Source organism: Chitinophagales bacterium (genome assembly GCA_020636495.1).
Lineage (GTDB): Bacteria > Bacteroidota > Bacteroidia > Chitinophagales > Chitinophagaceae > UBA5543.
The window spans coordinates 115,344-173,014 of the sequence record JACJXQ010000009.1 but is presented as its reverse complement, the minus strand read 5'-3'; the positions used below and the strand labels follow the sequence as shown (position 1 = coordinate 173,014).

The window sequence follows — 57,671 nt, the reverse complement described above, 5'->3', positions numbered from 1 at the left end:
CGCCTTCACATAGTATGGCAACGTCGGGAGGGCCGGTAATATGTGTATTAGTATTTTCATTACATAGGGCAGAGCCCGTACCATAGCTGTTATTCTGAAATTGATTGGTGGATCTTGTATAGATAGTATCACCGTTTGGTTTGACGTGAACAAGCCATCCGGTTTTGAAAGCATATTTATTATCATGTATCATCGAGTCCACAGATTTTGTATAACCTGTTATCATGATGTTGCCTGATTTGGTAAAGATAGCTGCCACTGCTTTGTCTGTATCGCTACCGCCGTAACTCCGGTCCCATGTTACTGCTCCTGCGGAGTCCAGTTTCAGCAGGTGATAGTTATATCCGGTCTGTGCTGTATCAAACCACGAGGTATCGTTGCAGTCATAGTCTGTTGAGTTGGAGCCGGAAATGATATAGTAGTTCGTATCAGCAGCCAGTACGCTGCCTTCAGTTCCCTCATCACCGGTTCCTCCTATCGTTTTTACCCATTTCAACACGCCTGCAGAGTCTGCCTTTATGAGTATCCAGTCATTAGTATTGGTACCTCCGTAGTGCGATGAAATATCGCCATCAGAACCGTTACTGGCACCTAATATCAGCAGATCTCCTGTTGCTGTCTCTGTAATGGAGATAGCTCTGTCGTCACCTGTGCTGCCAATATTTCTTTGAAAAATCTTATTGCCGCCCGAGTCAAGTTTTATCAACCAGATATCATCGGCTCCAAAATAGGATGTGATGCTCCCGTTTGTAGAACTCGTGGTGGATACGATAGCATATCCTCCATCTTTCGTGGCACAGATGGCCTTTGCCTGTTCGGTCAGGCTGTCATCACCGCCAAACACTTTCATCCAGATAATGTTGTACTGGTTGTCCAGCTTGCCAACTATGATATTGCTGCCTTTTTGCTGGGTAGCAGCCGCTGGTATGTTGCCCTGGTTATTACAATTTGAGTGCCCTGCAAATACGATCTTATTATTTTCAACTGTGATAGCGCAGTTGATACGTGTGCCACAGCTATCAGCACCAAAATAGAAATTACCAACCACAAAATTTCTGAAATAAGAGGTTGCATAGCTGCTCGAAATATTACATAACAGTAAAACCGGAAGTAGAAAGTAGCGTAGTTTCATAAACGGGCATTTGGTTGTTTATAATAGTATTGTAAATATACAAATGTGAATGTTTTGCTGTGTCATTATTGTGTCATCTGCCGGTTTTGATCATGTTCCTTTTCGAGATTATTATTCCCTTTTGATCACGGATGATGAGCAGGTATATGCCTTCAGGTAAAGATGCCGTATTAATTATAGTTTGGTCCCCTGGAGCATCACCCGCAAGCACGCACATACCTGTCATACTATATAGCTGGTAAAAACAGGATCGCTTACCCGTGGCTGATCTCAGAATAATAACATCCTTAAAAGGATTGGGGTATGCTGCTATTTCATCGTCTGCCTGTAAGGGTTGTTGGACTGTGATATAATGTGGGTTGCGGGTACAGTCCGTTCTCGACTGACTTGTGTAGCGCCTGTATGCCGGGTTATTACCTTTGTTATATGCATATGGTGTGCCGATGCCGGGATAGCTGATATTGCCTTCCCAATATCCGGGCGGACCTGACATGTATAATGATAGTTCAGGAAGTGCAGACGTGCCCACAGGCATAATTGTACCATTAAGATTATTTCCATACTCAAAATATCCCTTGCCTGAAAGTGAATAGTTGCCTGTTGTTCCTGTTACTTCATTCCCGGTATAGTTAGTACTGTCTGCAGCACCGGGTAACGTTGAAATGCCATAGAGCTCAGCCTTGTTCCTGAAAAATGTATTGAATGGGCCATTGATACCATGAGAGTCATCAACAATGATATTTTGTGCTACGTTGCCTTCAAATAAATTAAGGTAGGGATAGTCCCCATGACAGACAATATCACCGGCTGCATCAGCAGGAGAAGGAGGCTGTGTCCAATATGGATCCAGCGAGTAATTATAGGATATAACATTTCCATTGGCGCCTGCCTGTACTACCATAGAATGGCGCAGATGTTCAAATATGTTGTTTTCTACCAGGCAGTCCCCACTGGTAAATTCAAGGTTTGCTCCATATGCTTCACTTTTATCTCCATAAGAATGCGCATGATGAAAATAGCAACCACGTACGAGTACATGAGTTGAGTAATTGATTGCTACATGAGAGTAGTTGGTCATATTGCTTTCAATGCCGGATATCCAACAGTCGGCCGCTGCAAAAAGATCTATATTATTGGTTCGTGCATTGGTAGAGTCAGTTCGCTCTATATACATGCATTCCAATCCAACGTGTCTTACCGGCTTCATTTTTAGTATATATATACCCGAGCTGATCTTATAACTGCGCCTCGGAGGAGTCTCCACGTAAACAGTGTCGCCATTTATTTTTTCTATCCTAAGTATTTGACCTGAAGTGGTATAGGCCCATGGTGAAGTAACCAGATCACTGTCATTACAGAATAAATAGAGGTAGTCGCCGTCATGTAATCCCGTTACACTCGACAGAACTATCGAGCGGTCATTTTTAGTAATAGAGTGTTGCACTTTTAAGGTGTCAGGCTCTATAGTCCCCCTTATGTTGAACATATTATTCAATGGCCATGACAGGTTAAACAATAAGCGGGTAGCACTGCCTTCTCCCCTGATAACAATGCTGTCGCGTTCCAGGTTCACAGGCTGCCTGAACAGGTAAGTGCCGGCGGGAATAATGACGGTGCCGGGTTGGTTGTTAAGTGCCGCGATTGCCCTTGCCAATGCTGTATCGTCAGGTATCATTCCATTTGCATAAGCCCCGTAGTTCATAATATTTACCTTGTTACTGAAGTCAGGTACAGTATCAGCAAGCCCTGCATTGGCCCAGTTGGTCAGTCTGTTGTAAGGTATTGTCTGGGCACGGCAATGAATTGCGGCAAGCCCTGATAAATAAATGACTATGATAGGAAAAATAGTTTTCACATACTCAAGTTACGAAATAACGTACACGTCTTGCGGCTATGCTCACCCAAAAGTATGTCACCCTTTTATCACTTACTAAAAGACCATCCTTTCCACCCGGGACTTCTGAACGAGACCCCATGCTGAATTTTAAATTTTATTTTATCAATTAATTATAGTACATTTGTTGTAAATAAATTCGTGCTTGCGCATGTCTCGCCATTCTGAGATTATTGCCATCACCATCCGTTTGCCAATGACAAACCATGATAGCTAACAATAATATGTATCGACATCTTTCTGATTACAGATATTCAGGCGCCCCTCTATATGAGGGGCTTTTTTATGGATTGTTAAGTAAGAAAGACTTCCGGTCTTACTTAACAAAACTTAACAATTATGCATGTAATATAATGACAATCAATTGTTTGTATTGTATATATATTAGCTTTCGGTTAAAAGGTTTGGGTCGGTTACTTAACAATTTCCCGTATTACTCAATAAAATATAGCAATAGCTACACAGAGTTGTTAACAACAACGCACAACCGCTCCTGCAAACTGTTAATTGCCATCCTAAAACTATACGGCTTTCCCCGTACCTTTGCACCGCATATGACGCAGGAACAGATAAAAGAAATGCGCGGGCGGGTGAAACACCTGCACCGTTTTTTACGTATAGATGAGCGTATCGCCAAAACCGAAAATGATAAGCAACTGACCTTGTCGCCGGGCTTCTGGGACGACAATGCACGAGCCACGGGTGTGCTCAAAGAAATAAAGGTCAACAAGTTCTGGATAGACCTGTACCAGAAGATAGATACATCGGTAGAGGATTTTGCCGTTCTGTTCGATTTCTGGAAAGCCAATGAAGCTACCGAAGAGGAAGTAAAAGAAGCCTACGAAAAGGCCATAGCCGACCTGGAAGATGGGGAGTTCCGTTCCACACTTAATGAACCGGAAGACGAGATGCCGGCTGTAATGGTCATCAACAGTGGTGCAGGTGGCACCGAAAGCCAGGATTGGGCGGAGATGTTGCTGCGTATGTATCGCATGTATGGCGAAAAACAGGGCTGGAAAGTGTCTGAACTGGACCTGCAGGATGGTGAAGCTGCCGGTATCAAACAGGCCACTATCGAATTTGATGGTGCGTTTGCCTACGGGTTGCTGAAAGCCGAAAGCGGGGTACACCGCCTGGTGCGCATCTCGCCTTTCGACTCCAATGCCCGCAGGCATACCTCTTTTGCGTCTGTATTTGTTTACCCGCTGGTAGACGATAGTATTGAGATAGCTGTTAACCCCGCCGACCTGGAATGGGAGTTCTACCGCTCAGGTGGTAAGGGTGGCCAGAACGTGAACAAGGTAGAAACTGCCGTACGCCTGAAACACATTCCTACGGGTATCATCGTTGAATGCCAGCAATCGCGTACACAGGGCGAGAACAGGGAAAAAGCACTTACCATGCTGAAAAGCCAGTTGTACGAAGAAGAACTGCGCAGGCGCGAGGCACTGAAGAATGAGGCTAATTCCAGCAAAAAGAAAATAGAGTGGGGCTCACAGATACGTTCCTACGTGTTCCACCCCTATAAAATGATAAAAGACCACCGTACCGACTACGAGGTAGGCAACGTACAACCTGTAATGGATGGCGAGATAGATGGTTTCATCAAGGCATATTTAATGACGGTAAAAGAGGAGCAGGACTGATTTGGCACAGGGCAACGACATAAAAAAGATATTCGACCTGGCTTTGCTCAGGCGCATACTGTCGTTTACAAGACCTTATAAAGGAAGCTTTGTGACGTCAATTTTGTTGTCTGTCATCCTGGCTGCAGCTGCGCCGCTACGCCCTTACCTCATACAGTTATCTGTTGACAAATACATAGCCAACCACCTGTTGGAAGGCTTGATATGGCTCACCGTTATCCAGCTGGGTTTGTTGCTGGTCGAAAGCTTGTTGCGCTTCTGGTTCATGTACCTCATCAACTGGCTGGGGCAGACCGTAGTGAACGATATGCGTAAAAAGGTATTCCAGAAGATACTTTTCCAGGATATAGCCTATTACGACCGTACACCCATAGGCACGCTCACCACGCGTTCTATCAACGACCTGGAAGCTGTGAACGAGGTCTTCGGACAAGGTGTTATTTCCATCATCGCCGATGTGCTGACCATCATTGCCATTATCATAGTTATGCTGGCTACCGACTGGGAACTGGCGCTGATATGCCTCAGCACCTTCCCGGCCATCATTATTGCGACCTATGTGTTCAAAGAGGCGGTGAACAAATCTTTCCAGCGGGTGCGCAATGCTGTGGCTGCACTCAACGCATTTGTTCAGGAGCATATTGTTGGCATGTACATTGTGCAGGCCTTTGGAGCAGAGGCACGGGAGTTCGATAAGTTCAGGGACATTAACAAAGAACACCGTAGTGCGAATATCAAAGCCATTTTCGCTTATTCTGTTTTCTTTCCCGTTGTAGAGATCATCGCGACCATCGCCATCGCATTATTGGTATGGTGGGGTGCTGTGCGTATGATGCATTTTGAGACCAGCCCCGGTGTTATCATCGCCTTCGTGATGTATCTCAACCTGTTATTCCGCCCCCTGCGCATGTTGGCCGATAAGTTCAACGTGCTGCAAATGGGTATGGTAGCGGCAGAGCGTGTGTTCACCGTGCTGGACAGCGAAGAACACCTCCTGAACAAGGGCACATACACGGTTGATAAAATAGAAGGCGATGTAGTATTTGATGAGGTGCATTTTGGCTACAAGCCTGATATACCCGTGCTTAAAGGTGTGTCATTCCACCTGCCGAAAGGTAAGACCATGGCCGTAGTAGGGCATACGGGCGCGGGCAAAACTTCCATAATCAGTGTCCTCAACAGGCTGTACGAGATCAACGGTGGCAGCATAAAAATTGACGGACACGATATTGCTGAATACGACGTACACAACCTGCGTAGCCACATAGGTATCGTATTGCAGGATGTATTCCTGTTCTCAGGTACGGTATATGAGAACATTACCCTGCGCAATAAAAATATCTCGCTCGACGAGGTAAAACGCGTCACCAAAATGCTGGGCATGCACGACCATATCATGAAGCTGCCCGGTAACTACGACTTCAATGTCATGGAGCGGGGCAATACACTATCGCAGGGGCAGCGGCAGCTACTGTCTTTTGCACGTGCCTTGTTATACGAACCCTCTATTCTTATTCTCGACGAAGCCACCTCTTCTGTTGACAGCGAAAGCGAACAACTGATACAAAAAGCGATAGACACGATGATACAGGGACGTACGTCGATCGTTATTGCCCACCGCTTGTCTACCATCCGCAAAGCAGATGAGATATTGGTAATGGACAAAGGCAAAGTGCTTGAGCGCGGCAACCACAACGAACTGATAGCCGCCAAAGGTGCTTACTACGATCTGTATACGGCCGTAGAAAAACAAAAAGAAGAAGTGCTGTAATGCCTTGCTACATGGCAAAGTATTCCAATGCCTTATACACCAGTATGGCCGGCCATACAATAGCTTTTAAAATACCCAGTGCGCCCATCCAGAATCCGGTGGCATGCTGAATGAAATAAATAACAGCGCCAATAAAGCCGAAGCCATACACTGCTGATGATTGTCTTGCCGCTGCTCTGGTAGCCTGTTTCATGATATGCTATTTTGTTGATGAACAAATCAAGTCATTTTTACCCGCTATACCTATGATGTTCGTCACAATTGCGGCAGGCCACTGTTAGCTGTGTGTTATTTCTTCACCATAGTATATTTCAGCTCCCCGCGAATAAGTTGTGTGCGGTCATCATTCTCCATGGCTCTGTACAGCCTTGTCGTGTCACCGCTTATCTCAAAAATGTAGCCCTTCTGGTTTTTGGTATGCTCGTCAAAAAGCATCTCATCCAGGTTGGTCTCTTCATCACCGATAAAATCGGTGAACACATAATAAGTAGTATGGTCACCGATACCGCTTACCAGTCCGTCGTCGCTGAAGGTAGCTTCTGTAGTTTTGCCGTGCTCATCGGTAACGCTGTAACTGCCTGAGAATAATATTTTGTTGGCCATGTAAGTAAGGCTGTAAGGCTCTCCGTTATCGCTTTGCGGGCCGGTTACTTTGGTGAATGTTCTTTTGTCCAGTAGTTTTTTGTCCTTGTCGTAGTGGTTCAGCGTTACCATGTTTTCACCATTTTCGGTGGTATAACCCAGCTCGTAGAAGTTGTCGCTGTTATCAGGGTCAGTATGCGCCGTTACCAGCGATCTGTCATCCTGCCCCTGCCGGTACATCAGGTAAAAGGTATAGCCCTCATGATTATTCAGGCTGGCAGAAACAATGGCTGAATCTCCTGAAACTATTTCAGGGTCTATATCCATCGAAACAATGCCCTGTAGTTTGTCTGAAGATGCCTTGGGGGATTTTGTTTTGCCCAGGTCGTCTACATAATCCGTCAATACCCATACGCCCTTAATGTTGGGTGCAAAACTTGTTTGCAGCTCTATAGGCGAGGGGCCATTGGTTTTGTTGCCATTATCACTGCCACAGGCGGCAAAGGCAACTATCAGCGACAATGCGATAAGTATCTTCTTCATAGTCTTTCAAAAATACTACTTTTTCGTTGCCGCAAAACTACAGGTGTTATTAGTTATTTAGTTGTGCCAGCAACTCATCATGTGTATATACTTTGTTGTCCAGCAGTACGGCATCTACATGGGTTATTGCTTCCAGTTCTTTCAGCGGGTTGCCTGCCAGTAGTATCATGCTTGCTTCTTTCCCTACTTCCAGTGTACCCACTTCACCATCACGGTGCATGTACTTTGCAGGATTAATGGTAGCACATTGCAATAACTCGTAATTGCTCAGCCCTGCTTGTTGCATCCTTTTCATCTCTTCTATCATGTTATAGCCGGCCACCATATACTGCTCACCACCTTCGGGACTTGTAAGTAAAGGTATGCCCATCTGCGCCATCTGCTTTACAATGTCGGTTTTTATTATTTCAATGGCAGCATAGTCACTACGTATAGCATTATATGCAGAATCTCCTATTTTGTTTCTTGCTGCTGCTATCTCTTCGTGCCATTGCAGTTGAGTACTGTCAGGTATGTATTCAAGTCCGGCCCTTTTCTTTAGCACTTCTTCGGAGTATTGATGAAAATACACACTATACCAATCCAGCGTTGGCGACTGGTATACATGATTGTCCTTTGTAAGCCTGAGTATCTTGTTAAAATATTCAGGTCCCTGTTTGTAGGCCTTTACATATTCCTGCAAGTGTTCCACACAATTAAAACCACTGGTCAGCACATACTCCAGTGCAACGTTACCGGGGGTATGCCCGCAAACGGTCAGCTCATATTGGTTGGCATACTTCATCAGGTTGTCAAACGATATGCTGTCTTTTATATCTATAAACTTGATGAAATCATACCCTGTATGCTTATACGCCTGCACAAGGCTATCCGCACTGTGGTCATCCAGCGGAGTGAAACGTGTGATGATGGGCGTTGAGATATATAAATGCGGAATGGCATAGTCTTTTATGTCACGATAGGCCAGTTGTTCTTCCCTGCCTCGCATGGCACGTACCATTGTTATGCCACCCATCAGGTTCAGCGTCAGGAACTGTTTTATCTCATCAGGACCCGGCAGGTGCACATGCATCTCGGCCATGCCCGGCATCAGGTACCTGCCCTTTGCATCTATCACTTTTGCAGTGGTAGAGATAGCCTTTTTATTATCTGCGCCGATGTAGCTGATGCGATTATCTTTTATGCACAACAACTGGTCTTGCAGCGGTACACTGTCTTTCATGGTGATGATATTGGCATGCCTCACAATGATGTCGGCCTCCTGCAAGGCCGGTTGCGCATGACATGCTAAGCTGAAGAGTAGTGTAATAGCTGTAAGTGTTTGTTTCATGAGTATAATTTTCAGTTAATAACGGGATGAAAGGGTAAAACGTTAGGAAAAGATATGTTAAATAATCTATGTTGTCCAAGGGGCATCTTGAATAATGAAAAACAACCCGTTTTGCAAACGGTAATTAATGAACCATAGTTCATTAGTAGGATGCTTATGTAATCATTTAATAACAGACCCTCTTTCCCTTAAGGGGACAGGGATGGGCTCATGTACAGCATATTCTCAATCCGCAGTACTTGAAAGATGATTGATTGCTTGTTGTGAAAGGAATGCCAATAGCAAAGAGGGTATTATGCAATATATCCTGAGTTGCAAACTCAGGACAGCGGGGAGACACTTACAGCTTACTCCGCTTTATTCAGCGTCATAGAAACCCAGTTGCCGTCGTAAATGTTTGCGGTATTCCATACTTCCAGGCCGATGGCTTCCATATTTTCTGTTGTGGGTTTAGTTTGCCGGTACACTTCTATTAAATGGTAGCCATGTTTCTGCATCACATCACCGGTCACCTCCAGTTTTTTATAACCCGATTGCTCTGAAGCTGCAATAAAAGCCTCCATGTTTTCTTTGCTGCCGAATGAAACCCGCACAACTATTCGCCGCTCTTCGTTTACATCCATATTATTCTTACGCAACAATGTGGTCAATGCATCTGCATGATAGTACACTTTGTGCAATCCTGTCAGGTCTGTCACTTCATTCAGTGCTGTGCGCCCCTCAGATCTTGTTATCCATGTAGCATACTTTTTTCCTGCTTGCATATCATAATGCTTTTCTATTGCTTGCCGGATGCCTGCGGTGTCGTTAGTACCGAAGAAGAGCCTGGGTATACTATCCCTTTGCAGGTCAGTCTGCTCTTTAGTATAGATCACACCTGTTTGTGTGAAATTCCCCCACTCATATGTACCAAGGTAAGTAGCCCCGGTTTGTGCTGCTACCTGCTTTGTCATTTTATCAATATCAGCACCCATATCATATTTCACCTGTTGCATGTAAACAGGCCCGGTGCTTACTATGTAAGTAAAAGTAGCAGCCTTTTTGCCCAGTTCCATTACTACGTTAAAATCATCCAGTCTTTTATATACAATGCGCTTTTCGTTAGTGCGGAGGTTTTTGTGTACTTCTATGTCCAGTTTTTTCGACGTGTAAGTTTTGCCGTTGCCACTCCGCATTGTGCCGGGGGCTATTGTCTGCTTACCCGTCTTCAGCGGTTTAAGGTCATACGATATGGTTACACTGGTATCATATGCTGCCTTGCCGTTCTTCATGTGCATGTTGGTTTGTTGCCCGTATATGGGGCCTCTTACTATTTCAAAGCCCTCAAAGCCCGGTGCGGTGAATTTTTGGGCACAACAGCCCGTATACGTATAGCTGATATGTAACTCTTCATTCAGTGCGGCAACACGGCTCGTTGCCTTCACTTGTAGTACCTGTTCCTGTGCAAAAGCAGTACAGGTCGTCAATAGCAACAGGATCGTGGGTAGTTTTTTCATAACAGTTAAAAATACAGCAAAAACGGAATTGTATGAGCCTGAGTTTATCCGTCGACTACTTGAATTGGCATATAAACAGATCTCTATTACGACTCTGTGAGCGGTATTAAATCTTCTGTTCAACACCCCGTCAGAAAATGTGGAACAGAAAGGGTCTATAACAAATACCTGCAACTAATTCATACCCCCAAAACGGCCTCAACATAAATAGGAAGTATATATATGTAAAATAATATACAATAAAACAATCTTTTATATATTAATAAAAAATATTTTAAAAGTCGTAATGAGATTATAATTATTTGCCATAAATACTAATTTTATATTAATAAAAACTTACTTCTATGATGAAACGAATCAAATTACTATTAGGACTGTATCTTGCAGTTTTTGCAAGTTGCCACCCCCCAACTGATGACATTAGCTTAGGAGACCTTGAACCTCAAGGTTACCAGGTAATACGCGATTGTACCTACGACGACTTAGGCGGCGTAATGGATTTTGTACTTTCACAGCCCTCGTTTAACTCCGGGCTACCATTTTCCACTACTGTCGCCCCAACACATTGGACGGCGCCAGTTGCTATAGACTTGTCAACAGATGAAATGTGCAATGGCAAAGGTTATGCTAACCTATTCTCGTGGTATGGCATGAATCCGGTTATACCATACTATACTTATTCCTGGGCGGGGCCATCAACAATAATTAACCGGGTTGATCTGATCAACGATTTTCCTATTAAGAGAAATGGGCAGGCCGGTGACGTTATTACTTTGTGTAGCGGTACAAATTACTTCAATAGCGGACAAGGCGTTACCGCAAACCTGGCTGCTAATGGAATTTACACATTGGATGCGCCAGGGCAAAAGCAAGTATATTTTGTATTACCTGCTCAGCCAGCCTTTTGGGGTGCGCTAGATGGGACTGCAGGAAGGAACCTGTGGATAAACTACAGGATCTCAAATATAGCTTGTGATGGTGTTATTGTTACAGGTGGACAAGAGTATAGCGTTGCTAAGAACGGCTTCGCTAATAATATTTTTGGTTACGGTGCAGAAAAGTTTGCGACAACAAACTTTCAAGCTCTGTACGATTTCTGGTCAGACAATGTTATTACCGTTGGCATTGCGGCATCGAATACGATGACCACCGCTCCACCGGACATTGCAAACACGAAGGTATTTGACCCTTCAGTTCCCTCAACAGAAACCCCTCCTGCCGGCATTACCAATAACTTTGTAGGAGAACTTAGTATTATTAACGGCGGATATGAGATCACGGATCGGCCTACAAATCAGAGCATGGTTCCGGGAAGTACAATATGGATACATGTCCTGGCTAACTTCGGTAACGAACAAATTGATCAGTGGAAAAGTGTGGTATTGACAAACCAAAGCCAGTTGTATATGGGCCTCCATAGTGAAATAAGGGGCAATTTGAACACTCAAACTCCTGTCTATAACATTACATTCTATAAACAATAACTAAAATAATTAACTCATGATAAAGGCAAAAATATTATTCGCTGTATTAGCTGTTGGCTTGTTATTGACTGCATGCTCAAAGCAAGAAACAGGAAGCACAACGCTTGTCCTTACCGTATCATATAATACCAAAGAGCTGGTCGAAGGTGCTGATGTGCGGATCTATAAAACTTTTGATGAATTCAAGGTCCACGGAAAAAGCAGCTATGGATCACAAAAAACTGGGGCTGATGGGCAAGTGACTTTTACGAATCTCGAACCAATAGAGTACTATGTTTATGCAGAAAAAGACGGTTCTAGTAATATGGGGTACGCAAATAAAGCCGGCCCGCTGACTGACAAACGTAAACACATAGGTAAAGTAACGCTCATCAGGTAGCGCATATTGGAAGTTGTCCCCCAAAAGGACAACTTCCAATATCACTGCATCATATTAGATTATCATCCTGCACAGATATCTTATTCCCTTTCTCTTGGTGGTTATAAATAAATTCAGTTTTATTGCTGAAGTCCATAAATGTAATGCATTCCCCCCCCCTACCATAAGTCCCGGAAAATGTTATATTAAACAGTATAAAAATTTCATAATAATTACTAATTGTTGTATATTTGATGTGATAAAAAACCTTCCTCCCTTCCTTTTGAGGCAAGGGGCAGCTTGTGCAGGGAAAGATCCGGTCATTGCTATATAGCCCTCAATTCGCGAGACTGCTTGATCCTCCGCAGGGACGAACTGGAGAAACACAATAAGATCCTCCTTGTCCTGAAAATCCTGTATATCCTGATTCAGACAATAAAATGTAAGAATAGATAATATATAAAAGCAAAAGATCACCCCTCACCACCATGCAAATCACCATAAATAACACAAAATCACATATAGCTGACAGTCAGCCATTTATTTTCAAATGGGAAGATATTTTTCTGAATACCCCCTGCAATTACTTAACAAAACATAACAAAACGATACAAAACAGCAGCAGGCAGGTAGCACGGGTCAAATACAGTTATATATCAGGCAAAACGCCATGCAATAAAATTGCCGTATTAAGGTGTTGCTCAGTTTCAGGTTTTCACTTTATACTTTTGACTGCCCCGCGCCACTTATTTTCCACATTCCACGATGTTCCACGGAAATGTGCGGGCAGGACATTAACTTTGTTATACCCGTATGGCTACGGGCCAAAATATAAGGAGATCATGCAATTTACGTATTACGGACATGCTTGTTTTATGGTGGAAACGGCGGGAAAGAAACTCCCGTTCGATCCCTTTATATCAGGCAACGACAACGCAAAAAACATTGATATTCAAAGTATTGAGGCAGATTACATTCTGCTGTCGCATGGTCATGGCGACCATATAGCCGATTGCGTGACGATAGCAAAGAACACAGGCGCGCCTGTTATTGGCATGCTGGAGGTGACCAACTGGATAGCCAAACAAGGCTATGAGAATGTAGTGGGTATGAACCTGGGGCAGATGCAGGCCGAATTCGGCACTGTGCGTATGACACCGGCGGCACACAGCAGCAGCCTGCCCGACGGCAGCTATGGAGGTAATCCCGCCGGTTTTGTGATCACTACTGCCGATGGCTGTTTCCATTATACTGGCGATACCTGCCTGGTCATGGATATGCAGCTGATACCACGCTATGGCAAGCTGGATTTTGCCGTTATGCCCATCGGCGGCCACTTTACCATGAATCCAGACGATGCGGTGACAGCGGCTGATTTCATACAATGTAACAAAGTGATAGGCGTACATTACAATACATGGCCGCCTATAGCCATAGTGCCGGAAGCGGCGCAAAAGAAATTTGCTGATGCAGGAAAGGAGTTATTGCTACCCGCCATTGGCCAAACAATAACAGTTTAATTGAATATATCACCACGATTCGGGAAAAAACAGTATTTTAAAACCGGTTAGTACAAACAGTACATATGTCAAAAGTAATTGCAATAGCGAATCAGAAGGGAGGGGTAGGTAAGACCACTACGGCTATCAACCTGGCGGCCAGCCTGGCAGTGCTGGAATATAAGACACTGCTGATAGACGCCGACCCGCAGGCCAACAGTACTACTGGTAATGGCTTCGACCTGAAAAATATACAACTCAGCCTGTACGACTGTATGGTGAACGAAACACCCGTGTCGCAGGTGATATTGGAGACGGAAACGCCGAACCTCTACCTCATACCATCTCATCTTGACCTGGTAGGTGCCGAGATAGAGCTGATACACCACCCCAACCGCGAGCACGTGATGCGCATGGCGCTGGAGAGTGTCCGCGACCAGTTCGACTTCATTATTGTAGACTGCTCACCATCGCTGGGCCTGATAACGGTGAATGCCCTTACGGCTGCCGACAGTGTAGTGATACCGGTACAGTGCGAGTACTTTGCCCTGGAAGGTTTGGGCAAATTGCTCAACACGGTGAAGATCGTACAGACACGTATCAATACAGAATTGCAGATAGAAGGCATCCTGATGACGATGTATGACGGACGCCTGCGTTTGTCCAACCAGGTAGTAGAAGAAATTAAGAATCACTTCGGAGAGTTGGTGTTCAATACCATCGTTCACCGCAATACCCGCCTGGGCGAGGCGCCGAGCTTCGGCACGCCTGCCCTGATGTACGATGCTGAGAGTACAGGTGCTGTCAACTACCTGAACCTGGCCAAGGAGATATTGCAGAAGAACGATATGACGAAGATCAAAAACGAAGATAAAATATTTGAAAACGGCAATCATGTCGACTAATAACAAGAAACAGGCTTTGGGAAAAGGTATTCGCGCTTTACTGAATACTATTGATGAGGAGATGCAGGGCTCTGACGAGAAGGCCGCACCGCCTTCCGTCACAGGGCAGAATGCGGGTAGCATTATGCGCATACCTGTAGACCAGATAGTGGTGAACCCAAAACAACCCCGCCGCGATTTTGATGAAGCTGCCCTGAGAGAACTTTCAGAAAGCATCAAGCTGCACGATATCATTCAGCCGGTAACGGTAGTAAAAATAAGTCCTGTAAAATACCAGCTTATTTCGGGCGAACGCCGTTTGCGTGCCTCTAAACTGGCTGGACTGAAAGATATTCCTGCATACATACGTACCGCAGACGACCAGCAGATGCTGGAAATGGCCCTGCTGGAAAACCTGCAGCGCGAGAACCTGAATGCTATTGAAATAGGCCTGAGCTATCGCCGCCTGATGGATGAGTGTGATATGACGCAGGAAGAGGTGGCGGAGCGTATGAAAAAAGACCGCTCTACCGTAACCAATTACCTGCGCCTGCTGCGCCTGCCCCCCGATGTGCAGAAAGCCGTAAGGGATGGTGAGCTGAGTATGGGTCACGCCAGGGCTATCATTGGCCTTGAGCAGGTAGACCAGCAATTGTATGTCTTCCGCGAGGTAAGGGAAAAAGGCCTGTCCGTCAGGCAAACAGAAAAGCTGGTGAAGGATATGGCTAACCCGGATAGTGGTAAGTCTTCTTCGTCTAAATCAACTACGGTAAAATTGCCGCCAGCCTACAAGCGTATCGAAGACAGTATGGCGTCTCACTTTTCTACCCGTGTAAAAATGGATCGTAAGAAGAATGGCAAAGGCACCATCAGTATCGAATATTATAATGATGAGGACCTGGAGCGCATCATGAAACTGATGCACCTGGATTAAGATAATTATGTTACCTGACAATTGGCAGAAACAGGCTAAAGAGCACCAGAAGGCATACAAGCGTATGCTGGAAAAAGGTAACAAGAACAAGATACTCAATGCTCTGCCGGAGTTGCACGACGAGGCATTCCGGCAGATAGATTGCCTGGAGTGCGCCAATTGCTGCAAGAATTATTCCCCGCGTTTCAAGAACCCCGATATCAAGCGCATAGCCAAAGTTTTGGGTATGAAAGAGGGTGAATTGGTAGACCAATATCTGAAGCTGGACGAGGATAATGATTATGTATTGAAACAGTCGCCTTGCCCCTTCCTGGCAGAGGATAATACCTGCAACATCTACGACGACCGCCCGAGCGACTGCCGGCGTTATCCATATACGGATGAAGATGTTATCATAAAGCGGGTGCCACTAACGTTAAAGAACGCAACGGTTTGTCCCATCACATTTCATGTGTTGGAGCGCCTGCAGGAAATAGTGGATAATAAATAAATTAGTTCAGTGTAGCATCAACGCTTATCTGTGCCGTCAGCGATTTGGATATGGGGCAGTTCTTTTCAGCATCGGCCACCAGCTCATCGAACTTTTCTTTGGAGATGCCGTCAATTTTGGCTGCCAGTGTAATATGAGATGTTTTGATGGCGCCATCCTCTAAAGACACTACACATTTGGCGTTCAGCTCAGTGGCTGTAAAGCCGGCGCCATCTACCAGGAAGGATAGCTTCATACAGAAACAGCCTGCATGCGCTGCGGCTATAAGTTCTTCGGGATTGGTACCAACACCCTCTTCAAAGCGGCTGGTGTAGGAGTATTGTGTTTGGTTGAGTGTCGTGCTTTGCGTGGTCAGGTGACCTTTACCTTCTTTACCCGAACCCTGCCATACGGCTGTAGCGTTGCGTTTCATATGATGCTCTTTTTAGATCGTAAATGATGGATACAATTACGCTAAAAATTATGGTATGGCAAAACGATATAGAGAAAGATGATAGGCTACTGCCTGTGCTTGATGTTGGTGTAGGTATAACTGATGGTCTTGCCAACCACAGTTACCTCTACCTCAACCACGCGGCCATGCCCGTGGTTGTCTGTCACCACATAAGTAAAGAACTTATTAGTGAACAGCTTTTTTGTTTCAGGCTTTTGAATAGTTGTTTGCATAAATAATAAGATCCCACTATTGTAGCAGGAACTTAAATTTCAACTATATGTTTCAAATAGAAAAAGAAATATCCCTTCTTAACGAGCCATTAGTAAATACAATATTACTGCCACTTGTGGCCTTTCAGTTCTTTCCTGTTCTGTCGTACGATCACATCGGTCACAAGGTTGGTTTTCCGGTCTCTTATGAAATAGAATTCAATGTCTACGGAAGCCATAAAGAATTCATCCGGCTTTTTATCGGCCAGCATGGTAAACTCCTCGCCATTGGTCATTTTACCCCAAAGCAGTTTATCACGTGTGTATACATTCATGTCCTGGCCATTCTCAAACTCATAACGTCCTTCGTAGCTTTCCAGCCTGCGTTGCTCCAGGAACACAGATTCTCTGCGTTCAGGAAGGGAATATGGTTGGTCATACAAGGCGGCCTCAAGGTTATCGGCTATTTTGAATACTTCACTCTCAAAATCATTATTCATCAGGATAATAAATGTGGTGTCCTCAGGTATCATAAAGCAGGAACTGACAAAACCATACGTTTCACCGGTGTGTCCTACTGCTTTCTTGCCGTCAATCTCTTTTACCTGCCAGCCATAGGCGAAGCCGTCGCCTTGATCTGTGGTCATAGTTTCCCAACTATTCTTCTTTAGTATCTTATTACTCATCATTGCTTTGAAGAACCTGTTAATGCCCTCGGCACTGGTGAAAAGCCCCGCGGATGCAAAACTTATGGTTGAGTCGATAGGGAAAGCCGGGATAAAACGGGAAGTATTCAGTATATCATATCCCTGTGCCTTGTCCCAACTGGCAAACCCTCCGAAATTGAACCCTGAGTTCTCTATTTTTAGCGGATCAAGTATGTATTGTCTCATAGCAGCATAGTAGGTAGTATCAGTTACTTTTTCTATTATCATGCCCAGCAGGTAGTAATCAGACGTGGAGTATTCTGTTTTTGATCCCGGTTTAAAGTTCAGAGGTTTGTTTTTAAAATAGCCCATGAGTTCTTTCCTTTCCATAGGGGCAACTACGCTTTTCAGGTACAGGCTATCATTGTTCATATAGTCATATACTCCTGAACGGTGTGCAAGTAGTTGTTTCAGAGTTATTTTCTTGCTATTCGGGAAATCCGGCAGGTACTTAGATAGGGTATCGTTTATGGATAGTTTACCCTCTTCCTGTAGTTTAAATACGAGTGTTGAGGTAAACATTTCTGTTGCTCCCCCGATGATATATAATGTTTTCTTCGCATCAATATTGCCGTAATCAACCGCACGAATACCGTAGCCTTTATATAACAACTCTTTGCCATGATGTGTTACTAGCGCACTACCGTTATATTTGGCCAGGTTCTTCCAGTGTGTTACAATGCTGTCCAGTTCTCTGCCTTTATCCTTTGCTATTGCTCCTGTAGATATAATAATACCGGCTGCAAGTGCCAAGATCTTCTTCATTATTCGTCTCATTTATCGGGCTAAACTAAATAAATTGAATGTATTAACCAGTAATATGGCTCTGTACCAGGCCTTTAGGCTAATCATATAACATTTGTTTTAGAATTACTGCTTTATAGACGGGTATTTATGCAAAAAAGAAAGGTCCCCGAATGGGGACCAGTCATATTAGGATGAAAAAGATCAGATGTTGACTTTCTCTCCTGTATCCTTTATTTATTATTCCTGGGTAGCAGTGTACACTACGTCTACTGCATAAGTACCTGCAGGGTATGCGAAACCTGGAGTAGCTTTATACTTTACACTGAAAGTCTGGTTGCCACCACGGTCAGCTGCTGTGATCAGGTCCTGGTTAGAAGCTGTCAGCGTAGAGTAAGCAGTTGAAGAGAACGGGCTGGCTATAGAACCACCTGTACCGTTAGCTGTTACTTTTACTGCCAGAACACCACTTACAGGCATTGTTGGAGCCGGGGTAGTGTTACCTGTATATGAGAAGTTTGTAGCGTTAGCTTTAACAGCTACTGAGAAATTCTTGTTAGAACGTACTTTCAGTTCCTGTGCATCACTCTCAACACCGTTAGCGTAGTCGTTAACTGTTGTGAAAGGGATAGTCACGTCAGCACCTGTAGCAGAGCTGTTACCTGTGAAAGTGATCTCGATTGCGTTGCTGAGTACCAGGTTGGTAGTTTGAGAAGCAGAAGAGGTCTGGTTAGCCTGGTTTTGAGCGTTAGCTGCGAAACCGATTGAAGCGAAAACTGCGATTGCGATGATCTTTTTCATAATTGTTTGTTTTTGTTAGTTTGGTTGTTTGTTTAAAAATGTTTGTTGTTTGTGTTTGTCGTTATTGACGATACAAAGATGCGACGCCGGTACACATTTGAGAAATATTTAAGCCCGGTTAACCATGTGTTTGCAACCCGCTAACCAACCGTTAACAAATCATATTCGGGGCAAAACAACTCAGATAGCATGTGTTACCAGGCACTTCCGGAGTTACACATAACAAGAAAGGAGCCTTACGGGGCTCCTTTCTTAATATTACGAGTTTGAGAAACAATTACTCTTGAGTAGCAGTGTACACTACGTCAACCGCGTAAGTACCTGCAGGGTAAGCGAAACCTGGAGTAGCTTTATACTTTACACTGAAAGTCTGGTTACCACCACGGTCAGCTGCTGTGATCAGGTCCTGGTTAGAAGCTGTCAGGGTAGAGTAAGCAGTTGAAGAGAACGGGCTGGCTATAGAACCACCTGTACCGTTAGCTGTTACTTTTACTGCCAGAACACCACTTACAGGCATAGTTGGAGCCGGGGTAGTGTTACCTGTGTATGAGAAGTTTGTAGCGTTAGCTTTAACAGCTACTGAGAAATTCTTGTTAGAACGTACTTTCAGTTCCTGTGCATCACTTTCAACACCGTTAGCGTAGTCGTTAACTGTTGTGAAAGGGATAGTAACGTCAGCACCTGTTGCAGAGCTGTTACCTGTGAAAGTGATCTCGATCGCGTTGCTCAGAGACAGTTGAACTGTTTGAGAAGCAGAAGATGACTGGTTAGCCTGGTTTTGAGCGTTAGCTGCGAAACCGATTGAAGTAAGGAACGATGCGAATAATACTATCTTTTTCATTTTGTTTGTTTTTGCTTGTTGTTTGATTGTTTTGTTTGTTCGTTGTTTTGTTGATACAAAGATGCGATGTTCAACTACATTGGAGAAATTTTCGAACCCGGTTAACGGCGGGTTAGCAAGCGGGTAACCATTCGTTAACAAAGTTGGTATTATGATGGCAAGCTTATGTTGATACGTGTGATATATGGATAGTATTGTGGACTAAATGGATGATTATTAATAGTTTGTAATGAATTTGTTCCAAACAAGCCTCTATAACAATAAAACCACCTGGATCAACAGGGATTGCCATAATTAAGGTAAGCTTATTACCTTTGCGCCTTGTATGTTAAAAGTGAGGTTGGTTAACAAATCGTCGCACCCACTGCCGGAGTACCAGACTACGGGCTCTGCGGGTATGGATATAAGGGTCTTTCTTGAGGAACCGGTAACGTTGCAACCACTGGAACGAAAGCTGATGCCTACAGGTCTGTATATAGCATTGCCTGAAGGTTTTGAGGCACAGATACGCCCAAGGAGTGGTCTTGCTATAAAACGCGGGCTGACCCTGGTAAATACTCCCGGTACCATAGACAGCGATTACAGGGGGGAAATTATGGTTCCGCTCATCAACCTGTCGTCAGAACCCCAGACCATAAATGACGGGGAAAGAATAGCCCAGATGATCATAGCCCGTTATGAGCAGATAGGCTGGGAAGCTGTAGCAGAACTGGATGCCACAGACCGAGGAAAAGGTGGTTTCGGGCATTCGGGCGTTAAATAATTATTATAAATAATAAACTATAAAAAACTGAATTGATGAATATCATTATCCCTATGGCCGGCATGGGAAAGCGCATGAGGCCACATACACTTACCACTCCTAAACCCCTGATACCGGTTGCCGGTAAGCCTACCGTTCAACGTATGGTGGAGGATATCATTAATACATCGGGCGAAAAAGTAGAAGAGATAGCCTTTATTATAGCGCCAAGCTTTGGTGAGGCTGCGGAGAAAAACCTGTTGGCCATAGCTGAAAGGTTGGGCGCTAAGGGTAAGATATGTTACCAGCGCGAAGCTCAGGGCACGGCACACGCTATACTGTGTGCTTCTGAAAGTCTGACCGGGAATGTGCTGATAGCATTTGCAGATACATTATTCAAAGCCAGTTTTAATTTTGATGCGAGTAAAGATGCTATCATATGGACGCAAAAAGTAGAAGATCCTTCGGCGTTTGGTGTAGTAAAGCTGAATGACAAAGGCGAGATAGAGGCATTCATAGAAAAGCCTAAAGAGTTTGTCACCGACCTGGCCATCATCGGGGTATATTATTTTAAAGACGGTGATAACCTGAAGAAAGAGTTACAACGTCTGATAGATGAAGACATCAAGCTGAAAGGTGAATACCAGATCACTGACGCTATGGACCATATGCTGAAAAAAGGCATGAAGTTCTACACAGACCTGGTAGAAGAATGGCTGGATTGCGGAAACAAAGACGCAACGGTATATACTAACCAAAGAATACTGGAGCTGAAAAAAGATGTGGAAGAGTTGGTACATCCGTCTGTTGTTATCAATAACTCTGTAATTATTCCTCCTTGTTATATTGGAGAGGGTGTGGTGTTAACCAACTCTGTTGTAGGTCCACACGTATCGCTGGAGAGTGGTGTACAGGTAACTGATTCAAGGATAAGCAATAGTATCATACAATCTGATAGCATTGTTAAAAATGTATGCCTGCAAAACTCCATGTTGGGTAAAAGCGTATCTTACAGTGAGAAGCCACAGGACTTAAGTCTTGGAGATTTCTCTACCCGGTCATGATATTAAATAAAAGGAACATTATTCTATTAAGTGGTCTCCTGGGCTTTTGTTACTACACATCAGCACAGGAGATCGATACTATTCCACCTAAGATAAGCGAGGGTAGCAAGCTGAATGCTATCGCCCTGCATTACGATGCTGTACGCGACCGTAATAAAGGTGATAATGCTGAAGCTGAACAAAAATTGCGTAACGCTATAAAGTTTGATCCTGAAGGTGCAGGCTTGTATTACGACCTGGCGCGTATCAATATGTCGCGTAAGCAGATGGGCGAAGCGGAAAAAAATCTCAAGAAAGCCATTAAACTAGAGCCAGGCAATAAATGGTATAAGGAACAATACGCCATTTTGTTGCTTGACGAAAACAAGTTCAAACAGGCAGCTGAAACATATGAAGAGATACTGGCAGAAGATGAGCATAATCGCGAATATCTGCAAACCATAGCCTACCTGTACCAGCGTGCAGGTGATAAGGATAAAGCGATCGCTACATTTGACAAACTGCTGAAAATGTATGGTGATGATGAAGAGTTGCTGGAAGGGAAATTACAATTGTATCTGAACAGTAATGACCTGGATAAGGCTGTGGAGGTAAATAATCTGCTGATCAGCATTGCACCCAATGAAAGTAGCTACTATGTACGACTGGCAGAAATGTATAATAACAGCGACCAACCGGACAAGGCTGCTGATATATATAAAAAGGCAGAGGAGCTTTTCCCGGACGATCCTAGTATACAGTTAAGCCTGTCTGAATATTACAAAAAGAAAGGAGATAAGGCTAAGTATAAAAAATACGTAGAAAAGGTAGTGACCAATAACGCGCTGGAGCCTTCGGAACAACTTACCGTATTGGGGGGCTATATTATTACAGCAGAAGATAGTACAGATAGAGAATTTGGCCTACAGCTGGCAAAGACAGTTGCCGAACAAAACCCTGAAGATGCAAGGGCCATAGCAGCATATGGCGACATGTTGGGTATCATGGAGCAATGGGATGCCTCTGCAGAGCAATACAAAAGATCAGCAGAGCTGGAGCCTGCCAGCTACGTAGTATGGAAGACCTTGTTATCCGTATACCTACAGGAACAAAAACCCGACTCTATCGTAAAGTATAGCGAGCGGGCTTTGCGGCTATTCCCCAACCAGGCGCAACTTCATTACCTGAATGGTGTAGCCTACAATATGAAGAAGGATTATATCAAAGCGGTGAATTCGCTGGAACGGGCCATTGATATGATGCCGGAAGAGAATAAAGGGGAGTTAGCTGGTATGTATGCAACACTGGCTGATATTTATAACAATAGTAAAGACTACGAACAATCGGACGAGAATTTTGAAAAGTCACTCAAGCTGTCACCTGATAATCCTACTACATTGAATAACTACAGCTACTACCTGTCTGAAAGAAATGTACGGCTGGCAGATGCTGAAAAGATGTCTAAACGATCGCTGGAGCTGGTACCCGATCTGCCCACCTTCCTGGACACCTATGGGTGGATATTGTATAAGCAGGGCAATTACAAAAAGGCTAAAGAGTATGTAGAAAAGGCGATCGAGAAAGAGGATGAAGCTGCCAGCGCTACTTTGTGGGAACACCTGGGAGACATTTACTATAAGCTGAATGACCACAACAAGGCTCTCGAGTGCTGGCAGAAAGCAAAAAAACTGGGTACGGACAGTCCGCATATAGACAAGAAGATAAGTGAGAAGAGATTATATGAGTAGGACCTTAGTCATATTGCCGTTTTTATTGCTGGTTCTTTCATCGTCTTGTAAACTCATAAAGAAACCTGGGCAGAATAATACTACTGCCGATTCAACTTCAGTATCCATTGACTCCTTAGCCATTGATGCCGAAACAAGGCCTTTAATAACTGTTGAGGAGCCGCCTGTACTGGAAGAACCTCCTGTTAGCCCGGCAATGAATACCGAAAAACTGGCGCTTATTGACAGGTTGATACCTTTATGGCAACACCAGGTTGTTTTCAATACTTTTAAAGGCAAGGCGAAAATGCACTACGAAGGCAGCGGCCAGCGGCAAGACTTTGCCGCAAATATCAGGATGGCCAGGGACAGCGTAATATGGATACACATCACTGCCGGCATGGGTATTGTAAATGTTGCCCGTATACTGATCACGCCTGATAGTTTTCAATTAGTCAATTATTTGTCTAAATCGGTAATTAAAATGCCGATAGAAGAGGCACAGTCATTTTTACCGGCAGCAGTAGATTTCCACTTATTGCAGGACTTATTGATAGGGAATGTACTGAATCGTAGCGGTATACCTACAGATGCGGCCGATATGGGTGGTGTATGGATACTTGATATGGAAGGTAATGATGTGAAACAACAGGTAAACTATAATAAGGCAGACAGTACTATGCGTAGCCAACAGGTACTGGCGGGCAATAACGGTTTTTCCGGGGCGATACAGTATGGCAATTATTCTATCATCAACAGCAGGAAGTTTGCTATCAACAGGGCAATCAATATCAATAGTAACAATGACCTGCATTACCTGGATATGACCTTTAACAATGCCAGTTTCGATGAGGAGTTAACTTTCCCCTTTTCTATTCCCGATAGTTATACCCTGAACAAATAACAGCGTTAAAAATTGTCTATAATTGAGAGTAGGGTCAAATTTTCCTTTCTTTCCTGTTATATTTGTTGCACTTAGAATAAACTGGGAAACAGGATGAAAGTAGTAATATTTGCAGGTGGACGAGGGACACGCATTGCTGAAGAATCGATACTGAGACCTAAACCGATGATCGAGATAGGTGGCAAGCCCATACTGTGGCATATCATGAAGATATATGCTGCTTATGGACATACCGAGTTTATCATCTGCCTGGGCTATAAAGGCTGGATGATCAAGGAGTATTTCATCAACTATTTTATGCACAACGCAGATGTTACTGTCGACCTGTCGAATAACCAACTGGAAGTGCATAATAATTTTGCGGAGCCTTTCAAGATATCACTGATAGATACAGGCCTGGACACCATGACAGCCGGCAGGTTGAAAAGGGTATTGCCCTATACTAATAACGAAACCTTTATGCTTACTTATGGCGACGGCGTAAGCGATGTGAACATAGATCAACTCCTGGATTTTCATAAGAAGAGTAGTAAGATATGCACCATGACGGCAATACAAGCTACCAGCCGTTTTGGTGTGATAAAAATGGAGGGCGACGGCACGATCACGAAGTTTGAAGAGAAGCCGGAAGATAGTGGTACATGGATCAATGGCGGTTTCTTTGTAATAGAACCTGGTATTAAAGACTACCTGCCTGAAAAAGCGGATGACATCATGTGGGAGCGTTATCCGATGGATAAGCTGGCGGAAGAAAGGCAGATAGCAGCATACAAACACAATAACTTCTGGAAATGTATGGATACCATACGCGATAAAGAAGACCTGGAAAACCTCTGGGAGACAAAACCATTGTGGAAAAAATGGTAACAGCAAAGTATTTACAGTCAGTATACAAAGGTAAACGTGTGTTCCTGACAGGACACACTGGCTTTAAAGGTGCCTGGATGATGCAGATACTGCATTGGCTGGGTGCTGATGTGAAAGGGTATGCTTTACCCCCTGAAAAAGATAAAGACCTGTATAACCAGGTGAAGGGTGATAACTTCTGTTACTCATCAATTACAGAAGACCTGCGCGACCTGAAAAAGTTGCATGGTGAGCTGGTGCGTTTTGATCCGCATTTTGTTTTTCACCTGGCAGCACAATCGTTGGTGAGGCGTAGCTATGAGCAGCCTGCCGACACGTTTATGGTAAATACGCAAGGCACTGCGCACATGCTGGATGCACTGCGCGATGTAGGGCAGGCATGTGTAGCCCTGATGATAACAACAGACAAGGTATACCAGAATCCGGAGCGGGGTACACCTTTCAAAGAGGATGATAAGCTGGGTGGTTATGATCCGTATTCTGCCAGTAAAGCAGCGGCTGAGATAGTGATAGAGTCTTACCAAAGATCTTTCTTTAATCCGGCAGAGTATAATAAGCACAGAAAATCAGTAGCATCTGTACGTGCTGGTAATGTAATAGGCGGTGGGGACTTTTCTGATGACCGTATTATACCGGATATTGTCCGGTCAATAGAATATGGAGAGCCTGTGGGGCTGCGCAATCCTAAATCGATACGCCCCTGGCAGCATGTACTCGAACCCATCGGCGCTTACCTTTTTCTTGCAGCGAAAATGAATGAGCAGCCATTGGAATTCAATTCGGCGTTCAACTTTGGCCCCGATGAAAATGATATGTTGACCGTGGAAGATCTGACCAAAATATTCTTTGACAGGTTTGGAAAGGGCTCTTACAAGTCAGCCGAGCAAGACGGTGCGCTGCATGAGGCAAAATTGCTATTGCTGGACAGCGGCAAGGCCAAGCACACAATCGGCTGGCAACCAAAAATGGATGCAGCCACAGCTATTCGCTGGACAGCTGACTGGTATGCAGATAAAGAAACACCTGCGCACGAAAAATGTATGCGCCAGATAGAAAGTTATTTCGGCAGTTTATAATGAAGTGCCTGTCAGATGTTTGTATTGAGCAGTAGGCAGCAATGATTCATCGAGCTTGAAGTCGTTTTTGTACACTTTGTACAGGTCGCGAATGACCTGCTCATTTTCCACTACGAATCTGAGAGCATCTGCAATGTGATCTATCTCTTCTTCCAGCATAGTGGGGTGCAAGGATATCCTTACCCAGCCGGGCTTTACCAATGCATTGCCTTTTTCTATCTCATGCCTTAGTTCTACCGACCTTTCAAAATCCAGGTCGTTCAGGTAGTGTCCGTAAGTGCCAGCACATGAGCACCCACCTCTTGATTGTATCCCATACATGTCGTTCAGTGCGCGTACTACCATGTTGAAATACAGGTTGTCGAACTGCAAGGACAGTATAGCCTGTCTGTGGGTGACGTTGCTTTCCAATATCTTTACATTAGGCAGCACAGCTACTTTATCCCACAGGCGTTTTCGCAGTACTTCCTCACGTTCCTGTATATGTGCCACATTCATGTAGTCTTTCAATTCTATTGATTTAGCTGCACGTATAGTCTGCAAAAAAGCCGGTGTTCCGCCGTCTTCGCGTGCTTCTATATCATCAAGGTACAAGTGGCTTTCGTACGGGCTTGTCCACTTAACTGTTCCACCACCGGGGTGGTCAGGTACCATACATTTATATAGTTCTTTTTTGAAAACCAGTACTCCTGAACTGCCCGGCCCACCCAGAAACTTGTGTGGTGAGAACATTACGGCATCCAGGTGCTGGTCGGGGTTTTCTGGGTTCATATTGATATCAACATAAGGAGCTGAGCAGGCAAAATCGACAAAGCAGTATCCACCATGTTTGTGCATTACCTCTGCTATTTCATGATATGGAGTATAGATACCTGTAACATTTGAACAGGCTGTTATAGAGGCTATCTTGGTTTGCCTGTTTTTATAGTCTGCCAGCATACTTTCCAGGGCGGCCACATTAGTACCCCCATTATTTGCAGGAGGAATGATAGCGACATCGCAGATAGTTTCCAGCCACGTGGTATGGTTGCTGTGATGTTCCATATGTGTAATGAAAATAACAGGGCGTTCTTCTTCGGGTATGGTTATCTTATCCCTGAAAGACTCATGCAATTTGTATCCTAATATACGTTGCAGTTTGTTGACAACCCCTGTCATGCCTGAGTTGCACGCAATGATCACTTCGTCGTTGCCGGCACCAACGTGCCTTTTTATGCTTTGCAGGCTTTCATGATACAGGTTCGTCATAAACGAGCCGGTAAAAGTAGTTTCCGTATGTGTATTGGCTACATATGGGTATACTTCCTCTATAAGGTAGTCCTCGATAGGCCTGTACATTCGACCGCTGGCGGTCCAGTCTGCGTAAATTATTTTCTTATCTCCGAATGCAGTGGAGAAAGTATGATTAATACCTATAATGTTCTTCCTTACCTCTAGCAGATGTTGTTGCATGTACGCTTATTATTTATCAGGGCTGTAAAATTAACGCTTTATTTAATGTTATTAAAGCGGTTTGGTTGGTCATTTATCTGTATTTTACGCCGGTTATGAAGCATTTTGAACCCATACTCAACGGCGCTTTCGTGATAGACCTGCCGGCATTTTTTGACGACAGGGGTAGCTTTGTCAAAACATTCCATGAAACTACATTAGCACAGCACGGAATACAGTTCAGTCTTAAGGAAAGTTATTTCTCTTTGTCTAAGAAGGATGTGATACGTGGTATGCATTTCCAGACACCTCCCCATCAACACGCCAAGATCGTTTTTTGCCCGCAGGGTGCTATACTGGATGTGATAGTAGACCTGCGTAAAAGCTCAGCAACCTATGGGCGATACTATGCTCAGGAGTTGTCAGGTGAGAATCATAAAGCCTATTATATACCCAAAGGCTTTGCTCATGGATTCAAATCGCTTACTGATGATGCGATAACTTATTACCTGGTATCGTCAGAATACAGTAAAGAACATGATACCGGTATATTGTATAATAGTTTCGGGTACGACTGGGAGGTAGATAGCCCTGTCATATCGGAACGGGATATGTCATTCCCAGCATTATCAGACTGGAATACGGTATTTAAGTAAGTAAAACAGAATTACATATAAGATCATGCAAAAAGAACTTAAGCAATTAGGAATCAGTAAGATGAACGAAGGTGCTTTTACAGGCACAAAATTCAGGAAAGGAGGCAGTGAAACAATAGTTTCTTCTTCACCGGTAGACGGTAAGGAAATAGCTGCGGTAAAAGCAGTGAACCGCAAGGCGTATGATGCGGTGATCACACAGGCGCAAACAGCCTTTGAAGAATGGCGGATGTGGCCGGCACCAAAGAGGGGTGAAATAGTAAGACAGATAGGGGAAGCACTAAGAAAAGAAAAACAAGCTCTAGGCAAGTTGGTGAGCTATGAAATGGGTAAGAGTCTGCAGGAAGGGCTGGGTGAAGTACAGGAGATGATAGACATAGCCGATTTTGCAGTAGGTCTTTCCCGCCAACTGTATGGTTTGACCATACACAGCGAAAGGCCTATGCACAGGATGTATGAGCAATGGCACCCGCTGGGCGTGGTAGGTATCATCAGCGCGTTCAACTTCCCGGTAGCTGTGTGGAGTTGGAACGCTTTTATAGCATGGGTATGCGGTGACACCTGTGTGTGGAAGCCTTCGGAGAAAGCGCCTATGTCAGCGGTAGCATGTATGAATATTGTAAGCAAAGTATTTAAGGCGAATAAAGTGCCTGAGGGTGTTTGTGGTTTGGCTGTTGGTGGCAGAGAAGTAGGTGAATGGCTGAGCCATGATGCACGCGTACCATTGGTATCTGCAACGGGGTCAATACGTATGGGCAAAGCGGTAGGGGCAGCTGTTGGTAGCAGGCTCGGCCGCTCTCTCCTGGAGTTGGGTGGCAATAACGCTATAATAATTACTGAAAATGCCGATTTGAATATTGCATTGGTTGCCTCTGTTTTTGGCGCAGTTGGCACTTGTGGCCAAAGGTGCACCAGCACACGCAGGCTCATCATCCACGAAAGTATCTACGATAATTTCAAGAAGAAACTGGTGCATGCTTACAAGCAACTGAATATTGGTACACCTCTTAGCGAAAAGAACCATGTTGGCCCGCTGATAGATAAGGATGCGGTACAGACCTACATGGATGCGATAGCGGCGATAAAAGAACAAGGGGGTAAGGCTGTAATACCAGGTGGTGTGCTGAAAGGTCGTGGCTATGGCAGTGGTTGCTATGTGCAGCCATGTGTGTACGAGGCTACCAATGATATGCCAATAGTGCAGAACGAAACATTTGCACCTATACTGTACCTGATGAAGTACAAAACAATGGAGGAGGCTATCGCATTGCAGAATGGTGTCCCGCAGGGCTTGTCTTCAGCAATTATGACGTTGAATATGCGCCAGGCAGAGACATTCCTTTCTCATAAAGGCAGCGACTGCGGTATAGCCAATGTGAATATTGGCACGAGCGGCGCTGAGATAGGCGGTGCTTTTGGTGGTGAGAAAGAAACAGGTGGTGGCAGGGAAAGTGGCTCAGACAGCTGGAAAGCTTATATGCGCCGCCAGACCAATACCATCAACTGGAGCGAAGACCTGCCATTGGCACAAGGTATCAAGTTTCATATCTAATAAATGTGCAGTTAATATAAATAAAGAGGCCTCGTTATTAACGAGGCCTCTTTATTTATAAGGTGTAATGTGATTACTTACTCGTCGTAAAATTTTGCCTTGAATATACCCAGCAGGTACGTGCCTTTGAACAGCAACAGGTGCAGACCGTTTATTTCATACCTGTCAGCATCATTCAGTGCGGTAAGTACATATTTTTCAGTTGTCATATCTGTACAGGCACGTTCTGTGATTTCCGGTTCAAATGTAAGAGTCTCTTTCCCAAGGTCGTATGTACCCGTTATCAGGTTACAACCGGAATAACCTTCCAGTTTGCTCTTTTTGTCTATCAGTTTGATGTATACTTCGCGTGAATCGGCAGGGGTTTCTACTGACTTACCGTTCATTTCATATAATGCCCAGTGAGTATTCTCCAACTGTGCTGTTTTGTGAACTTTGGTTTTCTTCTTCTTTTGCGCCATTGCATCATTGCTGAAAGCTAGGAACAATCCACAAATAACAGGTAGCAGTAATATGGCTTTTGCGTATTTCATATAATGTGTCTTTACGGGCTAAATGTACAGAAAATTGTGTTGCAATAATAATATGCTGATTACCATATAAATATTACCCAAGTTATGTTAAATGAAAATTTATTAAGTAGCTTTTGGGCGATAATACATAAGCGCAAGGCCACTATCATACACCTTGTGTTTTGATAGCTGTAATGCCTGTTCCCTTTTGATATTCGGGAAGAGTTCTATGCCCTTGCCTAACACAACAGGGATGATAGCAATGATATATTCATCTATCAGGCCGGCATCGTGTAACAGGCGATTGATCTCTCCGCCACCTACCAGCCATATGTCTTGTCCGGCTTGTTCTTTTAACCTTTTTGTAAAAGCTACCGGGTCTTCAGTAGTCAGTATTACATCGTTTGTGGCAGGTTTTGCAGCATCACTTGTAAATACATAGGTTGTTTTGCCTTTGTAGGGCCAGTCACCCAGCCCTATACAGACGTCATAAGTGGTATACCCCATCAGTAATACGTCTGTAGCGTTCATAAGCGCATTGTAACCGTAATCATCTTCATGTTCCTCTGGCAGCCAGTCCAAACCATGGTCATCTCTTGCAATTTTGCCATCAAGGCTGGTAGCTATATATAGTTTCATTTGTCTCATGCGTTAAAATTTGCTGGCTAGTAGAATGTAATATGAAAATATTAATAGCCCCCGGGACTAAAAAGCTCAAATTATGCCTTTATTTGCGTAGGTTTGAACATTAATAACAACATTATGAATTTATTTATTGGAAATCTAAACCCTATAACCACCGAGGATAGTTTACGCACACTTTTTTCAGAATTCGGAGAGATCGTATCTGTAAAAATACCAATCGACCCTGAAACAGGGCTGCCTCGTGGTTTCGGTTTTGTTGAAATGGCTGATAAATTTGAAAGTTTTGATGCTATTGACAACATTGACGGCATCTATTTTGAAGGACAGGTGATATCAGTGAAGGAGTCAAAACCCAAGAACGGTAGCGGGGGTAACAATCGTGGTGGTAGCCGTGGAGGCAACCGTGGCGGTGGTGGTTACAGGAGTAACGACCGTAGCGGCGGTTTTGGCAGAAGCAACGATCGTAACGGCGGTGGCTACAGGAGTAACGACCGTAGTAGCGGTGGTGGTTATCGTAGCAATGACCGCAGCGGTGGTAGTTATCGCAGCGACCGTGATGGTGGCAGCAGCTATCGCAGTTCTGATCGCGATCGTAATAGTGGTATGGAGGATCCTAACAGGCAGCCGGGCAGGCGTTTCAGCCCACGTGGCCCACGTCCCAACAGCGATAACTAGTTTATTGTAACAGACGATATGTTGAAAGGGATATGTATATACATATCCCTTTTATAGTTTAGTACCCTGCTTGGCACAGTTAAACCCGGCGTTTCCAAGTTCAGTTTGGATACCGGTATCCCATAGCAAAGGGTTGGTATGATTGAAATGTATGAAGTATATTTTTGCTTTTGTCACTTTGTCCGTACTATTAAATAACTGCATGGTCTCTTCCACAAAGGGGTGTGGCACTTCTTCCATTCTTCGTCCGGGTAGTTCTGTTTCATCGTAAAAAGTCGCATCCAGCAAGGCTATGTCAACATCTTTGACCTCGTTGATAATATCTCTGTCCCATTTATCCCACTTGTTGATGTCTGGAATGAACAGGTATCTTTTACCAGGAGTAATAATCGTAAATCCAGCTGTTTCTGAATACTCATCCCTGTGAGGTACGGTTCTGGCCAATACTTTGATATGCTCACCTAATCCGGTGATGGAATTAGGTTTAATTGTTTGAATATCAATGTTATGCAACTTAATCAACTGATCCCATGGTCCGTTGTTCTCCAGGAAATGCCTCATTTTAGGTAATGTGTACACTTTTACGCCCTTTGTTCCGAGTGCTTCTCTGCCAAGTTGCATCAATCCGGTGTAGTGTCCCATATGAGCATGTGTCAAAAAAATGCCATCCGGCAGATATTTATAGGCTCCGTTAGTGAGTTTGTTGAAATACTGCAACTGTTCTTTGATATCCGGAGTTGCCTCAAACATCCACCAGTGCTTCGTTTCAGGGTCTATCAAAGCAAACGATACCACATATCGCCTCTCAGATGTACCATTCCATACCCTTTGACAGCATTGTTTTTGGCAACCTATATGTGGGTAACCACCATCCTGCGCAGTGCCTAGTATCAATATAGATGACTGTGCATTTGCCATGCAAGGCAAAATAGCAATGAATAACAATAGTCGTTTGATCATACCCTGAAATTAAAAAATAAAAAATGACAGTTACTTTACGGGATGTATATAAAACAGTATAGATGTTATATCTTTAATATGTAAACGGTACAAGCCTATGAAGTGGATGCTATCCATTGCCGTAATGTTCATAATATGTGATGTATCTGTACATGCACAGCAGAACCTGGTGCATAATGGAAATTTTGAGCAGTACATCGCTTGCCCCAGCAGTTATGGATCTATTGATACCTGCACAGGCTGGAGTGGTTTTTCCGGCACTGTAGATTTTTACCATACCTGTGCGTCGTCTGTTCCGTCAAATGCATTCGGTTACCAGTTCCCTGCGAGTGGTTCAGGTTATGTGGGTATCGCAGATTTCAGTGACCCGCAGGGGCATGGTATCAGGGAGTCTTTTCAGTCGAAAATTACACCTATGCAGGCAGGAGGCACTTATGATGTGTCATTATCGGTATCGGTAGGTGAATATGCAAAATATTTTACCAATGGTTTGTGCGTGCATTTTTTTATAGACTCGCTGGTTCCTGTCACGAATACACAGAATATACCATCTGCTCCTTCTGTTAATTTCCTGTATTACGGGCTGATCTCTGATACATCCGGTTGGGTAAGGTTGCAAACACTCTACCAGGCTGACTCTGCATATAGCCGGATTCTTATTGGCTGTTTCCTGGATACACCGGTTATATCCTATTCCCTGACAGGTTTTCCCAACACCCATATATATGGTTATTGGTATATAGATTCTGTGGTGGTAAAACTGGCCAAAAATATAGGCGTTAATTACCGCGATAGCCTGGCATGTGCAGGAGATACGATACGGGTACCATATTTTGTCAGTAATCCGTCGTATTTCTATCAATCTAATAATGTTTTTACACTCCAGTTGTCTAATGCGTCAGGTAGTTTTGCCAATCCTGTAAATATTGGCACTAAAGCGTCTAACTCGTCAGACACGATCATTGGAGTGATACCCACCAATACGACAACAGGTGCAGGTTATCGTATTCGCCTGGTGTCAAGCAACGGCCAGGACACGAGCTTCAACAATGGAGTAGACATTGGTATTGGCTCAGGGATCGTTAAACCTGTTGCCTATAATAATAGTCCATCATGTTACAATGATACGCTCAGGATGTCAGCTTCAACAACTACACAAGGTGCAGGTTACCGTTGGGTAGGTCCCGGTAACTTCACCTCAGGAATACAGAACCCCTATGTTCCTAATCCTGTGCCTGCCAATGGAGGCAACTATATAGTGACTGCGCACCTGTATGGTTGCGAGGCAAAAGATACAACTACCGCTATCGTTTATGCCGGTTCTGCGCCTGCGAATACAACTGCTACTTATAACTATCCTGTATGTGCCGATGATACTTTAAAATTGTTCGGTACTGCCAGCGGCTCTTCTAATACCTATAGCTGGACAGGCCCAGGCAACTATTCTTCAACCATTCAGAATCCTGTTTTTGCGAATGCTACTACTTCAATGTCAGGAAATTATGTACTCTATGCCAGCAGCGGTCTTTGTGTTTCACGGGACTCGATCTCTGTTGTTGTAAGGCCGCGCCCTGCCAATTTCACAACTTCTGTAAACAGTCCTTTATGTGCAGGTGAGACGATCTTTTTGTCTGCGTCGTCTACATCAACAGGTGTGAGTTATATATGGTCAGGTCCCAATGGGTTCAATTCTACCAATCCCGGCCCATTCATCAGTGGTGCTGTACCGGCTCATAACGGGTATTATTATGTTACTGCTACACTGAATGGCTGCACGCTTGACGACACTCTTACTGTACAGGTAAAACCATTGCCAAACAAACCGGTAGCCGGGAGTAATACACCCATATGCTCAGGAGAAACACTGAACTTCACCTCATTGAGCACTAGCAGTAATGTAAGCTATAGCTGGACAGGCCCCAACAGCTACACTTCAGCACAACAGAACCCTTCCATCAGCAATACAACTACGGGCATGTCTGGTAACTATATAGTTTCTGCCATGATGAATGGTTGTATCAGCAAAGACACGGCAACCGTACTGGTGAAACCACTGCCGACAGCAACGACTACAAGTAACAGTGGTCCTGAATGTGTTGGCGACACACTATACATTAATATAGGCACTTCCAGCACAGGCGCTACCTATACATGGACGGGTCCGAACAGTTTCATTGCCAATACACAAAATACTTATGTAGCCAATAGTACAGTTGCAGCCACAGGTTGGTACGTAGCTACAGTAGACCTGAATGGTTGTTCCTTCAAAGACAGTACCCAGGCAATGGTGTACCCGATACCACCAACTCCAACAGTTAGTTACAGCAGTCCGTTATGTGCCGGGGAAACATTGCAATTGCTTGCCAGTAGTGTATCTGGAGCATCTTATAACTGGACCGGACAGAATAATTTTACATCAATTACTCAAAACCCGGTATTGGTAAATGTGCAGGTAAATGATACCGGTACCTACAAAGTGACAGCAACAGTGAATGGTTGTACTTCAGCAGAGGGCAGCACTATCGTGAACATAAATCCACTCCCGTTCGTAACAATTTTCCCCATGCCGGGCGACACTATTTGTTCCGGCGATAAAGTGAGCTTTACCGCATTGCCGAACAATCATGCTGGCACACCAATGTACAAGTGGTTCGTCAATGGTTTCCCCGTTGGTGTAAGCACTATTTCATATAGCAGCACTACCCTGAAAAATGGAGATGTAGTCCGTTGTGACATGACGGAATTTACTAAATGCAGCTCTGCTTATACTGACCAGAGTAATGATGTGGACATGAAGGTGTTGCCGTGGCTGGCACCATCTGTCACAATTACGGCATACCCTAACAGGACTTTACAAGTAGATGAGTATATTACGTTCACTGCTGTTGTAATAAATGGTGGCCCATTCCCTAAATACCAGTGGAAACGAAACGGTAAGGACATTGTGGGAGCAACCGGCTTTAAATGGAGTGCAAATACCATCGATGATAATGATGTGATTAGCGTTGAGGTTACCAGCGACTATAAATGCCCACAACCTGACAAAGCCAACAGTAACGGCATTGTCGTGAATGTGTTGACTGGTATTGACAACATAAATGCCAAATACGGCGATATGTTACTGTTTCCGAACCCTAACAACGGTAGTTTTACACTGAAAGGACAGGCTGAGACTAACGGTTTGATACAGTTATCCGTCATTAATACAGTAGGGCAGGTAGTGTATACAGAAAGAATCACCCCTATGCAAAACAACATTGACAGACAAATAAATACTGGATTGGTTGTTCCGGGTATTTACCTTCTGAAAATTCAGACAGCAGAAAGTACGAGTTTGACCAGGTTTACTGTCAAATAGTGTATATTTATCAAGTAATCGATACGCACCCTATGAAAAAAATCTGGTTCTTTATTGTATTGTTCGTTGCATGTAACAGTTTTGTTACAGCACAGGTTTACAATATGGTAACCACACCGCAGGATACCCAGTTCTTCAACAATGACTATGTTATCGTCAGTAAGCAGGGATTCCCTACCGGCAATAGTACTATGGGATGCAGTACCCCTTACTGGATAGGGTTGAGTGTTCCCAATGCGTTTATCTACACCTTTTCTAAGCCGGTAAATATCATTCAATTGCAAGTCTTTGCTATTAATGCAGGGGAGAGAATAGGTGTTTACGGGAATAATGGTACCAGGTACAACTTATCCAGCAGCAATTTATCTGTATTCAACTGCGGAACCACAAATATGGCCACAACAAGCGGTGGCTACCTGGAGCATAGTTCGGGTACTTATTCCAATGCTACAGTTACGATTAATTTTCCAAGTGCGGTTGATTCGGTACGTATCGCTCACCTGAATGGTTATGGAGGGGGGGCAACCTATAGTTTCGGCTTTTTGTGGGATACAGCAGTTACTATTCGCCAGCCATTCAACGATACTGTTTTTTGTACGGGAAATACTACACAGATATCATACGATGTAAATACAAAGTATAACAGCAACAATGTCTTCACGGCCCAGCTTTCAGATGCGTCCGGAAGTTTCGCCAACCCGGTTGCAATAGGAACACGTAACTCAGATACTGCCGGAACAATAAGCTGTACTATCCCTAACACAGTTGGTAACGGTGCAGGATACAGGATACGCATAGCATCTTCATCCCCGGTGCGATATTCTGATGCGAACGTCAATAATATCCGGATTGGAAATATAGACAGTACGAATATTTCTTTCACAGGTAATAGCCCTGTTTGCGAAAATGACGCGCTCAATTTGGTAGCCAGTTGCGATGTACAGGGCAGTAGTTATTTATGGACGGGACCTAATGGGTTTAACAGTCCGAGCGCGTCAACCGGTATCGCACATATTGCAATGAGCTCGGCCGGTAATTATTATGGCCGTATAAAATTTTATGGTTGCACGGTTTACGACACCATTTTGGTGGTTGTAAGAACATCGCCCAATAAACCAGTAGCCATGGCTACAACGCCCATTTGTGCCAGGGATACGCTGAAATTGAGTTCTTCAACAAGTACTAACAATGTAACATATGGCTGGATAGGCCCGGCCAGTTTTTCTTCCACTGATCAGAATCCGTTCATCGCAAATACTTCAATGTCATCATCGGGAGATTATATAGTATCTGTCACCCTGGCAGGATGTACACAGCGTGATACAGTCAGCGTGATTATCAATCCTGCTCCAACAATAGTCAGTGCACAGAATAATGGGCCTTTGTGCTCTTCTGATACATTACGTGTCAGTATTGGAACATCTTCGTCAGGAGTTACATATTCGTGGGCGGGGCCTGCCAACTTCAGTGCTTCGACACAGAATACTTATATAGCCAACAGTACCGTAGCTGCAACAGGATGGTATGTAGCTACACTTAATCTGAATGGTTGTATGTTTAAAGACAGTACCTACGCTATTGTGAAGCAAACTCCTTCAGCGCCAACTGCTTCATATAACAGTCCTGTATGTGCCGGTGAAACACTACAATTGAGCGCTTCGAATATCAGCAATGCATCATATAGCTGGACAGGGCCTAACCTTATGTCTTCACAACAAAACCCTGCTATATCAAATATTCAGGCAAGTGCGGCAGGGCAGTATTCGGTCACAGCACAGGTAAATGGATGTACGTCAGCACAGGGGAGTGTGCAGGTTGTAGTAAATGCGGTGCCCTTTGTTGTAATACTTGCCGCTCCCGGAGATACTATTTGCGATGGCTCGGTGGCTGCGTTCACAGCTTTGCCTAATAATCATGGAGGTACACCACAGTACCAATGGTATGTCAATGGAATGTCTACAGGTTCAAGTGGAATTACTTATTCTACTGTTACCCTGAATGATGCCGATGTTGTAACCTGCAAGATGACAGAATATACAAAATGTCATTCCCAGTACGTTGACGAGAGTAATGATATTAAGATGACTGTTATGCCTTGGCTTACGCCATCAGTTTCTATAACCGCTAACCCGAATAAAGTACTTGACCAGGGTGAGTTTGTCAATTTTACAGCGGTGTCTCAAAACGGAGGGCTGGCCCAGGCTTATCAATGGAAGTTGAACGGCAAAGATATTACAGGGGCAAAGGCAGCTACATGGGGTGCAAGTACACTACATGATAATGATGTAGTAACCGTTGAGATGTTCAGCAGCTACAGGTGCCCCAAACCGCAGTCGGCACTCAGCAATTCAATATTAGTTAGGGTGTACAACGGAGTAAATGATGTTAATTATATCAGCGATCTTGTACTATATCCTAACCCCAATAACGGAATGTTTACGATTAATGGTAATGTCTCAGTCAGCAGCGCTGCCAGTTTGCAGGTGCTGAATATGATGGGCGAACGGATTTACGAAGCAACAGTTCAGCCTCAAGCAGGCATTATTCACCATAAGGTTGATTCAGGCGCTATTCCGACCGGCATTTATCTGATGAGGGTAAATGTGGATGGTCATGTAGAAATGTTCCGTTTCAGCGTTGTCAATGAATAATATTGGTTTGTAGTCCGGGAAGCTTTGATCAGTCAAGCCCTTTAAGTCCGTCAAGACTTACCCTGTTCTTTTTTGCCCTGTACTCTATCAGTCCATCAGATCCTTTTCGTTCAGCATATTTGTCCAGTACATCCCTCTGTGCTTTGTAGTCATACAGCGGTACGGCATAACCGCAGGAGTCAGAGATTCGTGTGGTAGTAATGCGGATGTAAGCACGCACATCTATTCTGTTGGGAAAGAGACTATCTAATGCCGGATAATCGGTATGAGACGGTGTTATGACTTCACCGCGTCCGTGCAACCGTACTATTTTCGGAGGTCCTTCAAATGCACAGAACATAATAACGATACGACCATTCTCTTGTAAGTGTGCGATAGTTTCAACTCCGCTACCGGTAAGATCCTGGTACACCACGGTGTTGGGGCCTGTTATCCTGAACGAATCTAATCCCTTAGGGGAGCAATTGATGTGCCCTTCACCGGACAAAGGAGCAGTAGATACAAAGAACATTTTTTGGGCCGTTATCCATTGTTCCAGTTCAGGTGTTATTATGTCAAATACTTTTCCCATAGGTACGTCTTTATCTTATAAAGATAAGTATCACCGATAACACTGCCTGCTTTCAGGCTATTAAGTTAACTTTGCTCCTCATCATCCGGCACCGGACCGTTCTATGAAGTTTGAAGATTATAATATATCAGCAGAGATCAAGCGCAGCCTTGCAGAACAGAATTTCAGGAGACCTACTGATATACAGTTCAAGGCTATACCGTCCATACTGAAAAGGGATGATGTGCTGGCTATTGCGCAGACAGGTACTGGAAAGACGGCTGCATTTGCTATACCTGTATTGCACAGGTTGCAGATGCGTGGGCCGAACAAAACACCCGGGCGTGTTACTTGCCTGGTGATGGTGCCCACTCGCGAACTGGCGATACAGATAGCAGATGTATTTAAGCAACTGGGCAAATATACCCGTCTGAACATTTTAGGGCTCTATGGTGGTGTAGAACAAGATACTCAGGTGCGTAAACTGGATAAAGGAGTAGATATACTGGTAGCTACTCCCGGCCGTATGTTCGACCTGGTGAACCAGGGATATATGGATCTGGGTAAAGTAGATATACTGATACTGGATGAGGCCGACCATATGCTGGCGCTTGGTTTTTATAAGGACATAAAAGATGTATTGAAACATCTGCCGGAACAGCATCAGACCTTATTTTTCTCCGCTACCATTGATAAAGACATCAAAGACCTGGCATACAGCATCGTAAACAACCCCATACGTATACAGATATCACCCAAGGACCCGGTATCGAAAAATATTACTCATTTCGTAGCATATGTAGAACAGGATGATAAACGTTTTTTCCTGGAGCGATTGGTTAAAGAATTCCCTGAGAAAAAGATATTGGTATTCGTACGTACAAAGGTGAGGGCAGAGAGGGTTGCTGCCGCTATGGAACGTGTGGGTATACATAGCATTACCATGCACAGCGGTAAAGAGCAGGACGACCGCCTTTCTGTAATGAGCAGGTTCAAAAAAGGAGAAGTGAAACTGCTTATTACTACCGATGTAAATGCAAGAGGCATAGATATACCCAATGTAGATTATGTAGTGAATTATGATCTGCCCGATGTGCCGGAAAATTATGTGCACCGTGTGGGGCGAACAGGCAGGGGGGTGAATAAGGGTAACGCCGTATCGTTCTGCAGTTCGCAGGAAAAACCCGTACTGGATGAAATAACAAAGTTCCTGGGTAAGGAGATAACAGAGATGAAAATTGACGTACAGGATTATCGTGAAACCATTGCATTCTCGGCAGATATCCCCAACGACAACTGGCAACACCTGCTGGATGAGAACGAAAAAGCAGAGGCCGGAGCTAAAAAGAAGAAGAAAAAAAAGTAATGATGTAGTGTAGTTCGGCACTACAGGCTATATTTAATAGAAAGAGCAGCAATAAAAAGGGCAGCATGGTTTTGCTGCCCTTTTTATTACCGGTTGTGTAAAGAAGCTTAAGGCTTTATCATTACTACATCATATGTATAAGTGTCTTTCGAGGTACCTTTTACCCCGCTAACTGTAACGGTATAAGTTTTATCAGTACTTATATCCGAAGGTATAGAGCCGGCACCCATATCCCATACTATGGTGTTGTCGGCCACTTTGGTGGTGCGCGATACCACATCCAGGCTCATGTTTTGCCCGTCGGACTTAACTGTAACCTTGGCTGCTGAAAAATCAGCATCGGGTATTGAGAACGACCAGCGTGGGTACATCACCTGTATAGGTACAAAATTGGCCGGTGGGTATGCAATAAATTCAGGAATATATGTATTGTCTGATTTTACCAGCACATGTATCACTTCCACATCATCAGTTGTGCCATGACTGAAGGCACTTTGTTTGGAGTATAACAGCCAGCGCCTGTGCCCCGCATCCACGTTATATTCTTCTGAGTCTTCCATAAAGGCATCTACTGCAATGCTGCCGGATGAGCCTAAGCGCAGGTTGCTTTTTTTTGCACCATCGGCTCCCTCAGTAGTATAGCACGACCAACTGGTGGGTGGATTATGGTCCAGGTCGCCGTTGGCGGTCATCATCAGTGCTGTTTGTTGTTGTGCTGCATACAGCGACTCATCCATGACACAATTGTAATTGAGACCGGTTATCTTCCTGAAATAATTGATGCGTTTAAGAACAGCATCATGTACGTTTTGGGGCACTGTCCCGGCATTGCAGCCTGTTGTACTGCCTGTCCAGTTGACAGACGTTAGTGCAGACGCCAGGTACATCTGTTTATAGTCATTTACTGCTGAGTCCCTCGTATAAGTAAGTGGGTTGATAGCCGGCTTATTCCAGGTAGTTGTATCCTGCGGTTCAGGGTCAGGAGTGGTAACAGGGTCTTTTCCGCATCCATATATTAATAAGACAGGCACTGATAATAACAAAAGGATATTCTTAGGGTGTTTTGACATCATAATTGGTTGTATTGAACTGTTAATTAAGTAATTGTAATTTAGGGATAATAAAAGTCGCCAATTATATAAACTGCCTCAGAATAGAAAACGTTGGGACGAGCAGCGAAAAATTACATTTAAATTATACTGCTGAAAGGAAACAATATATCGAAATATTGACCTTATGTCATAATTTAATAATAACTATAAGCTTTTCTTATAGAATTAATAAGCGTAATATAACCGAAAAAGCAATAAACAATTATTTTTTTTTCATTAAAATTTATGGTTTTAAGTTGTTTTTTCCCTAATTTGTACAATCGAAAAGATTTTCTTTATCACAAAAATTAAAAATAATATGAAAAAATTATTACTCGGAGCGTTGATGCTTACTTCTGTTAGCACCTTTGCGCAGACCAAAAAAGTAATCATGGAAGATTTTACCGGTCTGAAATGTGGCTGGTGTCCTGAAGGAACTGTTATACTGGAAGGTTTGTACGCAAGCCAGCCGGCAGTTTGTATCCCTGTTGCTGTTCACGGTGGTGGTTTCGAACCTTCTACCAGTCCTCTTAAAACTCCGGATGGTGATTTGCTGGTATCTGACGTTAATGCTACTTCCTTTCCTTGCGGTGCTATTGACAGGGTAAAATTTTCAGGTGAAGCTAAAGTTCCTGTGGGCAGGGGTAGTTGGGTTTCTTATTTCAACCAGCAAGCCGCTACAACAGCTATCGTTTCTATTGGTTTTGCTAACAAAAAATACAATGCAACTACAAAAGAATATACAGCTGATGTAAACGTTGAGTTCTCTTCTCTGCCTACCGGCAAAGTAAGGTTGCAGGTATATGCTATTGAAGATAGTATCCCTGCTACCGGCGTATTGGCTCAGGACAACTATTCATCAAATGTACAGAGTGGCGCAAGCCCGCTGAACCCATGGTTCCACAACCGTACTTTCCGTGCTATGCTGGCAGGTTCAGGTGCTATTAATGGCCTGAAACCAAACGATCCTAACTGGACAGGTACACAGATCAATGGTGGTAATACCATTGTTGTGAACACGAAATATACTTACCAGCTGAAATTCACTATGAATGCAGCCTGGAATAAAGATCACGTACACCTGGTTGCTTATGTTACTAACGACAATCCGCTGGCAAGAAGCATCCTGAATGCTGAAGAAGCTCATGATGTATCTAAAACTTTCTGGCCTGAAAGCGTTAGCGATGTAAATAACTCTGTAGAAGTAGCTAACATCTATCCTAGTCCTGCTGCTGCTAATGGTGTGTTGAATGTTCAGTACAACATCAAAGAAACTTCTGATGTTTCTATGAAAGTGTACAACTCTGTAGGCCAGCTGGTAGCTCAGCCTTACAACAGCCACGAAGTTGCTGGTAGCCACATCATCACTTTCAGCCCTGCTGCACATGGTTTGTCTGCTGGTCTGTATATGATCGAGGTTGCAACTGCTACCGGTAAGCAAATACAAAAAGTTACCCTGTTTTAATCAGGATACCTTATATAATTAATAAAAAAGGGCTGCAATTGCAGCCCTTTTTTATTCCATGCATTAGCTATTGTTATAAGCAGTATCTATATTTTTTCTGAATGTTATAAGTAAATATGATTGAAATAGGGTGAAAACACCCTTGTTTAGGCAATAGTATTTGACTTAGATTTACAGGAATATTTTTCACCTTTTAAAAATCCAATTATGAAAAAAGTTCTTTATTTACTATTCGTCACTGTATTAGCAATATCAGCAACGCATGTATTTGCTCAGAATCAAGGGAACGTATATGTTATAAATACCACAGATTGTGATGCTTATATTGATGTATTTGCAGTTTGTCCTGATGGAGCAAATGGTTGTACTACTTACGGTAGTAATACAATGTGGAACATACCTGCACAAACAGGATATCCAGGACTTCTGGTTTATGACGCTAGCTATGTGCCTACATCATCTAACCCCTATTGGTCATCATCAACCCCTCCAACGGTAGGTTGCTCTAATTGGCAATGGAGTTTTGCAAATATTGACTATGGCTGCAAAGACGATATAGTGACGCAACCTCGTCCAACTGTTGGTTATGCATCAGATCCTTGTGATTCATATTATAATGATAGGTATTTTGATTTGTCGACTGATTGCATAGACGCATGCGGCAATGGTTATGCTATAAGAGCTCATTGGTATGTGAATAATCCAAATCCAGGTGAGATACTAATTGTTATTTCAAATTAGTCGTCCTTAATGAGGACGATAGTTCTTGGCACAATTTACGTATAAATGGACAGATGTTCTAAGAATAGTATACAATGCTGCAACATTTTTGAAATACTGTTGAAATATGCAGTTTAGTAATGTCGAATGCCGTTTGTACTACAGATATATATAACATAAAAGAGGCTGTCTAAAAATCAGAGACAGCCTCTTTTATGTTTGGTAATTTATGGATAAGTGTTTAGTGTACAAGGTTCTTATTTTTCCTTTACAATAAACCCATGGCGCTTTTAACTCTCGATACTGTTGCCACTTTCCCTATCACCTCTGCTATATCAAATACACCCGGTCCATACTTGCCTCCTACCAGCATAATGCGCAAGGGCAGCATAACAGTGCCTTTTTTTATCCCGGCAGTTTCAGCACTTTCAGCAAAATTACTTTCAAGGGTGGCTGCATTCCAATCGGATATTTTTTCCAGACCATCTACCCATTTCCTGAATAGTTCCGAAGTTTGTTCGTTCCACTTACTTTTTATGGTATCTGTATCAATAGTTTCAGGTGCAGCAAAGAAAAAATGGCCTTGTTCCCAGAAATCAGTAAGCAGGTGGCAGCGTTCTTTCACCAGGGCAATCACATCCTTGAGGTACGCATCACTAGTGCTTACACCATGAGCCTGTATAAAGGGCTGAACCAATGGTACCAGTTCTTCATTGGTTTTTTTCTGCAGGTATTGGTGATTGTACCATTTGGCTTTGTCAAAGTCAAATCTTGCGCCGCCTTTATGCACCCTGTCGATTGTGAATTTTTCAATGAGCTCATTCATCGAGAATACTTCCTGCTCGGTTGTATCATTCCACCCCAGCATAGCCAGTATATTCACAAATGCTTCCGGTAAAAAGCCATGCTCTTTAAAGCCATCCAGTGTTTCGCCTGTATTGGGGTCTGTCCACTTCATGGCAAATACTGGGAAACCCAGTCGCTGGCCGTCTCTTTTGCTTAGCTTACCATGCCCGTCAGGTTTTAGTATCAGCGGTAGGTGCGCCCATTGCGGCATGGTACTTTCCCAGCCCAGGTATCTCCATAATAATATATGTACAGGTGCGCTGGGCAGCCATTCCTCTCCCCTGAAGGCGTGGGTGATCTTCATCAGGTAATCATCTACCACCACAGCAAGGTGGTAGGTGGGCATACCGTCTGCCTTCAATAACACTTTGTCATCTACCAGGTGGCTTTCATTACTAATATCGCCGCGTATCATATCCGTAAAGCTGATAGTTTCGTTATGCGGCATTTTGATGCGTACTACATAAGGCGTACCATTATTGAGTAGCTCTTTCGTTTGCTCAGCAGACAACGAAAGAGAATTACGCATATTCATACGTGTTTTGCTATCGTATTGTGGTGTTGGGTTTTCTGTTGTTTTCAGCTCATTGCGCATGCGCTCCAACTCTTCAGGCGTATCAAATGCATAATAAGCGTTACCCTGTTCTATGAGCTGTTCAGCATATTGCCTGTAGGTATCTTTTCTTTCGCTTTGACGGTATGGGGCATAAGCACCTCCTTTCAGCGGGCCTTCATCCGGTGTCAGCCCACACCATTCCAGGCAGTCGTATATATATTGTTCTGCCCCATCAACATACCTGCTGCGGTCAGTATCCTCAATACGCAGGACAAAATCGCCACCATTGTGCCTGGCAAACAGGTAGTTATATAATACGGTGCGTACACCACCCAGGTGCAAACCTCCCGTTGGGCTGGGAGCAAACCTCACGCGGACTTTATTACTCATAGGCGGCAAATTTACAGCTAAAGAAGCTGCAAAAAAAACGCCATACTGAATATTGCTATATGCTAGTAGCTGATGCTTTCGTAGATGTCCAGAATTTTATCAAAAGAGTATTGCTTGTCTTCTATTGAGGCGACCCACTTGAACCTGCGTATGGCATTGGTAACAAAAACCGCATCGGCAGATTCCAGGAACTCTTTTGTAAACGGCTCTTCAATAATTGTAAATCCTTTCTTAGGTAGCTGTTGCATAATATACTTGCGCATAACGCCTCCTACTGGTCCTTCAGACAAAGGAGGTGTATATAAGGTGTCGCCTTTTATACAAAAGATATTCGCCAGTGTGGTTTCTATTGGGCGGCCATAGGTATTTAATATAATGGCATTGTCAGCCTTTTTAGCTGTTGCCTGCCTGGCAGCCATACAATATATCATGGCATTCGTGGTTTTGAGATTGGCGATACTGTCAGGGCTTTTTGATACACCTTCAGCATATACCAGGGACAGACCTTGTTCATTTAATTGCGTCAGCCTGGGGTCAAAGTTCTGGCAATCTATAACAAATTCCGTCCATGGGTTCTGCCCGTCAAATAAACCGCCACGCCCTGCATATATCTGGAAACGGACACGGCACAGTTTTTCCATCTGGTTTTTCTTTACCGTTCTCATTATTTCATCTTCCATCCATTGCCGCGTCATCAGTTCGGGCATCACCAGCATCAGTTGCTTTATACCGGCAAATAGTCTTTCCCAGTGGTATTCTTTCAATTGTATCTGTCCATCCAATACCAGCATAGTTTCAAAAAGCCCGAAACCAAATCTTACAGCCCTGCTATCGAAAGGTACACTGGCGGATGTGTCTTTGTGCAGTTTCCCGTTTATGTTAATATGTCTCAATAGCTAAACAATTAAAAGTTAATGACAAAATTAGAGTTTTTAATTCGGTATGGTCAATGTTATCTATCATATATAGTGTTTTCGAGGTGGTTGTGTTGTACCTTTGCGCAAATACTGATTCATGAAACTTGAGAAAGAAGTTCCTGTACAATGGATAGCAGAATACATTGGTGCAACTATCATAGGCAACACTAACCGGACGGCAACCGGGATTAATGAGATACATAAAGTTACTCATGGAGACGTATCTTTTGTAGACAATGAGAAGTATTTTAATAACTGTTTAATTTCAGCAGCAACAATTATTATAATTAACAAAGAAGTGCCATGCCCTGAAGGGAAAACACTATTATTACATCATGATCCGTTTAGCGCTTATGTACAATTAGTTAAACATTTTCGCCCTTTTGAGCCGGCTAATAAAATGATCAGCGACACTGCAGTGATTGGAGAAGGCACTCACCTGCAGCCGGGAGTATTTGTTGGTAACCACGTTACTATTGGTAAGAACTGCCTGATACACCCCAATGTTACCATTTACGATCATACCACTATAGGCGATAACGTTATTATACATTCAGGCACAGTGCTGGGGGCTGATGCTTTTTATTTTAAGCGCCGTAAGGAACGGAATGTACAGTATGACAAACTGGAAAGCTGCGGTCGTGTTATTATTGGCGATGACGTGGAGATAGGTGCAGGTTGTGCAATCGATAAAGGGGTAAGTGGTGATACCATCATTGGTGCCGGCACCAAATTGGATAATCATATACATATAGGTCATGGTGCTGTCATAGGCAAGAATTGCCTGTTTGCAGGCCAGGTAGGTATAGGTGGTAAGGCAATTATAGAAGATGAGGTAATACTCTGGGGCCAGGTTGGTGTGAGTAAAGACCTGACTATCGGTAAAGGTGCTATAGTATACGCACAAAGTGGCGTGGGTCAGAGTATTGAGGGGGGGAAGGTGTACTTTGGAAGTCCTGTAGAGGATGCCCGCAGCAAAATGCGCGAACTGAACTGGGTAAAACGTATACCTGAAATATGGGAGAAGCTTATGAGTACTGCTAAGTAGCCTTAAACTGTTTGCCCTTGCTTTCGGGCAGTCCCGGCCACTCTGACCTGAGCAGTCCGGTAACGACAATATCATGATACTTGCCATGTAGCAGATAGTTCTGACGTATAATGCCTTCAACTTTAAATTTCAGTTTCTCGGCTACGGCTGCGCTACGCTTGTTTGATACCATAAAGTGTATCTCTGCTTTATTCAGCCCCGCTTTGTCAAAAAGGAAGTCAATAAAACTTTTCAGGCAGGTGTTTACAATGCCTTTGTTCTCATAGTCTTTAGCTATCCAGTATCCGAGGTGTGCTTTTTTCAGGTTGTGGTCCCAGTTGTGCATACCCATGCTGCCTACCAGCTTTCGCTTGTAAATGATACCAAGTGCCAGGCCTTCCTGCGCATTCTGTTGTGCAATAGACTGCTGTATGAACTGAAGAGAATGCTCAGGCTTAGTGGTCATATTCACCCATGGGAACCACGGTCGCAGATGGTCTCGCGATGAATCGATAAGTTCAAACAATTCCTGCGCATCACCCGGTTGCAGGGAGCGCAGTAATAGTTCATCGTCTATGAGTATTGAGACCATAGACCTAAAATAGTAATTATTTTAGTGTTTGAAATGCCTTGTCTTAGTAAGTACCAGGGCAATGTTGTTATCCTTACAATATTGTACGGTGTCATTGTCCCTTACAGAACCCCCCGGCTGAATAATAGCCGTAATACCAACTTCGTGCGCCATACGTGCACAATCATCAAAAGGGAAGAAAGCGTCTGAAGCCAGAACCGCACCCTCTAATGAAAAGCCAAAATGCTTCGACTTATCTATCGACTGGCGCAGTGCATCTATACGGCTCGTCTGGCCGCAACCTTTACCCACCAGTTGTTTGTTCTTAACCAGTGCTATAGCGTTAGATTTCAGGTGCTTACAAACGATGTTGGCAAACTCCATATCAGCTTTTTCAGCTTCCGTACTATTGCGGGAGCTTGCTTCTGTCCACTCTGCATAATTTCCTTTGTCGGCCTGCTGTACCAAAGTGCCGTTCAGTATACGTTTGTATTCCCTTTCAGGGTAGAATGTTTCTTTCTGTTGCAACAGTATCCTATTCTTCTTGCCTTTCAGTAGCTCCAGTGCATCGGCATCAAAAGCAGGTGCTATCAATATCTCGAAGAACAATTCGCTTATTTTTTGCGCTACGGCCATATTGATGGTCTGGTTAGTGATGAGTACACCACCAAAAGCACTTTCAGGGTCACCTGCAAGGGCTGCATCCCATGCTTCTTCTACGTTATCACGTTGAGCTACACCACATACGTTTGTATGTTTAATAACTGCGAAGGCAGGTCGGCTGAACTCTGCTATTATCTGGCAGGCAGCATCCACATCCACCAGGTTGTTGTAAGAAAGTTCTTTACCATTCAGCTTATCGAAAATGGCATTAATATCACCATAAAAAGCTGCATCCTGGTGTGGGTTCTCACCGTAACGCAGTGATTGCTTACCTGCTACTGACAACTGGAACTCGTTGCTTTCTTCAGTGCGGGCAAAATAGTCGGCTATAGCTACATCGTAGTGTGCGCACTCTGTAAAGGCTGCAGCTGCATATTTTTTACGGTCAGCTATCGAGGTATTACCACCTTTTTCATTCAGAAGGTCCAGCAGGCCGCTGTATTGGTTGCGCGATGCTATGATGCATACATCATTATAGTTCTTGGCTGCTGCACGAATCAGCGATACTCCACCTATGTCTATCTTCTCGATGATCTTTTTCTCGTCGGTAGTGCTTTTTACAGTCTCCTCGAATGGATACAGGTCCACTATCACCAGGTCGAACAGGGGTATCTGATATTCAGATACATGCTGCTGATCTTCAGGCAGGTCGCGGCGGGCAAGGATGCCGCCGAATACTTTCGGGTGCAGGGTCTTAACCCTACCTCCCAGTATAGAAGGGTAGCTGGTAACACTTTCAACAGATACACAGGGGATACCCGCCTCTTCTATAAATGATTGTGTGCCACCTGTCGAGTATATTGTCACTCCCAGTTTGTGCAGTTTGCGCACTATCGGCTCCAGGCCATCTTTATAAAATACTGATATCAACGCGGCACCTATCTTACGTTCCATACTATTTTTAGATTATATGTGAAAATTGAAGCGCAAAGATACTAAGCTGCTGCGATATTGGCTAATGTTATAATGAGTGAATCAGCGATGCCGGTATTATAATGGGGGGAGTTCCTTCAAATATGTTTCTTTGAATCTGTCAACTTTTTGAATAAAAGTAACCTGGTCAACTCCACATAAACCTTCTAAATTCCAATATGCCTCCCTGAGTTCGTCATATTCATATTGTGCACCTCTTACTTCTCCGAACATTATTTTTTTCAGGTTGGGTTTTTTGTATAACAGCTCATTCAGTACTAACATATTACGTAGCATATCCCATTCTCGTTTGTCTTCTTGTTTGGCAGGTTTCAGCTTCCGGTATTTTTCCCCTTTTTTGAGAGGGGGTGTTTTGATAATAAAGAGTTTGTTGGCTTCAACAGATAATTGATATCTCTTCCCGATATAGCTTTTATCATTTTGTTGGATCAGCGTATCCCTGGAGCCTCCCCAGATATGTACGAATCCCTTTTTTTCAGAAAGTCTTTCTGTAAATGCAGTATCATTCTTCACAACCACATACCATACTCCATAGCTGTGGCTCACGTATAAGCCCGAAGGTATTTGAGCGTACGTTTTTACAGACCATACTAATAATATAGATATCAGGGTTATGAGCTTTTTATTCATTTTGTTGGTTGTAGTAATAAATGATCGCTTAATACAAACGCTCCTTCTGATCGGATATTATGTACAGAAAGACCAGATGTATTAGCATCTCTCGTCCATACCTCTGCCTTATTTCTTGATACCGCTGTACTGAATATTATCTGGGCATCACCAAATACCTGCTTAATGTCAGCCATATTGATACCTTTCGTGCCTGTTATCACAACATAATCTGCCTGTATAGTAGTGTCTTGTATGGGCTGGTTCAAAATGAAAATGATTTCGCCGTTTGTATTTATAAAGTTGTAGCTGTTCTTTGCTTTCATCGTATCGCGTATGTGCATATTGATGTGTGCGGGTCGCAGCACATATTCTTCCGTTGCCGGGTCAGCTATTTCAGGACTAACAAGTGTAGTGCAGGTTGTACCGGTTATCAACTCTATCTGTGCTGCTTTAGAGGTATTGTATACCACGAAGATATTTTGCTTTAAAGACTGCCATTCAACCATGCAGGAGGAAAGGAGGAACAGGGAGCAAAGGGTGAGTGAAAGGAGTAATGCTTTAGTCTGTTTCTTGATGAAGTACACAGCAATACCTGCTATGGTTAAATACACCAGTATTATTTGAGAAGTGCTTAACGTTAGTCTGTGGAAGCTGTCAAAATTGATTTGTTGTAACAGGTAAATAGCATGGTTGAACCACGTGGTAATAACAGTAAGTAAGCTCGCGATGAAATGTGCAACAGGATAGAACAGTGATATTACGATCAGTAACATGCCACCAATAAGCGTTACACTCATGAATAAATAGGCGAGTACATTGGCTACAATGAACTGCAAAGGGAAAAGATGGAAATAATATATCACTAATGGAGCTACCAGTATCTCAGCTGAAATACTTACAGCGATTGCCGCCCATATAGTGCGTAATGCTTTGTTTGCAGGGCTGTACCACCTGTATGCATGTTTGTAGAAAAGGAAGATAGACAGGACAGCTGTAAACGACAACTGAAATCCAACATCATACAGCCAGTAGGGATTTATACACAGCACAACAAAAGCAGTGGCCAGCAATTGGTTGACACCATTACGGTATTTCTGCAAAGCAAAACCTATGCCCAGCAGAGAGAACATGATAGCCGCCCGTACTGCTGAAGTAGGCGCACCAGCCACTACAACGTATAGCCAGATCAGTGGTAAGGCAGCTATATACTTTACCCAGTAATATTTTTTATGTTTCATCCATGAAAGTAACAGTACTGCCAACAGGAAAAATATGGCTATATGCGCACCTGATATAGCCATGATGTGCACGATGCCGGTTCCTGCATAGACCTCTGTCAGATTATTATCCAACTCTTCTTTATCGCCAAGTAATATAGCTTTGAGTAACCCAAGTGTCTGCCTGTCTGTAATATACCATTCCAGTTGCCTGGCCGACCAGTGATGTATTCGTCTTATCCAATTCAGGTCGTGTTCATTAGTGTAGCTGTGTATGGTCAGCTCATCGCCCGAAATAAATTGGCGGTAGTAGATATTATTGCGTGACAGGTAGGTTGCGTAATCAAATTCAAATGGATTACCGCTATTGGTAATCGGCTGCCATTTGTTGGGTATGATGATAATATCACCTTCGTGCAAAGCGGGTGCATTGAATTTGTATACATACACAAATGCTTTGCCCGTGACTGGTACTGTTTTGTTCCCATGTATTGTGTGGGTGACATTTACCTCCAGCTTCCAACTACGTTCCTTTTCTGCGGGTACTTCCGTTATCGTAGCTACATAACCGTCGGCATTTGAAATGTTGTGGCCAAACCAAAACCTGTCATTGCGTATATCCTGGTAATAGCGCAACAACCATGAGGCTAGAATGAGTGATAAGTGCATGAAGACAAACCCGGTGTATTTTACAATTGGCTTATTTTGCCGGGCAAACGATAATGTTGTGTAAACAGCAGCAGATAGAATAAATGAAGTGATACCGAGTACTCCGGAATAGTTTAATAGTTTGTCAGCAATGGGGTAGACTACTATGCCGGCTATTAGCGGCAATAGCAGCCTGATAAACGGAGTTGTTTCCCAGAAGTGAGCTTTATGTAACGGCCATTGTTTCATGCGGTACAAGGTGTCCGCATAAAATACTATTTATAATGAAATACTAGCGCCTAACTCGTTCACTTTTTTACGTGCCAGTTGTATATAAGTACTGCCGGGATACTCAATGATCAGTTGAGCGTATAGTCTACCGGCCTCTTCTTTTTTATCCAGGTATTTTTCATTTATCTCTGCCATGGTAAATAAGGCATCGTCGGCCAATACATCCTTTCCATGCTCTTGATGTATCTTTTCCAGGTAAGCAAGCGCTTTTGTATAATCCCGTTTCTTCTGCGCTATTTTCGCTCTCTGCATCAGCAGGTCATCGGCCAAAGGGTGGTCAGGGAAGGCAGTGGATATGCTGTCCAGTATGTGCTCCGCTTCGTCATATTTGTTCTGGAAGACCAGTAGGTCTGCATAGGCGAATCGCTCCAATGGTACATAGTTACTATGCGGCGGAATATTTTCTGTTATGAGCACAGAAAGGTATAGTGCATCATTGGCAATTAATTCAGAGGTAGACGCCTTCAGTACCGAAGCCTGTATGTTCGCCCATTCAAAATCGCCGCGAAAATAGGCCAGCTTTGCATCACGAAAACGTGCTTCTTCGCCCAACACATCTTCACGAAATTCTTTTTGCACCTGTGTATAGGTCAATGAAGCGTCCCATATTCTTCCTACCAGTATCATATAGTCGCCCAGTTGCAGTTTGCATTGGCCCACAAAATCCCTTCTCGCTGCCGGCAAGGCTATCACTTTTTCCAACAATGCTATTGCTTGCTCAGGCTGACCGGCATACCTTGCCAGTACAGTTGCATAATCCTGTGTAATATGAAATGTATAGTAGTCGGGGAAGCTATCCAGGAACTGTTTGTATTCATCAGCAAGCTTGTTCACTTCTTCGGGTGTAAATGATGATTTGTCTTGCAGTATTTTGAATTTTACCCCAAGCATCTCGTGAATAACGGTTGAGTAAAAAGGGTATTCCTTCCCTTTGTCTAAAACTTCGCTATATGCTTTCAGGGCAAATTCATTCTTGTTTTCTTTCACTGCATAACGTGCAAAATCAAGTATACGTTCGCCTTGCTCTTTATATCTTTCGTCAAGAGCGCGTACCTGTATCAGTGCTCCGTCCCAGTCGTCCTTTTGTGTATACAACCAGGTTAGCAGTTCAGAATAATAAGGATTGTCCGGCTCTTCATTTATTTTTTTGATGATGGCTTTCTGTGCCTTTGCAAGTTTTTTCCTGTCATCACCCAGGTAATCGAGCAGGGTGGTCTTTACTTCTTCAATGCCGCCATTATAGAAACTGCGGCTCGCATTCAGCAGAGTAGCTATGCCATTGTCCAGGTCGCCTGCTTTGAAGTATAGCCTGGCCATAGGTCCGCTATACAGGTATTGATTGTGTAGTATCAGGCCTGCCTGTTCATAAGTTTTCAGTGCGTAATCATCACGCTCCAGGTCAGTGAATTTTTTCGCTATAAGCTGTGTCAGCAGGTCGTCACCGTTCAGCATGGTTAGTGCCGCTTCATATAGTTCTTCGGCTTTTTTCTCTTTACCACTTTCGTGATATACCCTGCCCATATCTACTGTAAGTGCAGCACTACTTGGGTTCTTTTGTATCTGGGCATTTACCAGCCCTTCTGCCTTTTTGTATTCTTTGGCTGCCAACAGTGCATCTAAGTACCCAGAATATATTTCCTGGTTACGGTTGTCTTTCTTGTATAGATTATCAAAAGCATCAATGGCCTTGTCATACTGCTTCATGTCCAGGTACATCCTTGCCTCGTCAACAGTACCCGGTTGCGCCATGGCACTGCTGCACAATATCAGCAGGAACATACTGAATATCAACTTCACTTTCCATATAGGGTTATTTTGCCTTCTCATCATAAAAAAAGTTAGTACCATCGAATACATACACCTTCCATTTACCTGTTATCTGGTTGTGCTCCGTTACGGGTATGTATAGTTTTTTGCCATTCTTACTCAGGTGAATGGTATTGATCTCTTTCATTTTCTCAAAGTCGTAGTTGGACATATAGTCATACACATATCCTGTATTGCCTGACTTTTGTCCACCTTCAACAAATATCTCAGCAGGTTCCAGCTTGTTATTGTTAATAACGTATGCGAAAACTGTTTTGTTTTTGAGTGTTTCTGTATAGTTGCCGGTCCATATCAGCAGATAATATGTCTTTCCACTACTTTGCAGGTTCAGTATTTCAACGAACCTGTAACCGGGAGTAATTGCTGTATCTTTCAGGAGCACATGCCCTAAAGAGATTGCTGCTACACGGCCGCTGCCTGCATCATACAATCCAACAGCGTTGTGCAATTGTTTCCCCGGCACTATATGAGTGTCCCAGTTATAAATACTCAGTTTTTTATCCGGTGAAACAACAATATCCATATCGGAGTTTTCGGGCAGTTTAGGTGTTCTTTTGAGTATACCTGGTACATTCGGCAATACTTTTTCTATGTAATTATATAATGCCTCATTGATTCCGGCAACAGAATCTTCTTTATTCACTTCATGATCAAAAACTGTATCCTCCGGCGAATACTGGAAACGCCAGTAGCTGATACCTTCTAAGTAAAAGTTGATCTGCTGCTCCACTTCAGGCATGGTTTGCGCCTGCATAATATGTGTCGCACCAAGCAACAGAGATAATATAGCTGTCTTAAGTTTCATTTAGTTGCGCAATGGTTTGCCTGTTTGTAATATACTCTGCAACCTTTCCAAAGTTTTCTTTTGTCCGCACAGGCTCAGGAAGGTTTCCCTTTCCAGGTCCAGCAGATATTGTTCGCTCACTAAGGTAGGTTGAGAGAGGTCGCCACCGCACATGACATACGCCAGCTTTTCGGCAATAAATTTATCATAATCGCTGATGTAGTTACCACGCCACATACCGTGTATGCCTGCCATCAACGGACCTAATCCGCCGCGGCCCTGTACCTTTATGTCGTGACGTAAAACTGGTTGTGTGTACCCTTGTTCCCACAGCGATAATATCTTTCTTTTCGCATCAGTAACACGCCTGTCAGGATTAATGGATATGCCGTCTGTTCCCTTACGCAGTATCGACATTTCGAATGCTTCGTGTGCAGAGGTAGCCACTTTGGCTGTACCTATGTTGATGAACAGTTGTTGCAGGTAGTTCAGTTCTATATCCTCTTTTATGTTCCTGTCCGATGCGCGTACTACCATTTCTTTGGTGCCGCCACCACCGGGTATCAGGCCTACACCCATTTCTACCAGTCCTATATAGCTTTCTGCCGCAGCCTGTACCGCGTCGGCATGCAGGCACATTTCGCAACCACCACCCAGCGCCATGCCATGAGGAGCCACAGCTACCGGTATGCTGCTGTAACGCAATCGCATGGTTGTGTTCTGGAATTGGCGAACAGCCATGTCCAGTTCATCATATTCCTGCTCTACGGCAAACATGAATATCAAGCCTACATTAGCACCTGCACTGAAGTTGGCACCGCTGTTGGCTATAACTAATCCTTTATATTTTTCTTCGGCTATACTTACCGCTTTTTGTACACCGGCTAATACTTCGCCACCTATGCTGTTCATTTTTGTGTTCCAGCTTAATGCCACCACATCATCGCCTATGTCCACCAGTTTACAAGCACTGTTTTGCCATACTACTTTATCATCCATGTGCTCCAGTATGATCACTGAACCACTACCAGGTATGGCTTTGTATGCTTTAGCAGGTATGTCATAATACATACGCTGCCCGTTTTCTGTTTTGTAAAAATTATTTATACCCGCATCCAGCATTTCCTGAACCCATGGTGCGGCTTTGATGCCCGCTTTGTCCATATGCTCCAGTACTTTTTTTACGCCAAGTGAGTCCCAGCTTTCAAAAGCACCTATCTCCCACCCAAAACCTGCTTTTAGTGCATCATCTATTTTGTATAACTCGTCTGCTATTTCAGGTATGCGGTTGCTGGCATAAGCAAACAGCATATGGTGGAACATACGGTAGAACTCACCCGCCTTGTCTTGACCGGTATATAATGCTTTTAACCGCTGTTTCAGGTCATCTATAGGTTTAGCCACTTCCAGCGTAGCGAACTTCGCTTTTTGCTTGGGGACATAGTCCATCGTTTCAAGGTTCAGTGTCAGTATCTCGCTTTTTCCACCTGCACCTTTTACCTTTTTATAAAAACCCTGTCCTGTTTTATCCCCCAGCCATTTGTTCTCTATCATCTTCTCGATGAAGGCAGGTATCTTGAAAATGTCTTTCGCTTCGTCGTTGGGTACATTCTCCGGTAGTGCTTTGGCCACATGCACCAGCGTGTCTAGTCCCACTACATCACCTGTACGAAAGGTAGCCGATTTAGGCCTGCCCATGATAGTGCCCGTCAGCGAGTCTGTCTCATCAATATTCAGGCCCAGTTGCTGCATGGCATGAAACACAGCCATAAAGCCAAACACGCCCACACGGTTGGCTATGAAAGCAGGAGTGTCTTTACACAACACGGTTGTCTTGCCGAGGAAACGACTGCCGTAATCGACAAGGAAATCTATGATGTCTTGTTGAGTATCCGGTGCGGGTATTATTTCCAGCAACCTTAGGTAGCGTGGTGGATTGAAAAAGTGTGTGCCGCAAAAATGCTTACGGAAATCCTCACTCCTGCCTTCACTCATCAGGTGTATTGGAATACCCGAAGTATTAGTGGTAATGAGTGTGCCCGGTTTGCGGTGCTCTTCTATTTTTGCAAAAACGTTTTGTTTTATATCCAGCCGCTCTATTACGGCCTCCATGATCCAATCACAGTCTTTTATTTTGTGCAGGTCGTCTTCAATGTTGCCCGTGGTGATGTTTTTAGCTACGTCTTTTGTGTACACGGCACTTGGGTTAGCCTTGAGTGTAGCCTGCAAAGCACTGTTCACAATACTGTTGCGCCATGCGGGATTGTCTGTAGTAATTCCTTTTGCCTTGTCCTGTTCCGATAATTCGCGTGGAACGATGTCCAGCAATAATACCTCGACGCCTATGCCTGCAAAATGTGCTGCGATACGGCTGCCCATTACACCACTACCTATTACCGCTACTTTCCTTATAGCCCTGTTCATTATGTCCTGTCGTTTTTAAGTACTACAAATTACTAAAAAAGCCCCGAGTATGGGCTGTAGTTGCTTAAATCTTAACAGAGCGATAGATTTTGAGCGGGAGAATGTTCGTATTGTTATTAAATTAATGAGTGTCACCACAATTACCAAAGCAGCAAGCGGTTGTACCATTTGTCCATTTCTCGGCGATACAGCC

50 protein-coding genes (2 of these 50 cut by a window edge) are annotated in these 57,671 nt (G+C 43.8%); 23 read left to right on the top strand and 27 right to left on the bottom strand.

Translation table 11 applies throughout. The features are described from left to right. Together H6550_15610 and H6550_15605 are read right to left on the bottom strand one after the other, a co-directional pair. On the bottom strand, positions 1–1,132 hold the 5' portion of the coding sequence (locus H6550_15610) for a T9SS type A sorting domain-containing protein (protein ID MCB9047560.1). It extends 521 nt beyond the left edge of the window; 1,132 of the gene's 1,653 nt are visible here — the first part of the coding sequence; it begins with the start codon at positions 1,130–1,132; its stop codon lies beyond the left edge, outside the window. 73 nt (positions 1,133–1,205) lie between these two features. Beyond that, positions 1,206–2,987, bottom strand: a complete 1,782-nt coding sequence (locus H6550_15605; GenBank protein ID MCB9047559.1) for a T9SS type A sorting domain-containing protein — start codon at positions 2,985–2,987, stop codon at positions 1,206–1,208. Positions 2,988–3,580: 593 nt separating this feature from the next. Here H6550_15605 and prfB point away from each other — a divergent pair. Both prfB and H6550_15595 read left to right on the top strand, forming a co-directional pair. Further along, positions 3,581–4,672, top strand: coding sequence for a peptide chain release factor 2 (prfB, locus tag H6550_15600; protein ID MCB9047558.1), 1,092 nt, complete (start codon positions 3,581–3,583; stop codon positions 4,670–4,672). Between the two features lies 1 nt (position 4,673). Then, positions 4,674–6,443, top strand: a complete 1,770-nt coding sequence (locus H6550_15595; protein MCB9047557.1) for an ABC transporter ATP-binding protein — start codon at positions 4,674–4,676, stop codon at positions 6,441–6,443. A gap of 7 nt (positions 6,444–6,450) precedes the next feature. On the opposite strand, the gene H6550_15590 is transcribed toward H6550_15595, so the two are convergent. The 4 genes from H6550_15590 to H6550_15575 form a co-directional block, all read right to left on the bottom strand. Then, complete coding sequence (locus tag H6550_15590; GenBank protein ID MCB9047556.1) at positions 6,451–6,636, bottom strand: hypothetical protein; 186 nt, start codon at positions 6,634–6,636, stop codon at positions 6,451–6,453. 95 nt (positions 6,637–6,731) lie between these two features. Beyond that, positions 6,732–7,568 (bottom strand): hypothetical protein, encoded by an 837-nt coding sequence (locus H6550_15585; protein MCB9047555.1) that lies wholly within the window; start codon positions 7,566–7,568, stop codon positions 6,732–6,734. 49 nt (positions 7,569–7,617) lie between these two features. Further along, complete coding sequence (locus H6550_15580) at positions 7,618–8,898, bottom strand: amidohydrolase family protein (GenBank protein ID MCB9047554.1); 1,281 nt, start codon at positions 8,896–8,898, stop codon at positions 7,618–7,620. Positions 8,899–9,245: 347 nt separating this feature from the next. Beyond that, a complete protein-coding gene (locus H6550_15575; GenBank protein ID MCB9047553.1) occupies positions 9,246–10,394 on the bottom strand; it encodes a BatD family protein in 1,149 nt (382 codons plus the stop codon). A 344-nt stretch (positions 10,395–10,738) separates the two neighbouring features. Between H6550_15575 and H6550_15570 the strand changes: the two genes are divergently transcribed. The 6 genes from H6550_15570 to H6550_15545 all read left to right on the top strand — a co-directional run bounded on the left by H6550_15570 (position 10,739) and on the right by H6550_15545 (position 16,043). After that, positions 10,739–11,878, top strand: coding sequence for a hypothetical protein (locus H6550_15570; protein ID MCB9047552.1), 1,140 nt, complete (start codon positions 10,739–10,741; stop codon positions 11,876–11,878). A gap of 16 nt (positions 11,879–11,894) precedes the next feature. Continuing rightward, positions 11,895–12,257: a prealbumin-like fold domain-containing protein gene (locus H6550_15565; protein MCB9047551.1), complete on the top strand. Its 363-nt coding sequence runs from the start codon at positions 11,895–11,897 to the stop codon at positions 12,255–12,257. Positions 12,258–13,078: 821 nt separating this feature from the next. Next, positions 13,079–13,756, top strand: a complete 678-nt coding sequence (locus tag H6550_15560; protein MCB9047550.1) for a metal-dependent hydrolase — start codon at positions 13,079–13,081, stop codon at positions 13,754–13,756. A 65-nt stretch (positions 13,757–13,821) separates the two neighbouring features. Beyond that, entirely contained in the window at positions 13,822–14,640 is an 819-nt protein-coding gene (locus H6550_15555) for a ParA family protein (protein ID MCB9047549.1), read from the top strand. Continuing rightward, entirely contained in the window at positions 14,630–15,553 is a 924-nt protein-coding gene (locus H6550_15550) for a ParB/RepB/Spo0J family partition protein (protein MCB9047548.1), read from the top strand. Before H6550_15555 ends, H6550_15550 begins: the two co-directional genes overlap by 11 nt. A gap of 7 nt (positions 15,554–15,560) precedes the next feature. Next, positions 15,561–16,043, top strand: a complete 483-nt coding sequence (locus H6550_15545; GenBank protein ID MCB9047547.1) for a YkgJ family cysteine cluster protein — start codon at positions 15,561–15,563, stop codon at positions 16,041–16,043. A 1-nt stretch (position 16,044) separates the two neighbouring features. Here the strand turns inward: H6550_15545 and H6550_15540 are convergent, their stop codons facing one another. From H6550_15540 to H6550_15520, 5 genes are all read right to left on the bottom strand, one after another. Then, positions 16,045–16,455, bottom strand: coding sequence for an OsmC family peroxiredoxin (locus H6550_15540; protein ID MCB9047546.1), 411 nt, complete (start codon positions 16,453–16,455; stop codon positions 16,045–16,047). Between the two features lie 86 nt (positions 16,456–16,541). Continuing rightward, positions 16,542–16,709, bottom strand: a complete 168-nt coding sequence (locus H6550_15535) for a hypothetical protein (GenBank protein MCB9047545.1) — start codon at positions 16,707–16,709, stop codon at positions 16,542–16,544. A gap of 104 nt (positions 16,710–16,813) precedes the next feature. Continuing rightward, complete coding sequence (locus tag H6550_15530) at positions 16,814–18,160, bottom strand: beta-lactamase family protein (GenBank protein ID MCB9047544.1); 1,347 nt, start codon at positions 18,158–18,160, stop codon at positions 16,814–16,816. A 219-nt stretch (positions 18,161–18,379) separates the two neighbouring features. Next, positions 18,380–18,940 (bottom strand): hypothetical protein, encoded by a 561-nt coding sequence (locus H6550_15525; protein ID MCB9047543.1) that lies wholly within the window; start codon positions 18,938–18,940, stop codon positions 18,380–18,382. Positions 18,941–19,217: 277 nt separating this feature from the next. After that, positions 19,218–19,781, bottom strand: coding sequence for a hypothetical protein (locus H6550_15520; GenBank protein ID MCB9047542.1), 564 nt, complete (start codon positions 19,779–19,781; stop codon positions 19,218–19,220). A gap of 325 nt (positions 19,782–20,106) precedes the next feature. Here H6550_15520 and dut point away from each other — a divergent pair, with 325 nt between their 5' ends. The 6 genes from dut (at position 20,107) to rfbG (ending at position 26,140) form a co-directional block, all read left to right on the top strand. After that, the gene (dut, locus tag H6550_15515; protein MCB9047541.1) at positions 20,107–20,544 is read left to right on the top strand and encodes a dUTP diphosphatase; all 438 of its coding nucleotides are present in this window, start codon (positions 20,107–20,109) and stop codon (positions 20,542–20,544) included. A gap of 35 nt (positions 20,545–20,579) precedes the next feature. Further along, positions 20,580–21,587, top strand: coding sequence for a nucleotidyltransferase (locus tag H6550_15510; protein MCB9047540.1), 1,008 nt, complete (start codon positions 20,580–20,582; stop codon positions 21,585–21,587). Next, positions 21,584–23,314, top strand: a complete 1,731-nt coding sequence (locus H6550_15505; GenBank protein ID MCB9047539.1) for a tetratricopeptide repeat protein — start codon at positions 21,584–21,586, stop codon at positions 23,312–23,314. Before H6550_15510 ends, H6550_15505 begins: the two co-directional genes overlap by 4 nt. Further along, positions 23,307–24,197 (top strand): DUF4292 domain-containing protein, encoded by an 891-nt coding sequence (locus tag H6550_15500; protein MCB9047538.1) that lies wholly within the window; start codon positions 23,307–23,309, stop codon positions 24,195–24,197. The genes H6550_15505 and H6550_15500 overlap by 8 nt, the downstream gene beginning before the upstream one ends. Positions 24,198–24,290: 93 nt before the next feature. Further along, the gene (gene rfbF / locus H6550_15495; protein MCB9047537.1) at positions 24,291–25,064 is read left to right on the top strand and encodes a glucose-1-phosphate cytidylyltransferase; all 774 of its coding nucleotides are present in this window, start codon (positions 24,291–24,293) and stop codon (positions 25,062–25,064) included. After that, positions 25,058–26,140 carry a CDP-glucose 4,6-dehydratase gene (gene rfbG / locus H6550_15490; GenBank protein MCB9047536.1) on the top strand — a complete coding sequence of 361 codons (1,083 nt, stop codon included), beginning with the start codon at positions 25,058–25,060 and terminating at the stop codon, positions 26,138–26,140. The genes rfbF and rfbG overlap by 7 nt, the downstream gene beginning before the upstream one ends. Here rfbG and H6550_15485 read toward each other — a convergent pair. Beyond that, a complete protein-coding gene (locus tag H6550_15485; GenBank protein MCB9047535.1) occupies positions 26,135–27,592 on the bottom strand; it encodes an aminotransferase class V-fold PLP-dependent enzyme in 1,458 nt (485 codons plus the stop codon). The two genes, rfbG and H6550_15485, sit on opposite strands and share 6 nt — an antisense overlap. A 95-nt stretch (positions 27,593–27,687) precedes the next feature. Between H6550_15485 and H6550_15480 the strand changes: the two genes are divergently transcribed. Together H6550_15480 and H6550_15475 are read left to right on the top strand one after the other, a co-directional pair. Continuing rightward, positions 27,688–28,227, top strand: coding sequence for a dTDP-4-dehydrorhamnose 3,5-epimerase family protein (locus H6550_15480; protein MCB9047534.1), 540 nt, complete (start codon positions 27,688–27,690; stop codon positions 28,225–28,227). Between the two features lie 25 nt (positions 28,228–28,252). Further along, positions 28,253–29,779 (top strand): aldehyde dehydrogenase family protein, encoded by a 1,527-nt coding sequence (locus H6550_15475; GenBank protein ID MCB9047533.1) that lies wholly within the window; start codon positions 28,253–28,255, stop codon positions 29,777–29,779. 77 nt (positions 29,780–29,856) lie between these two features. On the opposite strand, the gene H6550_15470 is transcribed toward H6550_15475, so the two are convergent. Both H6550_15470 and H6550_15465 read right to left on the bottom strand, forming a co-directional pair. Then, positions 29,857–30,312 (bottom strand): META domain-containing protein, encoded by a 456-nt coding sequence (locus tag H6550_15470; protein MCB9047532.1) that lies wholly within the window; start codon positions 30,310–30,312, stop codon positions 29,857–29,859. A 102-nt stretch (positions 30,313–30,414) separates the two neighbouring features. Continuing rightward, the gene (locus H6550_15465) at positions 30,415–30,939 is read right to left on the bottom strand and encodes a dihydrofolate reductase (GenBank protein MCB9047531.1); all 525 of its coding nucleotides are present in this window, start codon (positions 30,937–30,939) and stop codon (positions 30,415–30,417) included. Between the two features lie 114 nt (positions 30,940–31,053). Here H6550_15465 and H6550_15460 point away from each other — a divergent pair, with 114 nt between their 5' ends. Next, positions 31,054–31,611: an RNA-binding protein gene (locus H6550_15460; protein MCB9047530.1), complete on the top strand. Its 558-nt coding sequence runs from the start codon at positions 31,054–31,056 to the stop codon at positions 31,609–31,611. Positions 31,612–31,662: 51 nt separating this feature from the next. Here H6550_15460 and H6550_15455 read toward each other — a convergent pair whose 3' ends face one another. Further along, positions 31,663–32,571, bottom strand: a complete 909-nt coding sequence (locus tag H6550_15455) for a pyrroloquinoline quinone biosynthesis protein PqqB (protein MCB9047529.1) — start codon at positions 32,569–32,571, stop codon at positions 31,663–31,665. A 97-nt stretch (positions 32,572–32,668) separates the two neighbouring features. On the opposite strand from H6550_15455, the gene H6550_15450 reads away from it, so the two are divergent. Together H6550_15450 and H6550_15445 are read left to right on the top strand one after the other, a co-directional pair. Continuing rightward, positions 32,669–35,929, top strand: a complete 3,261-nt coding sequence (locus tag H6550_15450) for a T9SS type A sorting domain-containing protein (protein MCB9047528.1) — start codon at positions 32,669–32,671, stop codon at positions 35,927–35,929. Between the two features lie 32 nt (positions 35,930–35,961). Beyond that, a complete protein-coding gene (locus tag H6550_15445) occupies positions 35,962–38,580 on the top strand; it encodes a T9SS type A sorting domain-containing protein (GenBank protein MCB9047527.1) in 2,619 nt (872 codons plus the stop codon). 28 nt (positions 38,581–38,608) lie between these two features. Here the strand turns inward: H6550_15445 and H6550_15440 are convergent, their stop codons facing one another. Beyond that, positions 38,609–39,151 carry a pyridoxamine 5'-phosphate oxidase family protein gene (locus H6550_15440; GenBank protein MCB9047526.1) on the bottom strand — a complete coding sequence of 181 codons (543 nt, stop codon included), beginning with the start codon at positions 39,149–39,151 and terminating at the stop codon, positions 38,609–38,611. 103 nt (positions 39,152–39,254) lie between these two features. Here H6550_15440 and H6550_15435 point away from each other — a divergent pair, with 103 nt between their 5' ends. After that, on the top strand, positions 39,255–40,496 hold the full coding sequence (locus H6550_15435; protein MCB9047525.1) for a DEAD/DEAH box helicase: 1,242 nt from the start codon (positions 39,255–39,257) through the stop codon (positions 40,494–40,496). 107 nt (positions 40,497–40,603) lie between these two features. Here the strand turns inward: H6550_15435 and H6550_15430 are convergent, their stop codons facing one another. Further along, a complete protein-coding gene (locus H6550_15430; GenBank protein ID MCB9047524.1) occupies positions 40,604–41,569 on the bottom strand; it encodes a hypothetical protein in 966 nt (321 codons plus the stop codon). 337 nt (positions 41,570–41,906) lie between these two features. On the opposite strand from H6550_15430, the gene H6550_15425 reads away from it, so the two are divergent. Beyond that, positions 41,907–43,052 carry an Omp28-related outer membrane protein gene (locus H6550_15425; protein ID MCB9047523.1) on the top strand — a complete coding sequence of 382 codons (1,146 nt, stop codon included), beginning with the start codon at positions 41,907–41,909 and terminating at the stop codon, positions 43,050–43,052. 207 nt (positions 43,053–43,259) lie between these two features. Beyond that, positions 43,260–43,793: a hypothetical protein gene (locus H6550_15420; protein MCB9047522.1), complete on the top strand. Its 534-nt coding sequence runs from the start codon at positions 43,260–43,262 to the stop codon at positions 43,791–43,793. 247 nt (positions 43,794–44,040) lie between these two features. On the opposite strand, the gene H6550_15415 is transcribed toward H6550_15420, so the two are convergent. Then, positions 44,041–45,564 (bottom strand): glutamate--tRNA ligase, encoded by a 1,524-nt coding sequence (locus H6550_15415; protein MCB9047521.1) that lies wholly within the window; start codon positions 45,562–45,564, stop codon positions 44,041–44,043. Between the two features lie 62 nt (positions 45,565–45,626). Beyond that, entirely contained in the window at positions 45,627–46,457 is an 831-nt protein-coding gene (locus H6550_15410; GenBank protein MCB9047520.1) for an aminotransferase class IV, read from the bottom strand. A 121-nt stretch (positions 46,458–46,578) separates the two neighbouring features. Between H6550_15410 and H6550_15405 the strand changes: the two genes are divergently transcribed. Then, positions 46,579–47,529, top strand: coding sequence for a UDP-3-O-(3-hydroxymyristoyl)glucosamine N-acyltransferase (locus H6550_15405; GenBank protein MCB9047519.1), 951 nt, complete (start codon positions 46,579–46,581; stop codon positions 47,527–47,529). On the opposite strand, the gene H6550_15400 is transcribed toward H6550_15405, so the two are convergent. The 8 genes from H6550_15400 to H6550_15365 form a co-directional block, all read right to left on the bottom strand. Beyond that, entirely contained in the window at positions 47,522–48,100 is a 579-nt protein-coding gene (locus tag H6550_15400; GenBank protein ID MCB9047518.1) for a GNAT family N-acetyltransferase, read from the bottom strand. The genes H6550_15405 and H6550_15400 overlap by 8 nt on opposite strands. Positions 48,101–48,121: 21 nt before the next feature. Beyond that, positions 48,122–49,636 (bottom strand): bifunctional phosphoribosylaminoimidazolecarboxamide formyltransferase/IMP cyclohydrolase, encoded by a 1,515-nt coding sequence (gene purH, locus H6550_15395; protein MCB9047517.1) that lies wholly within the window; start codon positions 49,634–49,636, stop codon positions 48,122–48,124. Between the two features lie 96 nt (positions 49,637–49,732). Beyond that, entirely contained in the window at positions 49,733–50,305 is a 573-nt protein-coding gene (locus tag H6550_15390; protein ID MCB9047516.1) for a hypothetical protein, read from the bottom strand. Next, the gene (locus H6550_15385; GenBank protein MCB9047515.1) at positions 50,302–52,401 is read right to left on the bottom strand and encodes a ComEC family competence protein; all 2,100 of its coding nucleotides are present in this window, start codon (positions 52,399–52,401) and stop codon (positions 50,302–50,304) included. Before H6550_15385 ends, H6550_15390 begins: the two co-directional genes overlap by 4 nt. Positions 52,402–52,431: 30 nt before the next feature. After that, a complete protein-coding gene (locus H6550_15380) occupies positions 52,432–54,273 on the bottom strand; it encodes a tetratricopeptide repeat protein (GenBank protein ID MCB9047514.1) in 1,842 nt (613 codons plus the stop codon). Beyond that, positions 54,254–55,075 (bottom strand): hypothetical protein, encoded by an 822-nt coding sequence (locus tag H6550_15375; GenBank protein ID MCB9047513.1) that lies wholly within the window; start codon positions 55,073–55,075, stop codon positions 54,254–54,256. Before H6550_15375 ends, H6550_15380 begins: the two co-directional genes overlap by 20 nt. Further along, a complete protein-coding gene (locus H6550_15370; protein MCB9047512.1) occupies positions 55,076–57,478 on the bottom strand; it encodes a 3-hydroxyacyl-CoA dehydrogenase/enoyl-CoA hydratase family protein in 2,403 nt (800 codons plus the stop codon). Positions 57,479–57,618: 140 nt separating this feature from the next. Then, a protein-coding gene (locus tag H6550_15365; protein ID MCB9047511.1) for a hypothetical protein crosses the window boundary here: on the bottom strand, positions 57,619–57,671 show its 3' end. Its footprint extends 538 nt past the window's final position; 53 of the gene's 591 nt are visible here — the last part of the coding sequence; the start codon falls outside the window, past its right edge — the gene reads right to left on this strand; it ends in the stop codon at positions 57,619–57,621.

Coding starts and splice junctions, on each gene's coding strand:
- prfB (MCB9047558.1), top strand. CDS start 3,581: ATGACGCAGGAACAGATAAAAGAAATGCGCGGGCGGGTGAAACACCTG.
- H6550_15590 (MCB9047556.1), bottom strand. CDS start 6,636: ATGAAACAGGCTACCAGAGCAGCGGCAAGACAATCATCAGCAGTGTAT.
- H6550_15585 (MCB9047555.1), bottom strand. CDS start 7,568: ATGAAGAAGATACTTATCGCATTGTCGCTGATAGTTGCCTTTGCCGCC.
- H6550_15580 (MCB9047554.1), bottom strand. CDS start 8,898: ATGAAACAAACACTTACAGCTATTACACTACTCTTCAGCTTAGCATGT.
- H6550_15575 (MCB9047553.1), bottom strand. CDS start 10,394: ATGAAAAAACTACCCACGATCCTGTTGCTATTGACGACCTGTACTGCT.
- H6550_15570 (MCB9047552.1), top strand. CDS start 10,739: ATGATGAAACGAATCAAATTACTATTAGGACTGTATCTTGCAGTTTTT.
- H6550_15565 (MCB9047551.1), top strand. CDS start 11,895: ATGATAAAGGCAAAAATATTATTCGCTGTATTAGCTGTTGGCTTGTTA.
- H6550_15560 (MCB9047550.1), top strand. CDS start 13,079: ATGCAATTTACGTATTACGGACATGCTTGTTTTATGGTGGAAACGGCG.
- H6550_15555 (MCB9047549.1), top strand. CDS start 13,822: ATGTCAAAAGTAATTGCAATAGCGAATCAGAAGGGAGGGGTAGGTAAG.
- H6550_15550 (MCB9047548.1), top strand. CDS start 14,630: ATGTCGACTAATAACAAGAAACAGGCTTTGGGAAAAGGTATTCGCGCT.
- H6550_15545 (MCB9047547.1), top strand. CDS start 15,561: ATGTTACCTGACAATTGGCAGAAACAGGCTAAAGAGCACCAGAAGGCA.
- H6550_15540 (MCB9047546.1), bottom strand. CDS start 16,455: ATGAAACGCAACGCTACAGCCGTATGGCAGGGTTCGGGTAAAGAAGGT.
- H6550_15535 (MCB9047545.1), bottom strand. CDS start 16,709: ATGCAAACAACTATTCAAAAGCCTGAAACAAAAAAGCTGTTCACTAAT.
- H6550_15530 (MCB9047544.1), bottom strand. CDS start 18,160: ATGAAGAAGATCTTGGCACTTGCAGCCGGTATTATTATATCTACAGGA.
- H6550_15525 (MCB9047543.1), bottom strand. CDS start 18,940: ATGAAAAAGATCATCGCAATCGCAGTTTTCGCTTCAATCGGTTTCGCA.
- H6550_15520 (MCB9047542.1), bottom strand. CDS start 19,781: ATGAAAAAGATAGTATTATTCGCATCGTTCCTTACTTCAATCGGTTTC.
- dut (MCB9047541.1), top strand. CDS start 20,107: ATGTTAAAAGTGAGGTTGGTTAACAAATCGTCGCACCCACTGCCGGAG.
- H6550_15510 (MCB9047540.1), top strand. CDS start 20,580: ATGAATATCATTATCCCTATGGCCGGCATGGGAAAGCGCATGAGGCCA.
- H6550_15505 (MCB9047539.1), top strand. CDS start 21,584: ATGATATTAAATAAAAGGAACATTATTCTATTAAGTGGTCTCCTGGGC.
- H6550_15500 (MCB9047538.1), top strand. CDS start 23,307: ATGAGTAGGACCTTAGTCATATTGCCGTTTTTATTGCTGGTTCTTTCA.
- rfbF (MCB9047537.1), top strand. CDS start 24,291: ATGAAAGTAGTAATATTTGCAGGTGGACGAGGGACACGCATTGCTGAA.
- rfbG (MCB9047536.1), top strand. CDS start 25,058: ATGGTAACAGCAAAGTATTTACAGTCAGTATACAAAGGTAAACGTGTG.
- H6550_15485 (MCB9047535.1), bottom strand. CDS start 27,592: ATGCAACAACATCTGCTAGAGGTAAGGAAGAACATTATAGGTATTAAT.
- H6550_15480 (MCB9047534.1), top strand. CDS start 27,688: ATGAAGCATTTTGAACCCATACTCAACGGCGCTTTCGTGATAGACCTG.
- H6550_15475 (MCB9047533.1), top strand. CDS start 28,253: ATGCAAAAAGAACTTAAGCAATTAGGAATCAGTAAGATGAACGAAGGT.
- H6550_15470 (MCB9047532.1), bottom strand. CDS start 30,312: ATGAAATACGCAAAAGCCATATTACTGCTACCTGTTATTTGTGGATTG.
- H6550_15465 (MCB9047531.1), bottom strand. CDS start 30,939: ATGAGACAAATGAAACTATATATAGCTACCAGCCTTGATGGCAAAATT.
- H6550_15460 (MCB9047530.1), top strand. CDS start 31,054: ATGAATTTATTTATTGGAAATCTAAACCCTATAACCACCGAGGATAGT.
- H6550_15455 (MCB9047529.1), bottom strand. CDS start 32,571: ATGATCAAACGACTATTGTTATTCATTGCTATTTTGCCTTGCATGGCA.
- H6550_15450 (MCB9047528.1), top strand. CDS start 32,669: ATGAAGTGGATGCTATCCATTGCCGTAATGTTCATAATATGTGATGTA.
- H6550_15445 (MCB9047527.1), top strand. CDS start 35,962: ATGAAAAAAATCTGGTTCTTTATTGTATTGTTCGTTGCATGTAACAGT.
- H6550_15440 (MCB9047526.1), bottom strand. CDS start 39,151: ATGGGAAAAGTATTTGACATAATAACACCTGAACTGGAACAATGGATA.
- H6550_15435 (MCB9047525.1), top strand. CDS start 39,255: ATGAAGTTTGAAGATTATAATATATCAGCAGAGATCAAGCGCAGCCTT.
- H6550_15430 (MCB9047524.1), bottom strand. CDS start 41,569: ATGATGTCAAAACACCCTAAGAATATCCTTTTGTTATTATCAGTGCCT.
- H6550_15425 (MCB9047523.1), top strand. CDS start 41,907: ATGAAAAAATTATTACTCGGAGCGTTGATGCTTACTTCTGTTAGCACC.
- H6550_15420 (MCB9047522.1), top strand. CDS start 43,260: ATGAAAAAAGTTCTTTATTTACTATTCGTCACTGTATTAGCAATATCA.
- H6550_15415 (MCB9047521.1), bottom strand. CDS start 45,564: ATGAGTAATAAAGTCCGCGTGAGGTTTGCTCCCAGCCCAACGGGAGGT.
- H6550_15405 (MCB9047519.1), top strand. CDS start 46,579: ATGAAACTTGAGAAAGAAGTTCCTGTACAATGGATAGCAGAATACATT.
- H6550_15400 (MCB9047518.1), bottom strand. CDS start 48,100: ATGGTCTCAATACTCATAGACGATGAACTATTACTGCGCTCCCTGCAA.
- purH (MCB9047517.1), bottom strand. CDS start 49,636: ATGGAACGTAAGATAGGTGCCGCGTTGATATCAGTATTTTATAAAGAT.
- H6550_15390 (MCB9047516.1), bottom strand. CDS start 50,305: ATGAATAAAAAGCTCATAACCCTGATATCTATATTATTAGTATGGTCT.
- H6550_15385 (MCB9047515.1), bottom strand. CDS start 52,401: ATGAAACAATGGCCGTTACATAAAGCTCACTTCTGGGAAACAACTCCG.
- H6550_15380 (MCB9047514.1), bottom strand. CDS start 54,273: ATGATGAGAAGGCAAAATAACCCTATATGGAAAGTGAAGTTGATATTC.
- H6550_15375 (MCB9047513.1), bottom strand. CDS start 55,075: ATGAAACTTAAGACAGCTATATTATCTCTGTTGCTTGGTGCGACACAT.
- H6550_15370 (MCB9047512.1), bottom strand. CDS start 57,478: ATGAACAGGGCTATAAGGAAAGTAGCGGTAATAGGTAGTGGTGTAATG.